Annotated in this window: 58 protein-coding genes and 1 pseudogene (2 of these 59 running past the window's edge); 27 read left to right on the plus strand and 32 right to left on the minus strand. The window is 36.2% G+C overall.

Annotation, left to right across the window (positions count from 1 at the left end; genetic code table 11):
• The 3 genes from BM121_RS12610 to BM121_RS12620 all read left to right on the plus strand — a co-directional run.
• On the plus strand, window positions 1-818 hold the 3' portion of the coding sequence (locus BM121_RS12610) for a metallophosphoesterase (protein WP_091484000.1). The gene continues 34 nt to the left of window position 1, outside the view; the window shows 818 of its 852 coding nt (coding positions 35-852); the start codon falls outside the window, past its left edge; the stop codon is at window positions 816-818.
• Window positions 819-831: 13 nt separating this feature from the next.
• Window positions 832-1,422, plus strand: coding sequence for an SCO family protein (locus BM121_RS12615; RefSeq protein ID WP_091484001.1), 591 nt, complete (start codon window positions 832-834; stop codon window positions 1,420-1,422).
• A 73-nt stretch (window positions 1,423-1,495) separates the two neighbouring features.
• Entirely contained in the window at window positions 1,496-1,960 is a 465-nt protein-coding gene (locus BM121_RS12620; protein ID WP_091484002.1) for a YkyB family protein, read from the plus strand.
• Between the two features lie 74 nt (window positions 1,961-2,034).
• Here BM121_RS12620 and BM121_RS12625 read toward each other — a convergent pair whose 3' ends face one another.
• Window positions 2,035-2,367, minus strand: a complete 333-nt coding sequence (locus BM121_RS12625; protein ID WP_091484003.1) for a hypothetical protein — start codon at window positions 2,365-2,367, stop codon at window positions 2,035-2,037.
• Window positions 2,368-2,479: 112 nt separating this feature from the next.
• Here BM121_RS12625 and BM121_RS12630 point away from each other — a divergent pair, with 112 nt between their 5' ends.
• Window positions 2,480-3,634, plus strand: coding sequence for an aminotransferase A (locus tag BM121_RS12630; RefSeq protein ID WP_091484004.1), 1,155 nt, complete (start codon window positions 2,480-2,482; stop codon window positions 3,632-3,634).
• 173 nt (window positions 3,635-3,807) lie between these two features.
• Here BM121_RS12630 and BM121_RS12635 read toward each other — a convergent pair whose 3' ends face one another.
• Complete coding sequence (locus BM121_RS12635) at window positions 3,808-3,987, minus strand: aspartyl-phosphate phosphatase Spo0E family protein (RefSeq protein ID WP_091484005.1); 180 nt, start codon at window positions 3,985-3,987, stop codon at window positions 3,808-3,810.
• Window positions 3,988-4,847: 860 nt separating this feature from the next.
• On the opposite strand from BM121_RS12635, the gene BM121_RS12640 reads away from it, so the two are divergent.
• Genes BM121_RS12640 through BM121_RS12650 form a run of 3 tightly spaced genes read left to right on the plus strand, consistent with a single transcriptional unit; the run spans window position 4,848 to window position 7,828 of the window.
• A complete protein-coding gene (locus tag BM121_RS12640) occupies window positions 4,848-6,005 on the plus strand; it encodes a hypothetical protein (RefSeq protein WP_091484006.1) in 1,158 nt (385 codons plus the stop codon).
• Window positions 6,006-6,021: 16 nt separating this feature from the next.
• Complete coding sequence (locus BM121_RS12645; protein WP_091484007.1) at window positions 6,022-7,149, plus strand: S1C family serine protease; 1,128 nt, start codon at window positions 6,022-6,024, stop codon at window positions 7,147-7,149.
• A gap of 22 nt (window positions 7,150-7,171) precedes the next feature.
• On the plus strand, window positions 7,172-7,828 hold the full coding sequence (locus tag BM121_RS12650; protein WP_091484008.1) for a hypothetical protein: 657 nt from the start codon (window positions 7,172-7,174) through the stop codon (window positions 7,826-7,828).
• 80 nt (window positions 7,829-7,908) lie between these two features.
• On the opposite strand, the gene BM121_RS12655 is transcribed toward BM121_RS12650, so the two are convergent.
• Window positions 7,909-8,355, minus strand: a complete 447-nt coding sequence (locus tag BM121_RS12655) for a hypothetical protein (protein WP_091484009.1) — start codon at window positions 8,353-8,355, stop codon at window positions 7,909-7,911.
• Window positions 8,356-8,503: 148 nt separating this feature from the next.
• On the opposite strand from BM121_RS12655, the gene BM121_RS12660 reads away from it, so the two are divergent.
• Genes BM121_RS12660 through spoVAE form a run of 4 tightly spaced genes read left to right on the plus strand, consistent with a single transcriptional unit; the run spans window position 8,504 to window position 10,804 of the window.
• The gene (locus BM121_RS12660; RefSeq protein ID WP_091484010.1) at window positions 8,504-8,962 is read left to right on the plus strand and encodes a hypothetical protein; all 459 of its coding nucleotides are present in this window, start codon (window positions 8,504-8,506) and stop codon (window positions 8,960-8,962) included.
• Between the two features lie 13 nt (window positions 8,963-8,975).
• Window positions 8,976-9,431, plus strand: a complete 456-nt coding sequence (gene spoVAC / locus BM121_RS12665) for a stage V sporulation protein AC (RefSeq protein WP_091484011.1) — start codon at window positions 8,976-8,978, stop codon at window positions 9,429-9,431.
• Window positions 9,431-10,435 carry a stage V sporulation protein AD gene (gene spoVAD / locus BM121_RS12670; protein ID WP_091484012.1) on the plus strand — a complete coding sequence of 335 codons (1,005 nt, stop codon included), beginning with the start codon at window positions 9,431-9,433 and terminating at the stop codon, window positions 10,433-10,435. The genes spoVAC and spoVAD overlap by 1 nt, the downstream gene beginning before the upstream one ends.
• Before the next feature lie 18 nt (window positions 10,436-10,453).
• Window positions 10,454-10,804, plus strand: coding sequence for a stage V sporulation protein AE (spoVAE, locus tag BM121_RS12675; RefSeq protein ID WP_091484013.1), 351 nt, complete (start codon window positions 10,454-10,456; stop codon window positions 10,802-10,804).
• Between the two features lie 573 nt (window positions 10,805-11,377).
• On the opposite strand, the gene BM121_RS12680 is transcribed toward spoVAE, so the two are convergent.
• Together BM121_RS12680 and BM121_RS12685 are read right to left on the minus strand one after the other, a co-directional pair.
• Window positions 11,378-12,355: a zinc-binding dehydrogenase gene (locus BM121_RS12680; protein WP_091484014.1), complete on the minus strand. Its 978-nt coding sequence runs from the start codon at window positions 12,353-12,355 to the stop codon at window positions 11,378-11,380.
• A gap of 1 nt (window position 12,356) precedes the next feature.
• On the minus strand, window positions 12,357-12,830 hold the full coding sequence (locus BM121_RS12685; protein ID WP_091484015.1) for a DUF6884 domain-containing protein: 474 nt from the start codon (window positions 12,828-12,830) through the stop codon (window positions 12,357-12,359).
• Window positions 12,831-13,499: 669 nt separating this feature from the next.
• Here BM121_RS12685 and ilvB point away from each other — a divergent pair.
• From ilvB to BM121_RS12725, 8 genes are all read left to right on the plus strand, one after another.
• A complete protein-coding gene (ilvB, locus tag BM121_RS12690) occupies window positions 13,500-15,233 on the plus strand; it encodes a biosynthetic-type acetolactate synthase large subunit (RefSeq protein WP_091484016.1) in 1,734 nt (577 codons plus the stop codon).
• Window positions 15,230-15,748, plus strand: a complete 519-nt coding sequence (gene ilvN, locus BM121_RS12695) for an acetolactate synthase small subunit (protein ID WP_091484017.1) — start codon at window positions 15,230-15,232, stop codon at window positions 15,746-15,748. The genes ilvB and ilvN overlap by 4 nt, the downstream gene beginning before the upstream one ends.
• Window positions 15,749-15,798: 50 nt before the next feature.
• Window positions 15,799-16,830 carry a ketol-acid reductoisomerase gene (ilvC, locus tag BM121_RS12700; RefSeq protein WP_091484018.1) on the plus strand — a complete coding sequence of 344 codons (1,032 nt, stop codon included), beginning with the start codon at window positions 15,799-15,801 and terminating at the stop codon, window positions 16,828-16,830.
• Entirely contained in the window at window positions 16,817-18,340 is a 1,524-nt protein-coding gene (locus BM121_RS12705; RefSeq protein ID WP_091484019.1) for a 2-isopropylmalate synthase, read from the plus strand. The genes ilvC and BM121_RS12705 overlap by 14 nt, the downstream gene beginning before the upstream one ends.
• Window positions 18,341-18,364: 24 nt before the next feature.
• Window positions 18,365-19,429 (plus strand): 3-isopropylmalate dehydrogenase, encoded by a 1,065-nt coding sequence (gene leuB, locus BM121_RS12710; RefSeq protein WP_091484020.1) that lies wholly within the window; start codon window positions 18,365-18,367, stop codon window positions 19,427-19,429.
• A 107-nt stretch (window positions 19,430-19,536) separates the two neighbouring features.
• Window positions 19,537-20,955: a 3-isopropylmalate dehydratase large subunit gene (gene leuC, locus BM121_RS12715; protein WP_091484021.1), complete on the plus strand. Its 1,419-nt coding sequence runs from the start codon at window positions 19,537-19,539 to the stop codon at window positions 20,953-20,955.
• A 22-nt stretch (window positions 20,956-20,977) separates the two neighbouring features.
• Window positions 20,978-21,562, plus strand: coding sequence for a 3-isopropylmalate dehydratase small subunit (gene leuD / locus BM121_RS12720; RefSeq protein WP_091484022.1), 585 nt, complete (start codon window positions 20,978-20,980; stop codon window positions 21,560-21,562).
• A 361-nt stretch (window positions 21,563-21,923) separates the two neighbouring features.
• On the plus strand, window positions 21,924-22,625 hold the full coding sequence (locus BM121_RS12725) for a TraR/DksA C4-type zinc finger protein (RefSeq protein WP_091484023.1): 702 nt from the start codon (window positions 21,924-21,926) through the stop codon (window positions 22,623-22,625).
• A gap of 72 nt (window positions 22,626-22,697) precedes the next feature.
• Here the strand turns inward: BM121_RS12725 and BM121_RS22465 are convergent, their stop codons facing one another.
• Window positions 22,698-23,027 (minus strand): winged helix-turn-helix transcriptional regulator, encoded by a 330-nt coding sequence (locus tag BM121_RS22465; protein WP_245780805.1) that lies wholly within the window; start codon window positions 23,025-23,027, stop codon window positions 22,698-22,700.
• A 33-nt stretch (window positions 23,028-23,060) separates the two neighbouring features.
• Window positions 23,061-23,357, minus strand: a pseudogene (locus tag BM121_RS22470) (winged helix-turn-helix transcriptional regulator); the annotation flags it as partial.
• A gap of 207 nt (window positions 23,358-23,564) precedes the next feature.
• On the opposite strand from BM121_RS22470, the gene hxlA reads away from it, so the two are divergent.
• Together hxlA and hxlB are read left to right on the plus strand one after the other, a co-directional pair.
• Window positions 23,565-24,197, plus strand: coding sequence for a 3-hexulose-6-phosphate synthase (gene hxlA, locus BM121_RS12735; RefSeq protein ID WP_091484025.1), 633 nt, complete (start codon window positions 23,565-23,567; stop codon window positions 24,195-24,197).
• Window positions 24,198-24,201: 4 nt separating this feature from the next.
• On the plus strand, window positions 24,202-24,759 hold the full coding sequence (gene hxlB, locus BM121_RS12740) for a 6-phospho-3-hexuloisomerase (RefSeq protein ID WP_091484026.1): 558 nt from the start codon (window positions 24,202-24,204) through the stop codon (window positions 24,757-24,759).
• 86 nt (window positions 24,760-24,845) lie between these two features.
• Here the strand turns inward: hxlB and BM121_RS22300 are convergent, their stop codons facing one another.
• The 13 genes from BM121_RS22300 to BM121_RS12800 form a co-directional block, all read right to left on the minus strand.
• The gene (locus BM121_RS22300) at window positions 24,846-25,022 is read right to left on the minus strand and encodes a hypothetical protein (protein ID WP_217649318.1); all 177 of its coding nucleotides are present in this window, start codon (window positions 25,020-25,022) and stop codon (window positions 24,846-24,848) included.
• Window positions 25,023-25,230: 208 nt separating this feature from the next.
• Entirely contained in the window at window positions 25,231-25,626 is a 396-nt protein-coding gene (locus BM121_RS12745) for a DUF4878 domain-containing protein (RefSeq protein ID WP_175495424.1), read from the minus strand.
• A 126-nt stretch (window positions 25,627-25,752) separates the two neighbouring features.
• On the minus strand, window positions 25,753-26,787 hold the full coding sequence (locus BM121_RS12750) for a LolA-like protein (RefSeq protein ID WP_091484028.1): 1,035 nt from the start codon (window positions 26,785-26,787) through the stop codon (window positions 25,753-25,755).
• Entirely contained in the window at window positions 26,780-27,364 is a 585-nt protein-coding gene (locus BM121_RS12755) for a sigma-70 family RNA polymerase sigma factor (RefSeq protein WP_091484029.1), read from the minus strand. Before BM121_RS12755 ends, BM121_RS12750 begins: the two co-directional genes overlap by 8 nt.
• Window positions 27,365-28,076: 712 nt before the next feature.
• On the minus strand, window positions 28,077-28,703 hold the full coding sequence (locus tag BM121_RS12760; RefSeq protein ID WP_091484030.1) for a DUF421 domain-containing protein: 627 nt from the start codon (window positions 28,701-28,703) through the stop codon (window positions 28,077-28,079).
• Between the two features lie 102 nt (window positions 28,704-28,805).
• On the minus strand, window positions 28,806-29,552 hold the full coding sequence (locus BM121_RS12765; protein WP_091484031.1) for a CPBP family intramembrane glutamic endopeptidase: 747 nt from the start codon (window positions 29,550-29,552) through the stop codon (window positions 28,806-28,808).
• A gap of 169 nt (window positions 29,553-29,721) precedes the next feature.
• Complete coding sequence (gene deoC / locus BM121_RS12770) at window positions 29,722-30,387, minus strand: deoxyribose-phosphate aldolase (protein ID WP_425432237.1); 666 nt, start codon at window positions 30,385-30,387, stop codon at window positions 29,722-29,724.
• Between the two features lie 21 nt (window positions 30,388-30,408).
• Window positions 30,409-30,813 (minus strand): cytidine deaminase, encoded by a 405-nt coding sequence (locus tag BM121_RS12775; protein WP_091484033.1) that lies wholly within the window; start codon window positions 30,811-30,813, stop codon window positions 30,409-30,411.
• An 18-nt stretch (window positions 30,814-30,831) separates the two neighbouring features.
• Window positions 30,832-31,644: a purine-nucleoside phosphorylase gene (locus tag BM121_RS12780; protein WP_091484034.1), complete on the minus strand. Its 813-nt coding sequence runs from the start codon at window positions 31,642-31,644 to the stop codon at window positions 30,832-30,834.
• 15 nt (window positions 31,645-31,659) lie between these two features.
• Entirely contained in the window at window positions 31,660-32,838 is a 1,179-nt protein-coding gene (gene deoB, locus BM121_RS12785; RefSeq protein ID WP_091484035.1) for a phosphopentomutase, read from the minus strand.
• A gap of 124 nt (window positions 32,839-32,962) precedes the next feature.
• Window positions 32,963-33,127: a XapX domain-containing protein gene (locus tag BM121_RS12790; RefSeq protein ID WP_091484036.1), complete on the minus strand. Its 165-nt coding sequence runs from the start codon at window positions 33,125-33,127 to the stop codon at window positions 32,963-32,965.
• 93 nt (window positions 33,128-33,220) lie between these two features.
• Complete coding sequence (locus tag BM121_RS12795; protein WP_091484037.1) at window positions 33,221-34,522, minus strand: pyrimidine-nucleoside phosphorylase; 1,302 nt, start codon at window positions 34,520-34,522, stop codon at window positions 33,221-33,223.
• 218 nt (window positions 34,523-34,740) lie between these two features.
• Window positions 34,741-35,466, minus strand: coding sequence for a GntR family transcriptional regulator (locus BM121_RS12800; protein WP_091484038.1), 726 nt, complete (start codon window positions 35,464-35,466; stop codon window positions 34,741-34,743).
• Window positions 35,467-35,694: 228 nt separating this feature from the next.
• On the opposite strand from BM121_RS12800, the gene htpG reads away from it, so the two are divergent.
• The 3 genes from htpG to BM121_RS22095 all read left to right on the plus strand — a co-directional run bounded on the left by htpG (window position 35,695) and on the right by BM121_RS22095 (window position 39,843).
• Complete coding sequence (htpG, locus tag BM121_RS12805) at window positions 35,695-37,575, plus strand: molecular chaperone HtpG (protein WP_091484039.1); 1,881 nt, start codon at window positions 35,695-35,697, stop codon at window positions 37,573-37,575.
• 136 nt (window positions 37,576-37,711) lie between these two features.
• A complete protein-coding gene (locus BM121_RS12810) occupies window positions 37,712-39,646 on the plus strand; it encodes an aconitate hydratase (protein WP_091484040.1) in 1,935 nt (644 codons plus the stop codon).
• A gap of 20 nt (window positions 39,647-39,666) precedes the next feature.
• Complete coding sequence (locus BM121_RS22095; RefSeq protein ID WP_175495425.1) at window positions 39,667-39,843, plus strand: hypothetical protein; 177 nt, start codon at window positions 39,667-39,669, stop codon at window positions 39,841-39,843.
• Between the two features lie 537 nt (window positions 39,844-40,380).
• Here the strand turns inward: BM121_RS22095 and BM121_RS12815 are convergent.
• From BM121_RS12815 to BM121_RS12845, 7 genes are all read right to left on the minus strand, one after another.
• Entirely contained in the window at window positions 40,381-41,424 is a 1,044-nt protein-coding gene (locus tag BM121_RS12815; RefSeq protein WP_091484041.1) for a lactonase family protein, read from the minus strand.
• A 267-nt stretch (window positions 41,425-41,691) separates the two neighbouring features.
• A complete protein-coding gene (locus tag BM121_RS12820) occupies window positions 41,692-41,949 on the minus strand; it encodes a hypothetical protein (RefSeq protein ID WP_091484042.1) in 258 nt (85 codons plus the stop codon).
• Window positions 41,950-42,021: 72 nt separating this feature from the next.
• Window positions 42,022-42,558, minus strand: a complete 537-nt coding sequence (locus BM121_RS12825; protein WP_091484043.1) for an RNA polymerase sigma factor — start codon at window positions 42,556-42,558, stop codon at window positions 42,022-42,024.
• An 18-nt stretch (window positions 42,559-42,576) separates the two neighbouring features.
• Window positions 42,577-44,562, minus strand: coding sequence for a DUF6449 domain-containing protein (locus BM121_RS12830; protein WP_091484044.1), 1,986 nt, complete (start codon window positions 44,560-44,562; stop codon window positions 42,577-42,579).
• A complete protein-coding gene (locus BM121_RS12835) occupies window positions 44,537-45,436 on the minus strand; it encodes an ABC transporter ATP-binding protein (protein WP_091484045.1) in 900 nt (299 codons plus the stop codon). The genes BM121_RS12830 and BM121_RS12835 overlap by 26 nt, the downstream gene beginning before the upstream one ends.
• Complete coding sequence (locus BM121_RS12840; protein WP_091484046.1) at window positions 45,411-45,824, minus strand: GntR family transcriptional regulator; 414 nt, start codon at window positions 45,822-45,824, stop codon at window positions 45,411-45,413. The genes BM121_RS12835 and BM121_RS12840 overlap by 26 nt, the downstream gene beginning before the upstream one ends.
• A 587-nt stretch (window positions 45,825-46,411) precedes the next feature.
• Window positions 46,412-47,020 (minus strand): alpha/beta hydrolase, encoded by a 609-nt coding sequence (locus BM121_RS12845; protein ID WP_091484047.1) that lies wholly within the window; start codon window positions 47,018-47,020, stop codon window positions 46,412-46,414.
• A 153-nt stretch (window positions 47,021-47,173) separates the two neighbouring features.
• Here BM121_RS12845 and BM121_RS12850 point away from each other — a divergent pair, with 153 nt between their 5' ends.
• A complete protein-coding gene (locus BM121_RS12850; RefSeq protein ID WP_091484048.1) occupies window positions 47,174-47,785 on the plus strand; it encodes an NAD(P)-binding protein in 612 nt (203 codons plus the stop codon).
• A gap of 4 nt (window positions 47,786-47,789) precedes the next feature.
• Here the strand turns inward: BM121_RS12850 and BM121_RS12855 are convergent, their stop codons facing one another.
• The 5 genes from BM121_RS12855 to nirB (BM121_RS12875) all read right to left on the minus strand — a co-directional run bounded on the left by BM121_RS12855 (window position 47,790) and on the right by nirB (BM121_RS12875) (window position 53,222).
• Window positions 47,790-48,839: an anthranilate phosphoribosyltransferase gene (locus tag BM121_RS12855; RefSeq protein WP_091484049.1), complete on the minus strand. Its 1,050-nt coding sequence runs from the start codon at window positions 48,837-48,839 to the stop codon at window positions 47,790-47,792.
• Window positions 48,811-49,578, minus strand: a complete 768-nt coding sequence (locus tag BM121_RS12860; RefSeq protein WP_091484050.1) for a sirohydrochlorin chelatase — start codon at window positions 49,576-49,578, stop codon at window positions 48,811-48,813. The genes BM121_RS12855 and BM121_RS12860 overlap by 29 nt, the downstream gene beginning before the upstream one ends.
• 12 nt (window positions 49,579-49,590) lie before the next feature.
• Window positions 49,591-50,373, minus strand: a complete 783-nt coding sequence (cobA, locus tag BM121_RS12865) for a uroporphyrinogen-III C-methyltransferase (protein WP_091484051.1) — start codon at window positions 50,371-50,373, stop codon at window positions 49,591-49,593.
• A gap of 102 nt (window positions 50,374-50,475) precedes the next feature.
• Window positions 50,476-50,802, minus strand: a complete 327-nt coding sequence (gene nirD / locus BM121_RS12870) for a nitrite reductase small subunit NirD (RefSeq protein ID WP_091484052.1) — start codon at window positions 50,800-50,802, stop codon at window positions 50,476-50,478.
• Between the two features lie 20 nt (window positions 50,803-50,822).
• Window positions 50,823-53,222, minus strand: coding sequence for a nitrite reductase large subunit NirB (gene nirB / locus BM121_RS12875; RefSeq protein WP_091484053.1), 2,400 nt, complete (start codon window positions 53,220-53,222; stop codon window positions 50,823-50,825).
• Window positions 53,223-53,457: 235 nt separating this feature from the next.
• Between nirB (BM121_RS12875) and nirB (BM121_RS12880) the strand changes: the two genes are divergently transcribed.
• Together nirB (BM121_RS12880) and nasC are read left to right on the plus strand one after the other, a co-directional pair.
• Window positions 53,458-55,782, plus strand: a complete 2,325-nt coding sequence (gene nirB / locus BM121_RS12880) for a nitrite reductase large subunit NirB (protein ID WP_091484054.1) — start codon at window positions 53,458-53,460, stop codon at window positions 55,780-55,782.
• 34 nt (window positions 55,783-55,816) lie between these two features.
• Window positions 55,817-57,671: the 5' portion of an assimilatory nitrate reductase catalytic subunit NasC gene (nasC, locus tag BM121_RS12885; protein WP_091484055.1), read on the plus strand. Its footprint extends 281 nt past the window's final position; the window shows 1,855 of its 2,136 coding nt (coding positions 1-1,855); the start codon lies at window positions 55,817-55,819; the stop codon falls past the right edge of the window.

Raw genomic sequence — 57,671 nt, forward strand, 5'->3', positions numbered from 1 at the left:
GTGGTATCATTACACTATTCGGACTTAGTGGTGGTACCTATTATTATGCGAGAGAAATCGAACCGAATATGTTAGATATACATCATGTTGATATCTATTCTAGTAAAACCCCTTCCGCTTTTGAGGGATACAATATACTACAATTTACTGACACTCATATCGGTTTCCAATATACTATTGAACAGCTAGACGAATTAGTAGACAAAATGAATCAATTAGAACCGGACATGATCCTATTTACAGGAGATTTAATAGATAATCCAGGTACATATCAGGTCGATCAGAGATTAATATCCATGTTAGGCAGATTAAAAGCTAGAGACGGAAAATTCTGGATATACGGTAACCATGATCATGGTGGATATGGAACAGATATTTTAAAAGATGTTTTCCAACAGAGTGGTTTCGAATTGTTACAAAATGGACACAGACAGATTAATAAAAATGGTGATATGATTTATCTAGCAGGTATAGATGATGCATTATTAGGAAGACCTGATATTGAACAAGCAATAGCTGGGATTAGTAATGAGCAATTGACAATATTACTAGCACACGAACCAGACTTTGCAGATATAACAAAAGATTATCCGATCGATATTCAATTATCGGGTCACAGTCATGGTGGTCAAGTCCAAATACCCTTTATAGGATATATTTACACCCCTCACTTAGCAGAAAAATATGTAGAAGGCGAATATGTAATCGGCAACTATCCATTACAATTGTTTGTCAGTCGTGGTATAGGAACTACTAGATTACCATACCGATTCTTCTGTAAACCTGAAATTACGATGTATCAATTAAAAAAATCATGAACGAGGTGACAGTATGAAATTCAATGCATTAATGATGTTATTTATTGCGCTCTTTTTAGCTGGCTGTTCAGGCAATATATTAAATGGTGATTCAAATAAATATGAAGGTGACTTTTCATATGAAGTAGAGGATTTCACATTTACTAATCAAGATGGCGAGGAACTTTCAAAATCTGAATTAGACGGTGAATTTTGGATTGCTGATATGATATTTACTAATTGTGAAACAGTCTGTCCATCGATGACTGCCAATATGGCAAGACTACAAGGTCTTTTAGAGGAAGAAAATATTGATGCTGAACTAGTTTCGTTTAGTGTTGATCCTACAAATGACTCTCCAGAGATCTTAAAACAATACATTGAAGATCGTGGTGGTACATTTGACAATTGGAACGCACTTACAGGTTACTCAGATGAAGACATTAAAGAATTTGTTAACAAATCCTTTAAAGAATTGGTAGAAAATCCAGATAATAGTGATCAAGTTCTTCATGGCACAAGATTTTATTTAGTTTCTCCAGATGGCAATGCTATATACAGATATAATGGACAAAAAGCAGACAATATGCAAAAAATAGTTGAAGATATCCAATCAATGAATTAAAGTAACAAGTAGAAGGATTGTTCTCCTTCTACTTTTTGTTATAGTTTATACATTCTTATAAGAAGGTGAATAAATGAAAGATTCGGATGAAGCGATAAAAAAAATGGGACAAGCCTTATTTATTGTCAATCGGCATGCAAAGACTGCACCTGATCCCACTCAGTTATATCGCTTAAAAAACGAAACGATGAAAAAACTGATCAAGGAAAGTAAGGCAGTAAAAGTAGGTTTGCACTATTCCAAAAATCCAAAGCAAAGTCGACAACATTCCGTATTACTGGTGCAGGTCGGAAATTACTACTTTCACACACCACCCAATAAAGAAGATATGGAGTCATTGCCCCATCTTGGTCATTTAGATGAAAGCTATCGGAATCAAAAACCTACCCTTTCATTGAATAAGGCCAAAGCAATTCTGTATGAATATTTAAACTGGTCTATCCCAAAACCAACGAACAAGTACCGCCCTAAATATAATCATTTTTCACAGCAAACCTCTTCTCTATCTCCTTTCTACCACAAACGAAAACGTCGGTAATAATTTCCCTATCACAAGCAGGAAGATATGCATATCTTCCTGCTTGAAGTCTGTAACTTGGCTATCTATATATTTTAATTTGAAGAAGGTTGATTGTTTTTCATTATAGTGAAACTTCTCTTTATACTTATGATAATAGAAAAGATTAACACGCCATACAAAACATATCTCCAATCTGGCACATCTATAAATGCGGATATGATCAAAAACATTAATAAAACAACAAACATATATGTTATTAAGGTATTCCATTCTAATGCTATAACGAACTTAACAAAAGGTTTGAATGCATAATACAAAATGATTAATCCAGTGACTGTATAAAGCACAAAAAATAATTCAGTCTGCATGGTGAGTATAAGAAAATCACTTAATCTCACTATCTCTTTCCAAAGCTCTTTAGCCATTATGTGTCCCTCCTATTCATTTTATGATAAAATAATGCTAGCTTTTCATGATTAGTACTATTATTCCCAAACTTTGTGCTAGTTATAAGAGGAAATGAAGGAGGCATACATGATGGAATCATTCATAAATGAGCAAGTGAAAAACATTGAAATATCTGGAATTAGACAGTTTTTTAATATGGTAGGAAACAAAACCGATATCCTATCATTAACAATTGGCCAACCAGATTTTCCTACCCCTTCCCATGTTAAAGAAAAAACAAAGGAAGCAATAGACCAAAATCAAACAACATATACACATAATGCAGGTATTTTATCTTTAAGAGAGGCAATAGCTTCATTCATAAAGACAAATTACCAACTAGAGTATGACCCCAACGACGAAATTATAGTTACAGTTGGTGCATCACAAGCGATTGATATTACACTAAGAACTATTTTAATGACAGGTGATGAAGTGCTGTTACCTGGACCTGTTTATCCTGGATATGAACCATTAGTCAAATTAGCGGGAGGAATACCTACATTTATTGATACCCGGCAATCAAATTTCAAATTAACTGCGGAGTTAATAGAGCAATCCATTACTCCTAATACAAAAGCTGTCATAATCCCTTACCCTTCCAACCCAACAGGTGTGACACTTACTAAGGAAGAACTAACAGATATAGCATTAGTTGTTGAAAAGCACAATATCTTTTTGATTGCAGACGAAATATATAGTGAATTAGTTTATGACCAAAGCCACTATTCAATTGGACGTTTTCGTGCAATTCGTGACAAGGTCATCATTATTAACGGTGTTTCAAAGTCCCATTCTATGACTGGTTTTCGTATTGGTTATATTCTTGCAGCCGACTGGTTAGCAAAACATATACTGAAAGTCCACCAGTATAATGTATCTTGTGCTTCTTCCATAAGCCAACATGGAGCATTAGAAGCTCTTAAGAACGGCCGTCAGGATCCAATTAAAATGAAAAAAGTTTATCATGAACGGAGAGACTATGTATATCAAAGGTTAAGAGCAATGAATATTAAAACATACTTACCAGATGGAGGTTTCTATTTCTTTATAGATATTAGCCACCTAAAAAAAGATTCCTTTTCAGTGGCATTACATTTAGTGGAGCAAGCTAAAGTGGCGTTAGTACCTGGTAGTGCCTTTTCTGAATTCGGTGAACAATTTTTACGCTTGTCCTATGCTTATGATATAGATACCCTAAAAGAAGGCTTGGATCGGATCGAACCTTTTATCTCAAGAGCATAAAGTGAAACTTCCATCAGTGGAGGTTTTACGGACGATTAGCGCCTTGACAAAAAAATTCTTTTCTGTGTGTGACTTGCATATTTCTGTAACTTAAGTAAAATTATAAAACCCGTTTCAATTTATTATTGAAACGGGTTTAACTGTTAAGACTATCTTTATAGATAGGATACATTTCATTTATGTTCTTTATTTTGTTTTTGTTTATAGTGCTCATAATTATTTAATAGTTCGTCTAATTCTTGACTAATATGAAGTGATTCTTTGCTGGTAATACCTTTTTTGAGAGCAACATCGGTCATTTCTTTTCGTAATTCTTCAATCTTGCTTATTAAATTTAATGGATACATTGTCATTTACCGAGTTACCCCCTAAATTGATTTGTCCAAAAGTGCATTTGGTAAACGCTATTGATTATCCCAAAAAAATGGTTCCTTGTAAAGCGAACCGCAAAATTAGACAATTCTTTTATATATCAAAAGATTTTTTGGTATATCCTGTGTCAATCCGACATTTTTTTCGTGAAATTTAATATAGTATTAATTCAGTATTTTCCTTATTAAGAGGGTGAATTTTGCCATGCAATATAAACATGATGAAGCCTTTCGATATCAACTCGAATAATCCATGTTCAACTGAATTAATCTTTGGTAATCTACATTCTCAATCTATAAACTATTATAGATACTAGTCCAATAAGAATGACATTTAATAGTTTGGAAAAAATCAATTCAGATTCAAATATATGTATTAAATATAAAATATTAGAAGAAAATTTACAAGTAAATGTACATAACATATGATGTAAGGATTATGGTGAGATTTATTAATACGGGGCAAGTGAATATTATAAGTCTACTCTAATAAGCAAACAAAAAAGTTACTGCGCTGTTTATGTTTTTTTGTGCACATTTAGCTTAAAATTAAAACCTCAATAGAGAAATTCTCTATTGAGGTTTTTTCCTGCCTACATTATTTAACACGATCAAAAATACTATAGCCAATACAACCGATTAAAATTACAAAACATAAAACACCAAATAAATCCACGTTCTACACCTCATTTTCTCAATTCTTCTTATTCTATTATACCTAATTTTCTGATTTTAATAAAGAATATTTTACTTTTTTCTCCCACAGACCTCTAAAGAAATGAAATGATTCATGCTATACTATACATACCCTACTTACTCAAACTAGAAAGTGAGGTATTACTTTGTCCTTTTGTCCCAATTGTGGTGGTCAAGTACAAACAATCGAAACATTTTGTGTTTCTTGCGGAAAAAGACTACCAGAAAATATAAATAAAAGAAAATTACCAATAAAGCCATCAAAAAAATGGTGGTTACTCCCTGTTATATCATTGATACTTGCAAGTTGCATTATTGGATTCGCTTTTTTTGCTACAAAATATCAATCTGATCAAGCGTTAGCTTATTATGAAGAAGGAGCAGAGATGGCTCTTATCGGTGATTATGAGCAATCAATGACTTTACTCGAACATGCACTGGATTATAAAGAGAATTTTCCTTCAGCCAATGAAGTTATAGCATTTCTAAATGTTGCTATGGAAGTTGAAGCTGATTTTGAACAGGTCGAGACATTAAATGAGCAAAATAAATTTGAAGAATCATTAAAAATAATACGAGAGTCTGAGGCTGATTTACAAAAATTCAGCGGTGATTTAACCGACCAAATGATGGAACAAAACATTGCAACAAAAAATCAAACATTATTAAAGCAAGCGACATATAGATTAAATAATGAACCTACTACTGACGACTTAAAGGCTTTAATATGGGAGATAGAAGACATTACGCATGACCAGGCAGCTGAATTACAAGAAGAAGTGCATCAAAAGTTAATATCGATGACATATCAAGAGGCTACTGCTTTATTAGAAGACTTTCAATTCTCTCAAGCATTACACGTAATCGAAGACACGCTTAAAGTAGTGGAAAGCTCTGAACAATTAGAAAGCTTGAAAACAACAGTAAACAAAGAGAAAACTGCCTTTGAATCTGCTCAGGAGCAACGAATTGAACAAGCACTTTCGGCGTTTGAAGAAGAACAAGAATTAAATGAAAGCCACGCCATAGAACTAATTGATATACAATTACAAGAAGAGAAAGATAACTGGATCATAACTGGACAACTAAAAAGTGTTGCTACAGTCCCTATCCATTCTATTTTAGTCAGTTATTCAATCCAGGATAAGGAAGAAGATTCAATTTTAGAAAACGATGTCTATGTTTTTCCAGAGACACTATATCCTGATGAAGTGGGTAATTTTGAGTTTACTCATTTTGACGTTGATGCTGACTATGAGCGGATAACACCAAAAGTAGAGGAAATTACTTGGTACTTAGAATAAACTCCGGAGGATTTTTATGTATAAAAAGAGAAAATACATTCCTGTTATTTCAACTGGAATCATACTATTATTAGCAATCATTGCAGGAATTGGTATCTACATCAGTTGGGTTAAACAGCCATTAGAAATAAGTAATACGGTAGCTACCAATATTGCGGGTGAGAGTGAAATTAATTTAAAAAATATTATTCATCAATCGCAAAAGTCAGTCGTTCAAATTGAAAGTACAAGTGATGTAACTAAAAAAACTGGTTCAGGTTTTGTGATAAACAATCAAGGTGATATCATTACAAACGCACATGTGATCGAAGATGCAGACACGATTGTAGTGAAATTAACCAATGCTAGGGAATATCCGGCTGCAGTAGTAGGTGTCGGAGATGATCAAGATTTTGCAGTAATTCGTGTTCCAGAGCTAAACCATTTAGAACCAATAGCACTCGAAACAGACAAACAAGCCGATATCGGTGATGAAATTATTGCTATCGGTAGTCCAATGGGAATTCAAAATAGTGTATCTCTTGGATTGATTGTTGGTACTGATCGATCTTTTTCTATAAATGATTACCAATATGATGAAGTATATCAAATCTCAGCTAACATTACACATGGTAATAGTGGCGGACCGCTTATTTCAAGAAATAGTGGAAAAGTAGTTGGTGTTAACTCTGCGGGGATTTCTGATACAGACATCGGATTCAGTATACCAATTTCCCAAGTAGCTGAGATAGTATCAGAATGGACGAAAAATGTAGAAGAAGATGAATTAACCTTTCTTTCCCCTACTGAACAACAAATTAATAAGAAAAAACTAAAAGAAGACGCTCTTTATATAGCTGATTACTTTTTTGATAACATTGGATTAAGAGATTATGTAAACGCCTATTCATTATTAGGTAGTCAATACCAAGACAGCACAAGTTATACTGAATTCCGTCAATTATTTCAAGCTCTCATAGATCTAACCGTGCAAGATAAAACCATCATAGATACTGAAAATGATGAAGTTCACATGGAAGTAAATGTCGATATAACGAGGAGAAATGAGACATATGAGGAAGTCAAGGAAACACGGCAGTATGTGTTAGTAGTTGGGTATGAAAATGACCAATTGAAAATACTTAAATTGCAACAATCCACATAAAGATATATAGGGGGATACTATTTTGAAGAAAATAGTTCTTGTTTCACTTATGCTTTTGATTGCATGTAGTAATCAGGATAACGAGCCGATGATAACCAAGGAGGACCCTGAACAGCCAATAGATGAATTATTGGATCAAGAAGCAGTTCAAGAAACTTCTCAAGAAACAGAAAACCCGGAAGTAGAATTTGTATTAAAAGATGAAATCATCACATTGAACACAGAGAACATTACTATACTTGGTGCATATCTCAACACAGTCAACAACAGAAATAGAGCAATATCCAATATGAAGCTTGATAAACTGGAACTGGATCGACTTTACCTCCTATCTTTTAATTGCTCATCATCTACTTGTTCTTATCTCCTATTAGATAGAAACGAGCCAAACCGATCTTTTCTTGTGGATGATTTAATTAATTTGAAAGACGTGATTCTGTCCCCTGATCAATCAAAGTTATTATTTATTATAAATGAGTCTCAAACAGATTCATGGAAAGTATTCAATATTGAAGAGTGGGCTACAGTTCAATTTGAACCTTCGCCACCTGAAAAAATAAGTATTCAAACAGCTAACTGGCACGATGAAGAATCCTTTACTATCGAATATCAGCAATTACCTGATAACACAGCCCAAGAAATGATTATTAAGGAGCAACAAGAACAATTGCATAATTAAGCTTGATAAAAAAAGTACCCATTTCATTCTTAAATGAAACGGGTACTTTTTATTTTAGGAGCATTATTCAATAGAGCCTATTATTGAAAAGAAATCGTTTCTTCTGTTTTAATGTTAACACTCTCTTCATCGATGAAAAACTGGGTATGGACAAATAGCTTATGATCCCCTTTTTCGAGAGCCGAAAAATTCAATGGTTGTTGTGGATGATACTGATATCCCGGTTTCATCTGTTTGGATATAGGACTACCAGTAAACGTTGCATTATCTGCATTAATTGTAATCTGTGTTAGTGGTGTTCTGTGCTGTATCGTAATTACTTCTTCCCCAATATATTGAATAGATCGTAACACTTGAAATCCATTATTTGTTTCTTCTATGCGTATATGTACAATAAAATCCTCATATTGTTCTTCAACCTTGACTGTTTCAACTAAAGATGCTTTCTGTAAGTCCTTAATAACAAACAGTAGGACAGTCCCAATACAAGCGATTATAGCGATGACAATGGTGTATTTTTTCCACACATGCCACTCCTCCTCGCCATCTTTTCTTTTTAATATAGACGAATTTCCTAAGCGTTTGGTTTCGTTTTTTTACATATTTTGAATGCATACTTTTTTCAAACTACTACAAGATATGTATAAAGTTATTCCATTCGAGGGAGGAAAAAAGATGAAAGTGCTACATATATTCACTACAATCATGTGCATTTTACTACTTGTTGCATGTAACAATCAGAATAATTCCTCTTCCATTCAAGATGATTCGTCTGATATTGTCATGTTGAGTTCAGATACGTCAAATGAGCATGAAGAAAATTCTATACCAAGCATAGCACAAACATATTTGGACGACCAGACAAATGATATTGCAACTTACAAAGCAATTCATATTGAAGATCAACTTTTTGTTGCCTTTAATGCAACACCGCTTAAACAAGCAGTTGAACAAAAAATAGAAAAAAAAGTAAAAAAAGACTTAGAAACACTAACAAATATTAAAGATATTCATGTGACTTCTGATCAAAAATTTTATATAGAATTAACAAAGCTAGAAAATCAACAGCTATCAAAAGATAAAGTCTTAAAAAAATTAAAAGAACTAAAAAAACTTTCAAAAGAACAAACTTAATGGAGGAAAAACTATGAACGATCCCCACGCAAACTATAAGGATTATGAAAAAGCACAAGAACCTAAACGACCATTATTTAAAAATTGTATGAAAGCATTTTTAATTGGTGGACTTATTTGTGTCATTGGTCAGGTTATTTCAACCATCTATATGTATTTTTTTGATTTCACCGAACAAACTGTTGGCAATCCGACAGTTGCCACCTTAATTTTTATCACCATGTTACTTACTGGATTTGGGCTTTACGACCGTATTGCTCAATTTGCAGGTGCAGGTACAGCTGTTCCAGTTACAGGGTTTGGTAATGCTGTAATTTCTGCTGCGATAGAACATCGTACAGAAGGATTTGTGCAAGGAGTTGGCGGAAATATGTTTAAACTAGCTGGGTCCGTCATTCTATTTGGTGTTTTTTCTGCTTTTGTTATAGCTTTCATTAAAACTATTTTTACTTATTGGAGTGGCGCATAATGATGACAGGTAAACAAACATGGGTATTCGATACCCCCCCATCGATCATTTCGACAGGTGTTGTAGGAGGACCATTTGAAGAAAAAGGCAATATCCCGAATGACTTTGACTATTTTTACACCGATGAATGGATGGATGAAAAATCATTTGAAATTGCACATCAACATATGATCGAAGATGCTTGTCACTTTGCTATTGAAAAAGCAAATTTGGAGACAGATGACATTCAGTTTTTTCTACATGGTGACCTTATTAATCAATTAACGCCATCCAATTTTGCTGCACGAAATTTATCAATTCCTTTTTTAGGTGTTTTTAATGCTTGTGCAACCTCAATGGAAGGATTAGCTTTATCAGCACTGATTATCAATCAAATGAAAGCTGATTATGTAATGACCGGGGCAGCAAGTCATAACTCCGCAGTTGAAAGACAATTCCGTTATCCAAATGAGTACGGCAGCCAAAAGCCTGACACTGCTCAATGGACGGTTACGGGTGCTGGTATGGCGATACTTTCAAAGAATGGTACTGGTCCAAAAGTAACATCAGCAACGATTGGTAAAGTTGTGGACCGAAGCCTGAAAGATCCTTTTAACATGGGTGGGGCTATGGCTCCAGCTGCTTACGATACCATTACCAGGCATTTGAAAGACCGCAATCTTACACCTGATTATTATGATTACATCATTACAGGTGATCTTGCTAAAATTGGTCGAGAAATTTGCTTAGATTTATTCCATCAAAATAATTATCAGATCACTGACGAGCAATTTATCGATTGTGGATTAAAAATTTATAAGCCTGAGCAACCTATATTCGCAGGTGCCAGTGGACCGGCATGTTCTGCAATTGTTACGTACGGTCATTTTATAAATAAGCTGTCTCAAGGGGAATGCAACCGCATTTTGGTTGTTGCTACAGGAGCATTATTATCCCCGCTAACTGTTCAACAAAAACAAACAATTCCATGTATTGCACACGCAGTATCTATAGAAAATGTTTAGTAAAGAGGTGAATCTAGTATGGTTTTTTTATGGTCCTTTATTGTAGGTGGTCTTATATGCGTAGTCGGCCAGCTGTTATTTGATGTAGCAAAACTCACTCCAGGTCATACATTAAGCACATTGGTTGTAGCCGGAGCTATTTTAGATGGTTTTGGATTATACGAACCATTAATTGATTTCGCTGGTGCAGGAGCTACTGTTCCGATAACAAGTTTCGGCAATTCACTTGTTCATGGCGCATTAGAAGAAGCAGATAAACATGGGCTGGTTGGAGTTGTTACAGGAATGTTCGAAGTAACGAGTTCAGGTATATCTGCAGCAATCATATTTGGTATGATAGGTGCAATATTTTTCAAAGCAAAAGGATAGAAAAAACGAGCTTAACCTACAGTCCTGCCAACTTATCAGATGCGAAATAGATACAAACTGCGAAGTAGTGAAAATGTGTCTTGGTGTAGATTCCTTCCATTCTGACTAAAGGTGAGGGTTTAAAAAACGCTCCGGCAAAATACTGCGCTGATTTTAGTGTTCTGATAACGGAAAGAAGAGTACTATTGGCATTCTATTCTATGGATTCCCTGTTTTTTTGAACAGAACACTATTCTAAGCTGCGGAAAAATGCGACACTCCTGGGAGAATAGCGCGAGCCGAAGATCCACTTGGTGAAGTGATTTTCTTCACCAAGTTAGATGAGGCCGTGCCCCCGGCATAGAAAACACTACTAAGGCGATTTTTGCTTGAGTAGATGTTGCACTTGTGCCCTCGGGTGAAAGGGAGTATTTTTCCGCAACGGCGATCATGCACGCAAAAAAATTCAAAATGAAAGAGAGCAAATCCATTCTACGTTACTTCGCAGTTTATGTATAATGTGCTTTATTTTTCTTGTAGATAAATAATACAAAAGCAGGTGGAGCCTTTTCCAGGCCATCTGCTTTACTTTTTTTACATATGAATATATATTTTCCCTACCTGCTTTTGTGACTCAAGGTGAGTAAAGGCTGTGTCGATATCATCCAATGGATAACCTTTATCCAACAGAGGTTTTATATTGTGCTCTTCGACGAATGGAATTAATTCGTGTAATTCTTCCCTGCTCCCCATTGTCGAGCCAATTAATTTATATTGACCGTAGAAAAACGAACGCAAATTAAATGTAAATTCATCGTTAGTAGACGATCCAAAGGTAACTATTCTGCCACCTTTTTTAAGTACATCTAATGACTTGTTAAACGTAGCCCCGCCTATACTTTCGATCACAAGATCGATTTGTTCATCTGCTAATGCAATCTTCCAATCTTCATCGGTTACGATTCCACGATCATATCCCAATTTTTCCGATTGTTTTAATTTATCAGAATCTCTTGAAGTAGTAATCACCCTTGCACCAAAAGCTTTAGCCATTTGAATGATAAAGGATGTTACTCCCCCTCCTACTCCAGGAATAAATAATGTTTCCCCTTCTTTTATTTTTCCTTGAGTAAATAAAGCACGGTAACCAGTAAGGGCAGATAAGGCAAACACCCCTGCTTCCTTCCCATTCAGATGGGTTGGTTTTCTTTCAACAAAGTCTTCTGAAATAAGTATTTTTTCAGCAAACGTACCATTAAATGGTACACCAACTATCTGAAAATCTTCTGGTGGTGCCTCTGTATTATCATACCAATTTAAGCTAGGGTTAATAATCACTTCCTCCCCTATCTCCAATCGAGAAGCTTCGTCACCTGTTTTTTCGATTACACCAGCACCATCAGACCCAAGGATATATGGCTCAGCTTTACTTCCAACACGATCTTTAATGTTTAAATCTCGGTGATTTAGCCCTGCTGTTTTTAAATGCACTAAAACTTGTCGACCTTTCGGCTGTTGCTCTGGCGTATCTACTAATTGGTATGTCCCGTTTTGGATCACATATGCTTTCATGTTAAGACTCCTTTCTTACTGAATGTAAGGCATGTTTATTTGCCATACTTCTCTTTAATAGTCCTTGCATTTCACCAATACCTCTTGTCCCCAACAAAGGATATTGTATGCTATCTACTTCATGAAACGTCTTATTAATAATCGGTTGATATTTTTTTCCTGTCAATACAACAATGTCACGAAAATGATCCAACCTCTTGTCACTTAATTGACTACGTAATTTCTCAACAGTTATTACATTTGGATCATTTGGACGAAAAGTGACATCATAATTTTCAGGTACAATATCATCTGGTAATAATAATCCATGCTTGCCAGAGATAATAATCCAATTATCGAAATACAACTCTACATATTGGCGGCATAAACGATGCAGTACGCCGATGTAAGCATGTTTTGCTTTTGTTGGACCTGCATCGAGAATTTTATCCCATATTTTCTTTTTCCCACATGGTATAATACACAACTGTGACATTACTATCTCTCCATTCTAATTATTCTATTATATATAACTAGATGGCAACCTGTAAAACACAAAAAATATTTTTTGATTTAAAATCAGATAACAACAACACTGTAATCGCTTACCTCTCTTTTACCTCAAAAGAAATGTCAGAAAATTATTAAAAAACGGTTGACCAAAAGGTTTTTTGGATGTATTATTGTCGTCAATCAGATATTTCTGAAAATTAAAGATTTTTAAAAAAATACCTGTAGACAGGATAGAATCAATCGTATAGTATAAATTATAAGAAGATAATATATAAAACGTTGACGGGAACAAAGGATTGGGATCATGTATTAAAAGAGAGCCGAGGATGGTGGAAAATCGGCAATACACCCTATTCCGAATACTCATCCCTGAGTGCTATGTTGAACTGACTTTCTTAGTAAGCATAGCCAGGTGTTCATACACCTGTTACCAAAATGAAGCTATCTATGAATGTAGCTTCATAAGGCAATATTTGTAAAAATATTGCGAATCAGGGTGGTACCGTGAAAAGAAAGGCCTTTTCTCCCTTGTTATTTGCTATTTTATTAGCAAAAACAAGTTTGAAATGGCCTTTTTTCTATATATAGAAAGAAAATGAAATTATTATACAATATTTGAGTTTTCACATTCTAACATTTAGGAGGGATTATAATGGAAAGAACACAAAAACAAGTACAATCAGCTACAGAATACAATGAGCCAAAAACAGGTGCTGATCTACTTGTCGAATCGTTAATTAACGAAGGTGTCGACACATTATTCGGCTACCCTGGTGGAGCAGCTTTACCTATTTTCGACGCTCTTTACAAAGCCCAAGATGCTTTCGATCAAATCCTGGCTCGACATGAACAAGGGTCCATTCATGCAGCAGAAGGTTATGCAAGAGTTTCCGGAAAGCCTGGTATTGTTGTGGCAACATCAGGTCCTGGTGCGACAAACTTAGTAACTGGTATTGCTGACGCGATGATTGATTCCTTACCTATGGTTATCATTACAGGTCAAGTTGCACAAGGTGTGATTGGAACGGATGCATTTCAAGAAGTAGATGTTATGGGTGTTACTACACCAATTACAAAGCATAATTATCAAGTTCGCGACGTTAAAGATTTGCCTCGAATCGTCAAAGAAGCTTTTCATATTGCAACAACAGGACGTCCTGGTCCAGTATTAATTGATATGCCAAAAGACATTTCTGGTGAAGTGATAGAAGCAGAATTCACACCAAATGTTGAATTGGATCTACCAGGGTACCAGCCAACAACCAAACCTAATCCTTTGCAAACGAAAAAGCTTGCTGAAGCAATTGGAAAGGCAAAAAAACCAGTTCTTTTAACAGGTGCAGGTATCCTGTTTGCAAAAGCTTCAGAAGAAGTACAAGAATTTGCTGAAAAATATTCAATACCTGTTGCCTCTACCCTGCTAGGATTAGGAGCATTCCCTGGTGACCACCCGTTATTTATGGGAATGGCAGGTATGCACGGAACATATGCATCCAATACCGCTTTGTATGAATGTGACTTATTAATCAATATTGGAGCAAGGTTTGACGACCGTTTAACTGGTAAATTAACGTCCTTTGCGCCGAATGCCACTGTAGCTCACATTGATATTGATCCTGCAGAGATTGGTAAAAATGTCGCTACTGATATACCAATTGTTGGAGATGCTAAGGCAGCATTAAAGAAACTATTATCACATGATATCAAACACCCTGAACATGATGAATGGCTGGTTGGCATTCACGAAAACAAAGAAAATTATCCGTTATGGTTCAATAATCCTGACCAGGAAATGATCGGCCAATGGGTTATTAAAAAAATTCACGAAGCAACCAAAGGAAATGCTATTGTGACAACGGATGTTGGGCAACATCAAATGTGGACCGCACAATATTATACCTTTACAAAACCTGACAAATGGGTTTCATCAGGTGGATTGGGAACAATGGGCTTCGGTTTCCCTTCAGCAATCGGTGCACAACTTGCGAAGCCGGATGAAACAGTTGTAGCAATCGTTGGTGATGGTGGTTTCCAAATGACGCTGCAGGAACTATCCATCCTGCAAGAAAAAGGCTTGCCAGTTAAAGTAATCATTGTAAACAATCAAGCATTGGGAATGGTTAGACAATGGCAGGAAAAATTCTATTCGGAACGTTACTCACAATCAATCTTTAATATTCAGCCAGATTTTGTTAAATTGGCAGAATCCTATAATGTTAAAGGAATGAAATTAACAACACAAGATGAGTTTATCAAAGCTCTACCTGAGATCTTTGATTATGAGGGTCCAGTAGTAGTAGATGCTCGCGTACTACAACAGGAAAATGTATTCCCGATGATAGCACCCGGTACAGGATTAAATGACATGATTGGGGTGAAACCATGAAACGAATTATAACCGCAACGGTTAGAAATCGCAGTGGTGTATTAAACCGGATAACAAGTCTCTTACAAAGGCGTCAATTCAACATCGAAAGTATCTCTGTCGGCAGAACCGAAACAGAAGGTATGAGTAAAATGACATTTGTTGTCGATGTCGAAGACTCACAAAAGTTAGAACAAGTTACCAAGCAGCTAAATAAGCAAATAGATGTTATAAAAGTTTCAGACATTACGGATAAAGCTATCGTAGCACGTGAACTTGCCCTGATTAAAATTGTAAGTAACAGCCAATTACGGGCAGAGATTCAAGGAATCATTGAACCGTTTCGTGCTTCGATTATCGATGTAAGTAAAGATAGTTTATCCATCCAAGTTACTGGTAAACCAGATAAAGTCGAAGCATTAATTGAACTGCTCAGACCATATGGCATTAAAGAATTAGCACGCACAGGCGTAACAGCTTTTGCTCGTGGACAGCAACCCCATACAGATAGCAGTTTTCAATCACTATTAGGTTAATAATAATAACATTATTATAAATAAAATTAATTGAGAGGATGTAGTTTATTATGACTAAAGTACTTTACAACAACAATATTAACGAAGAGGTATTACAATCTAAAAAAATCGCGATTATCGGTTATGGTTCTCAAGGTCATGCCCATGCATTAAACCTAAAAGAAAGTGGCTTTGATGTAGTGGTAGGTCTACGTAAAGGTCGTTCTTGGGATAAAGCTGTAGAAGATGGTGTAGATGTGAAATCTGTAGCAGATGCATCGAAAGAAGCAGATGTAATTATGGTCCTACTTCCAGACGAATATCAGCCATCCATCTATAAAGAGGCAATTGAGCCAAACTTAGAAGGTGGAAATGCAATTGTATTCGCTCATGGATTTAATATTCACTTTAATCAAATCGTACCACCAGCAGATGTAGATGTATTTCTTGTAGCACCTAAAGGTCCTGGTCACTTAGTACGCAGAACTTATGAAGAAGGTGCTGGAGTACCTGCACTTTACGGTATTTTCCAAGATGCAACAGGTCAAGCAACAGATGTTGCCCTAGCTTATGCAAAAGGTATCGGAGCAGGCCGTGCTGGTATTCTTGAAACTAGTTTCCAAGAAGAAACAGAAACAGATTTATTCGGTGAGCAAGCTGTACTTTGTGGTGGTGCTTCTGCTCTTGTGAAAGCAGGTTTTGAAACCCTTGTAGAAGCAGGATATCAACCAGAAGTTGCCTATTTCGAATGTTTACACGAATTAAAGCTAATCGTTGACTTATTATATGAAGGTGGTTTAGAGAACATGCGCCACTCTATTTCAGATACTGCTGAATGGGGAGATTTCATGTCAGGTCCACGCATTGTTGACGAAGATACAAAAGCACGTATGAAAGATGTATTATCCGATATCCAAACAGGTAAATTTGCTCAAGGATGGATTCTTGAAAATCAGGCTAACCGTCCTCGTTATACAGCTATTAAAAAAGCAGAAAGCGAACATCAAATCGAAAAGGTAGGTAGAGAACTGCGTGAATTAATGCCGTTTGTTAAGCAAAAGGCTATTAATAAAAAGGAAGTGGTCTCTAATGACTCAAATTAAGATTTTTGATACGACACTTCGTGATGGTGAACAATCACCTGGTGTCAATCTAAATCAGCTAGAAAAATTAGAGCTTGCTAAACAATTAGAACGCTTTGGGGTAGATGTAATGGAAGCAGGATTCCCTGCTTCCTCCAAAGGCGATTTTGAAGCAGTGAAACAAATTGCCGAAACAGTGAAGAATGTATCCGTAGCCGGTTTAGCTCGTGCGGTTAAATCCGATATTAATGCATGTCGTGATGCTTTAATAAACGCGACTAATCCCAGGCTTCACATTTTTATCGCTACCTCCCCTATTCATATGGAATATAAATTAAAGAAAACACCTGAAGAAGTTATTGAAACAGCTGTTGAAATGGTCGAATACGGTAAACAATTTTTTGATCACGTCGAATGGTCTGCAGAGGATGCATCACGAACAGACTTAGACTTCCTGACAAAGATTATTGAGAAAGTAATTGATGCTGGAGCTACCGTTATTAACTTACCTGACACCGTTGGTTACACGATGCCAAGAGAATATGGTGCCATGTTTAAATATATTAAAGAAAATGTACCAAATATTCACAAAGCTGATCTTTCTTGTCACTGTCATGATGACTTAGGGATGGCTTTAGCTAACTCGGTTGCTGCAGTGGAAAATGGTGCTACCCAAGTCGAAGGTACGATTAACGGTATCGGAGAACGTGCGGGTAATGCATCTTTAGAAGAATTTGCCGTAGCTTTAAAAATTCGCAATGATTATTATCCTTATCATACTAATTTAGTTTTAAATGAAATTAAACGTACTAGTGATATGGTGAGTAAATTCACCGGTATGACTGTACCTGGAAATAAGGCAGTTGTTGGTCGTAATGCTTTTGCGCATGAATCTGGCATTCACCAAGATGGTGTATTAAAGAATGCTCAAACATATGAAATTATAACACCAGAATTAGTTGGTGTTCATTCTAACAACCTTGTATTAGGTAAACACTCTGGTCGCCATGCATTTACTGATAAAATTAAACAGCTTGGCTATGACCTTCCAGAAGATAAGATTAAAGAAGCATTTAAGGCGTTTAAATTATTAACAGACCGTAAAAAAGAAGTCACTGACGAAGATTTGTTTGCAATCCTTACTGACATCCAAACAGATACCTCGAATGTGAAACGTTATAAGCTAGATAATTTCCAAGTACAATATGGGTCCAATGACCAACCTAGTGCGACAGTGTCACTGTCCAATCCAAATAATGAAAAAGTAAAAGATACGAGCACAGGTTCAGGAAGTGTTGAAGCACTTTATAACACATTAGATCAAATTATTTTGGAAGAAACACACCTTACTGATTTTCAACTCAATTCAATCGGTCAAGGACGTGATGCACTCGCAGAAGTTCACGTCAGCTTAACCGTTGACGGAAAGACTGTAAGTGGACGTGGTTCTGCACAAGACGTATTAGAGGCGGCAGTGCAAGCATATCTAAACGGTGTAAACCGAGCTATTTATCAGAAGAAAGCAATCTAAATCGGGATGTAGGAGGTCAATGAATTGACAGGTAAAATCGTACTGCTTCCGGGTGATGGAATTGGAGCAGAAGTTATCTATGCTGCCAAAGACGTCCTAGAAGCAATCACCAAAAAATATAATAAACCTTTTGAATTTTCTTCATACGACATCGGTGGAGTTGCCATTGATAATCATAATACTCCCCTTCCTGATGAAACGGTTAAAGCTTGTAAAAATGCAGATGCTGTTTTATTAGGTGCTGTTGGTGGTCCAAAGTGGGATAATAATCCCTCTGATTTACGACCTGAACGTGGTTTGCTAGGCATTCGCAAAGCGCTTGATTTATATGCAAACCTCCGCCCTGTTAAAGGCTTTAAGAAACTTTTACATGCATCTCCTTTAAAAGAAGAAATCATACAAGGCAGTGACTTACTAATTGTCCGCGAACTGACTGGTGGTTTATATTTTGGCCAGCCTAGTGAACGCTTTGATAATGGTAATGCTGTTGTTGATACATTAGCATATACGAGAAAAGAGATGGAACGCATTATCGATAAAGCCTTTCAAAGTGCGGAGTTACGCAATAAACAGCTAACCTCCGTTGATAAAGCTAACGTGTTAGAGTCTAGTAAACTATGGAGAGAAATTGTTGAAGAGAAAAAGGCTGACTATCCAAATGTCACTGTTGATCATGTGTTAGTAGATGCTGCGGCAATGAAACTAATCACAAATCCAACACAATTTGATGTTATTGTTACAGAGAATATGTTTGGTGATATTTTAAGTGATGAAGCTTCTGTTCTAACTGGATCACTTGGGATGCTCCCTTCTGCCAGCTTAGCAGAAGATGGTGTTGGTTTATATGAACCTGCACATGGCTCTGCACCTGATATCGCTGGTAAAGGTATAGCCAATCCAATTGCAATGATCCTCTCTGCTGCCATGATGCTTCGCTATTCTTTTAATATGAATGAAGAAGCACAAGCAATTGAAGATGCAGTAGAAAAAATAGTAAATCAAAACTATTACACCGCAGATTTAAAAAATGACAATGGAGAACTAGTCAACACAACCGAAATGACACAACTAATCGTAGATGCGATCTAAAATAAGAAGGAAAAATTTCGGCGTAACCTATTCCAAATAGAAAAACGCCGATCTTTTTCTAAGCGAAACTTTAGCAATAATTAACACAAACGTAAGGAGTGAAATAAATGAGAAAATCAAAGACTATTATTGAGAAGATTTGGGAAAAACACGTCGTTCATGATGAAACAGGAAAACCTGATCTTTTATATATTGACTTGCACTTAGTCCATGAGGTTACTTCCCCTCAAGCATTTGAAGGACTTAGGATTAACAATCGAAAAGTACGTCAACCTGATCGTACATTTGCAACTATGGATCACAACGTGCCAACGATACACCGTAATGTTATCAAAGATGAAGTATCCAAAACACAAATGGAAAAATTAAAAACAAACTGTGATGAGTTCGGTGTACCTTTAGCAGATATCCACCACCCAGACCAAGGTATCGTGCACGTAATCGGGCCAGAATTAGGATTGACACAACCTGGTAAGACAATTGTTTGTGGGGATAGCCACACCTCTACTCACGGAGCATTTGGTGCATTAGCGTTCGGTATAGGTACCAGTGAAGTGGAACACGTATTAGCTACCCAAACAATCTGGCAGCAAAAACCGAAAACATTAAATGTAAAAATTAACGGCAATTTAGGTACAGGTGTTACTGCCAAAGACTTAATTTTAGCAATTATAGGCAAATTTGGTGTTAAATTCGGAACCGGATATGTTATTGAATATACTGGCGAAGCCGTTCGAAACCTATCAATGGAAGGTCGAATGACAATATGTAACATGTCAATTGAAGCTGGTGCCCGTGCCGGATTAATCAGTCCAGATGACACTACCGTGGAATTTTTACGCGGAAAACGTCATGTACCAGATGGTGAAGCTTTTGATCAGATTGCTGAAGAATGGAAAGCATTAGCGACTGACGAAGGTGCTGCTTATGATGAACAGGTTGAAATCGATGCAGACGAAATCGAACCACAGGTCACCTGGGGAACAAACCCTGGAATGTGTATTCCAGTGAGTGGAAATGTTCCAACAATGGATAATACGAATAATGAAAATGACCGCGAGGAAATTAAACGTGCATTAGAATACATGGGACTTGAAGGCGGCGAACCTATCTCTTCTGTCGAAATAGAACATGTATTTATCGGATCATGCACCAACTCTCGCCTTGCAGACTTGAAAAGAGCATCCGAAATTGTGAAAGGACAAAAAGTTAACACTAATGTTAATGCTATTGTTGTACCTGGCTCACACAGTGTCAAAGTCGAAGCCGAAAAAGAAGGTATTGACGTTATCTTTAAAGAAGCTGGTTTTGAATGGCGTGACGCTGGTTGCAGTATGTGTCTGGCAATGAACGATGACTTTGTTCCAGAAGGTGAACGTTGTGCTTCAACTTCTAACCGCAACTTTGAAGGTCGTCAAGGTACTGGTGCTCGTACACACTTAGTGAGTCCGGAAATGGCTGCTGCTGCTGCAATCAAAGGACACTTTGTTGATGTTCGTCATTTAGGTGTTCCAACACCAAGCTAAGTTTAAAAGGAGGTCACGATAAATGGAACCAATTCGTAAACATGAGGGGCTAGTTTATCCTTTAAATCGTGCGAATGTAGATACAGATCAAATCATTCCCAAACAATTTTTGAAACGTATTTCACGCCAAGGTTTTGGTCAATTCGTTTTTTATAACTGGCGTTTTGATTCAAAAGGTGCATTGCGTGAAAATTTCTCTTTAAATCAACCGAAGTATGAAGGGACATCTATCTTAGTTGCTGGTGAAAACTTCGGTTGCGGATCTTCTCGGGAGCATGCTCCATGGGCATTACAAGATTATGGTTTTAGAGTAATCATTGCCCCAAGTTATGCTGATATTTTTTATAATAATTGTACGAAAAACGGTATTCTTCCTGTTAAATTAACGGCAGAAGAAGTACAGACAATAGTTGAAAATGCTGAATCAGATCAATATTATTTAACCGTTGACCTAGAAGCAAAGAAACTTTATGACAATCATGGTTTTGAAGCGTCTTTTGATTTAGATGATTATAAACGAGAAATGCTTCTAAACGGTTGGGATGAAATTGCTGTTACCTTAACACATGCTGATAAAATTACCGAGTTTGAAAAAGCCCGTAGCTAAAAAGAAAAGTGCAGAACGCCCGTATAGAAATGTAGCGACTTCGGAATCCACTGAGATAAAGGAATCAAGGTGAACATGCGAACCCAAGATGACTTTCGCCCAAGGGCATAAGGTGCCTCTGGTTTCACCAATCATCAAGTCTTCCTTATCGTAGGGCACTTTCGGGTAGACATCTCCGTTTATACTGTCTTACTGTATGAAAAATGCTGATTTCCTTATTATAAGGAAGTCAGTTTTTTTATGATTCGTCTACATTTTATATTATCTCCTCGCTTCTCTCCTTTATCCATTTAATTTTCCAAAATCATCTTTAGTGTAATATAAAGATTCGGACATACTAAGATATAAGGAGGTGTAAAATTTGCTACATCCCATTGACTTACAACAATGTAAACAAGAATTATTAGAGCGACAAATAATAATAAAACAGCATCTAAAAGATCATTTCGGCTTAGAACAAGCCTTAAATCAAGAATCGACTTCTGAATTATCCAATTACGATAACCATCCAGCTGATACAGGTTCAGAGTTATTTGAAAGAGAGAAAGATATTGCCCTTAATGAACACGAGGAAAAAGAATTAGCTGATATCAAACACGCATTACAAGCAATTGAAAATGAAAGCTATGGCAAATGTGAGGTCTGTCATAACGATATACCCGGTGAACGAATGATGGCAATGCCTACCACTACTCGATGTATGACACACGCTGAACGTGATATAGATAAACAACAACGGCCAATCGAAGAAGACATTCTTCATTCAAATATCGATGAACAGGAATTAGAAGGTGACGATCATACGATGTTTGACGGCGAGGATGCTTGGCAAAGCGTTGAACAATATGGTTCTTCTGATGGTCCTTCTGACTTTTATGATACTGAAAAAGATTACGATAATATGTACTACCATTCCAAAGAACAAGTGGGCAGTGTAGAGGAACTGGAAGGATTTTTATTAGCTGGAATGGATGGAAAATATATAGGCGTCAATGAAGCACATGAAAAATATGAAGATTATTTAGATGAGAATGATATTAAGTCTATTCTATATGATGAGTAAAAATTTTTGTAGGGCCTCCTATTGAAACAGGTTGGTCCTACAAAAATCCTTTTACCTCTTGAAATCCATACATTAGTGGGAAGACTTAAGTTCCTGATCTTGTTGTTTCATATAACTCCTTCCCCATTCTTCTAACATATGCAAAATAGGGAGTAGACTTTTTCCTTTGTCCGTCAAGGAATATTCTACCTTTGGAGGTACAACAGGATATACTTCTCGGTGGATTAAACCACTTTTCTCCAGTTCCCTCAACTTGTTTGTTAACATTTTTTGAGTAACGCTAGGAATTAATTTTCTAAGCTCTCCAAAACGTTTCATACCTTGTAATCCTAAATGGCACAAGATAATTAGCTTCCACTTTCCCTCTATCACAGATAAAGTTAGCGTTTTTTCATAATAAATACCATAATTTCCTTGTAACTCTTGTTTTAGATTTTCCTTACCCCATGTATAAAACAATTCTAAGATAGGTAGCAAGCTCTTTCCATGATTTGTTAAGGAGTATTCTACCTTTGGTGGGGCAACACGATATACTTTTCGATAAACAATGTTATTACTTTCTAATTCTCTCAGCTGATTTGTTAACATCTGCTGCGTAATATTAGGAATTAATGCTCGTAATTCCCCAAACCTCTTGGTCCCTTTTAAACCTAAATGGCATAAAATAGTTATTTTCCATTTGCCTTCTATAACAGACAATGTTAATTCCTTTTCAGGATAAAAATTTTCCATTTTTCAAGATCCAACCCCATTCTTATCCGTTAGTCTATTTTATGATACTATATCAAAAATAAGTGCCTACTTACAGAAATGTGATTTAGTCTATATAATTGACTAAGTAATGACCGCTTATCCTGATGAAAATTTAAAGCAGGGATAATAGTGGTAGTAAGTTATTAAAACACTGTAGTTAAATACTTAATAAGGAGACTTGATCAAATGGAATTACAATTAGCGCTAGATCTTGTTAACATTCCGGAAGCAAAAGAAGTAATTAAAGAAGTTGAGAATCAGATTGATATTGTAGAAATTGGTACACCTATTGTTAAGATAGAAGGACTTAAAGCTGTAAGGGAAATAAAAGAAGCCTTCCCTAATTTACAAGTATTAGCTGACTTAAAAACGATGGACGCTGCAGGTTATGAAGTGCTAAAAGCCTCTGAGGCAAAAGCTGACATTGTTACTATTCTAGGAGTGGCGGAAGATGAATCCATCAAAGGCGCTGTAGAAGAAGCTAAAAAACAAGGAAAGAAAATATTGGTTGATTTAATCGCTGTGAAGGACATTGAAACAAGAGCAAAAGAGTTGGATGCTCTTGATGTAGATTACATTTGTGTTCATACGGGGTATGATTTGCAGGCAGTCGGAAAGAACTCTCTTGAAGATCTTCTAAAGATTAAACAAGTTGTGAAAAATGCTAAAACCGCAATTGCCGGTGGTATTAAACTAGAAACACTTCCAGAGGTTATCAAAGCCCAACCTGATTTAGTTATTGTTGGTGGAGGAATTGCTAATCAAGAAGATAAACAGGCTGTTGCAACAAAAATGCGAGAAATGATTAAACAAGGATAATTTTATGAATACTACACAATATTTAAAGGAAATTATTGCTGAACTGTCCCACTCAGTAGACCTAATCGACCAGCAGGAAGCGGAGGAACTAGTAAACAAAATTTCCGACTCTAATAAGGTATTCGTTGGAGGTGCTGGTAGATCAGGCTTTATGGCTAAATCGTTTGCTATGCGCATGATGCATATGGGGATTGATGCCTATACAATTGGTGAAACCGTAACACCTAGCTTTGAAAAAGACGATATCTTAATCATTGCCTCTGGATCAGGTGAGACTAAAAGTCTTGTGACACTTGCTGAAAAAGCTAAAGATATCGGCGGCAAAATAGCAGTCGTTACTTTATCGCCTGAGTCCACTATTGGAAAGCTTGCTGATTTCATCATTAAGTTACCAGGAGCACCTAAAGAGCAAACAGATACTGAGTATAAAACAATCCAACCTATGGGATCACTGTTTGAGCAAACTTCCTTACTATTCTATGATGCCGTTATTTTAAGATTTATGGAAAAAAAAGGTTTAGATACGAATGAAATGTATGGAAAACACGCTAATCTGGAATAGATATGTAAGTTAGAAATGCGCAGAGCGCCCGCTTAAAACAAGAGTGGCTGGAGCGAATCAATTGAGATAAAGGAATCACGGTGAGTTTACGAACCGATGATGACAGGCATAAGGGCGACTAAGCCTCTGATTTCACCAATCGGCAAGTCTTCTTTATCGTAGGATGATTGGTGAAGTCGCCTAGTTTTTGGGCGCTCGGAGCTAGACAAATCCTCTAATTTCTTACTTAGTAATGAAAAGAAGCTAAAATGTGTCGTCAACATGTTTAGCTTCTTTTTCATTGCTATTTCCTTGTTCTTATAACAACCGTGTTTTTCGGACCAATAAGGGTAGCCGTCATTCCGATTATTCCATAAAGTAAAAACACAGTGGCATAGTCCCGTACTCCAACTATACGGTGGTGTTAAATCGTTAATCGGTTGCATTTGAAGTATATTACCATTAAACATTTCTAGAGTAGAGAAATCAATTTTATGTTGCTTCTGCTATATGTTCTACTTCACCTGGTTCATATTCTGCATATGTTATCTTCCATTGATTGTCGATCCGTTTCACCTTAGCAGGTAATTGGTCAATAGCACCATCAGCATATTCGATTTCTACTATAACTTCAAAAAAGGAATCAGAAACTTTATTTGATTCCATAATTTCAAAGTCGATAAAAGATGATGTACGAAGATTATCCTTATAACTTTCTAACTGTTTTTCCTTCGAGGCCAAGCGATCATCATCCATATAAGTTGCAAAGGTTTCCACGTCACCTACTATTAAAGCCTTGAATGGTGATTCAACAACTTCTTTTGGAGTGCCTTCATCTTGTAGAAAAGCGTTACCGATAAAACAAAGAGATAATAAAAGTATACCCACCATTGACCATACTAGAATTTTTCTATTGATTCTTTCATTCCTCCTTTATTGAAACATTACCATTTTATTCCTTATAAAGATAGAGAGTTGGCGGGAATTTTTCAACTATTTTAAAGTAAAAGTCTTTTATTTCCATTCAAATTGATCTTCAGAATATCCATCAGGTATTTCAATGGAAAAAGTAGAATTATCTACTTTTTGGTTTATCTTAATGTGGTCCGTTTCAAGATAGTCCACCACTTCATCTTTTTCATTATAAATTTCCTTCTTTAGAAGAATTCCGGTTTGTCGGTCTACCCAAAATTTAAAAGCTGATCCTGTTGTTTTAGTAGCGCTATATTCATCTAATGTTCCTTTGATTACTATTACTTTGCGATCAAGTAAATCAGCAGATTGTTTTTCGATCTCCCATTCCTCATAATCTTTTAAAAAGTTAGTAGCTATTTCATATGGAAAAACTGAATTATTAGCATACCCAACTCGCGGACGTCCTCTCTTCCTACTTACTGGTTCACCATCATCATTTTCACCATATACCTCCTCTAAAGTAATTGGACCATTATCATTAAAAGCTGCATCTTCAGATAAAAGATATTCTTTGCCGTCGTGATTAAGTTTTAAAAACTCCTTTTCATTAAACACAACCGATTCACTATCTGAGTATTCCGTATTATCCTGTGTAAATTTAGAATTCGTTGTAACATTTCCACCTAGCTGACCTTCTAAGAGACTTATCGTATACTCTACATTTGCTGTTTCATATGGTGTTTGAGACCTAAACTCTCCTTCTACTGTATCAAAATGATCTACTGTATTTAACATAAGAAGATGTACCTCTTCTTTTGATAAAGTTTCTATTTTTTGCTCACTATCTTTTTCCTCAACCTCTTTTTCCTTTTGATTTATACTTTGACTTACATTGTTATTTGGATTTGGTGAATGTCCAGCATTAAAATTGTTATTTATAAGTATTCCTAAGAACAAAATGACAGAAAAAACTGCTACAACACTTAATATTCTAGGCATCATATTTGTAAAAGATCTTCTTTTCTTAATGTTTATCTGTTCAAAAATATTTTGTTTGTGTTTATTTTCAAATTTAACCTCTTTTAACTCAGAAGAAATCATATCTTTCCTTAGGTTCTTTAATTTTTTATCCATTATAAAGGTCACCTCTTTCCAATGTTTTTCTAAGAGATTCTTTTGCTTTCTTCAACCTTGTTTTGATGGTGTTTTCATTTAATTGAAGTATCTCTTTAATTTCTCTAATCTTTAATTCTTCAAAATAATATAATATAATTACCTCTCTATATTTTGGAGCTAAAGAAAAAACATTTTCAGTCAGAATACTAGAAGTATCATTCTTTAAATAGATAGACTCTGTTGACTCGGTTTTTTTACGACTAAAGATACTTTGAAGTATATCAGTCGGAATCATACGTTTAACATAAGAACTTCTCAAATAATCTTTGCAACCATTAATCGTAATCCGATAAACCCAACTTCTTATGGAAGCATTGTCTTTTAATTGATTCCTCTTCTGATAACACTTCAGAAACGCATTTTGAGTTAAATCTTCAGCAATAGCTTTATCTCTTACATAACTATAAGCCAACCAAATCATTTCCTGCCCATATTCGTTCATTAAGTCATTTAACCAAATTTCTGCATTTACTTGATTCATATTAGTATTTTCCATTTCTATAAGATTAGTTTGTTTAGAAAAATTGCTGGGCATGTGTTCACTCCTTTCTCAAATATAAGACGTAGCTCAGAATTGTTTAGTTTTGTGTTTTTAAAATTTCCTTATTGAGGAGTTTAATTTTTAGGGCGATATGTCTAAGAAACGGAAATAAGCCCATCATCGATGGGCTTATAATACAAATCGTTTATCTAGTTCACATCAAATAGACCATAGGGAGTAATGTGATTATAATTTAAAAGAGAAAGAGCATGTAAATCTTCATGTGTCATGTTCTCAAGCCTCTTTGCTCTTTCATCGTGTTTTCGATTTTAATATCCGACCAAACTATTTTGAAGAAGCCAAAGAAATAGCACAGCAATTTCCTTAGCTTCTACCTGGTTCTTCTGAATTTAACCATTGTTACCGGAGAAGATTAATCGACCGCAGAATTCTATTCTCGACTACGTTGAACCTTTTTTGAATCTCCAGTCTAATTTCTTCGTGCATTAAGAATCGCTTATGAAAATGGTTTTAATAGCCTTTCCAAGTTCACTCAATGCCCTATCAACCGGATGACTCTTGTTTTTCAAAATGGCTTATTAAACTTTTATGCTGTAGCATACTTCACATTTTTTGTTGATAAATAAGATCTCAATTAATTAACTTTTGAGCAATAACAAGTTGCAAATTCAAATCAGACTCGTTCATCCCCTGATGCAACTTGTAGGACCTACTACTAATAGGAATGGTTCTAAAAAGAATTGATTTACTCTAAATGTTTGGGTGGAGGAGTTTGATGTTGCTTATCTGCTACTTCCTGAAATATATTATCTTGTTCTTTCGGATTTTGCGTATTATTATCCGTATTCTTTTGCAAAACATTTAAGGCTGTTTGAAGTTGCTTTAATTGAGTATTAACTTGTTGAAAATCACCTTTAGTCATTGGTTGAGCATCAGATTTTAACAAATAACCTATCTGCCCATTTGGTTCTATTGTTGCCCATTCAACATCACTGATTTTAGTTACATTTTGTTGACGTAATAACATTTCCAGTAAATCTACTGTTAAACGGTACTTCTTAAGGTTTTTTTCAACTAATTGTCCATTCTCAATTAATATAGCTGATTTTCCTGTAATGAAATTTTCGACTTTGTCCGATTTAAGTTGAAAGTACTCCAATGCAATCAATGTAAGAATCAAAATGGCACAAACTCCAAATGTTACCCATATATTCTTACCAGATACCGGCTGAATCAGTAATGAACCAATCCCTATCATTAGGACGGTTTGTGCTAATGACATTTGTGATATCGATTTCCTGCCAGCTACACGAAGGAGTAACGTTCCAATTACTATGATTAAAATAGCTTTCCAAATCCAATCAAATTCCACAAGTAACACCCTTTCAGCTGAAATTATTATCCTAGATTTCTCCTGGGTGATATTCCTATACTTTCTTAGGATGGCTTGTGCATGATGGATTATGTATTATACTTATATAATTTCCAACATCGCTAACATTCCCGTTATCGCATACAGGTTCCAAATAATATGAAGAATTATTGGCACTACTAATGTATTAGTCAGACGATATACCCCGATAAAAATCATCCCCATAATCATGGCAGATAGAAAATGTCCTGGATGTAATGCGCCAAAAATAACGGCAGACACAATTAGTCCTATCCAAAATGAATATTTAACATCTAAAAATTTATGTACTAATCCTCTAAACATAATTTCTTCTTTAATCGGCGTTAATATGGTAAAGGCAAAGTAGAACAATAAAATATTAAACCAATGGTCTGACAAACCTTCTAAACCAAAGGTATCAATTTGGCTCCCGCCTTCTTCCCACTTAAACACATTGAGAATCAAAAATTGAATAATATAATTGGAGATCAATGCCAATAAAAGATATAAATATGTTTTCCCCTTTTTTAACGGTTTCAATGAGAATGCTGATTTAAGAAAATGTCGCACCTTCTTAAATAATAACAGAGCAATCACAAATCCAAGAGAATCTAGGATTAACGTATAATGACTTTCCATCAATAAGTTTGTATAATATCCTTCCCCCCCTCCATCTAATATAATTGCAACAATCCCAAATATTAAACCTATCACAAGCACAAAACCAAGGTAAGATAAGAAAAAGCTGATAATCCCACCCCAGCCAAATTTAGGATTTTCTTTCCTAGCATGTCTCTCATTTTCTTTGTTAAGAGCGGTTTCTTCCATTTCAAGGCCCCCTTTAAACATTTTTCGGTAGTTACTTTACGAGTAATGTACGTAGAATGTTTCAAGATTCTGATATCTAGTGTCGTCTTAGGTTATAAGGGTTGTTTTAATTCTATCAACTAAAAAAGGATACAGCACTCAATAATGCTGTATCCTCACCTGTTATATATTAATAATCACTATTACTTTCTTCACCGTTTACAATAGCAACACTTGCGCTTGCACCGATTCTGGATGCCCCGGCATCAATCATTGCTTGTGTAGTCTCTAAGTCGCGGACACCACCTGAAGCTTTGACACCGACATTTGGTCCGACAGTTTTACGCATTAATGCAATATCTTCTGCTGTAGCTCCTCCTGTTGAGAAACCTGTTGATGTTTTGACATAGTCAGCACCTGCTACAACTGCTAATTGACAAGCTGTTTCTTTTTCTTCGTCTGTTAGTAAGCATGTTTCAATAATCACTTTTACTAATGCTTTTCCAGATGCAGCTTGTACAACTGCTTCGATATCTTTTTGTACTACATCATGTTTTCCATCTTTTAATGCACCGATATTAATCACCATGTCAACTTCTGTTGCACCTTTCTCGATGGTGTATTTGGCTTCAAAAGCTTTAACAGCAGTGGCCGTTGCACCTAATGGGAAACCAATCACCGTACAAACTGCTACATCCGTCCCTTTTAATAATTCTTTCGCATAGGCTACCCATGTTGGATTGACACAAACGGAGAAAAAACCGTATTCTTTCGCTTCATTACACAAAGTCTCGATTTGTTCATTTGTTGTGTCTGGTTTTAATGCAGTATGATCAATTTTGTTTGCTAAGGTCATATTCAATCTCATCCTCCTTATTTATTTAGCATTGGACATATCATCGGCAATAAATGCGCCTGGTAATAACTCTTTAACTGTTGTTTCCTCTACATTTTCCTGTAGGTTGGTTAAGAGTACTTTCATATTTGGATCACATAGCTCTGCCAAAACCTGACGGCATGCCCCACATGGTGATACAGGGCGATCTGTATCTGCTACGACTGCCATCATTTCGAAGTTTTTAGAACCTGTTGCATATGCGTGAAATAATGCTGTTCTTTCACCACAATTACACATGGAATAAGCAGCATTTTCGATATTACAACCGTGAAAAATATTACCTTTATCGTCCAATAATGCCGCGCCTACTTTAAATTTGGAATACGGTACATATGCTTTTTCGCGTGCTTTTTTAGCTTCTTCTATTAACTGTTTTTTCATCATCGTTCCTCCTCTTTTATGTTAACCAATTTCTTGGATTAGTTGTTTAACAAATTGTAAAAAGGATTCTCGAACTTTTTCCGTTGTTTCAATAACTTCATCATGTGTCAAAGGTTGATCTAAGATTCCAGCTGCCATATTCGAGATGCAAGATACACCAACACATTTGATACCGGCATGACGAGCAACGGTTACTTCAGGTACAGTCGACATACCCACGGCATCTCCACCGATTGTATCTAACATGCGGATTTCTGCTGGAGTCTCATAGCTTGGACCGGTATTCCAAACATAAACACCTTCTTTTAATGTAATATTCAGTTGCTCGGCCGCCTGTTTGGCTACTTGTTGTAATTCACGGTCGTAAGCGGTTGACATATCTGGGAATCGGACACCATGCTCACTGATATTTTCTCCGATTAAAGGGTTTTGACCGGTATTGTTAATATGATCCGTAATTAACATTAAATTACCGGGTTCTAAAGAGCGGTTAACGCCACCTGCAGCATTGGTTACTAATAACTTATCAATCCCTAATTCTTTCATTACACGGACAGGAAATGTTACCGCATCTAAGCCATACCCTTCATAGTAGTGAAAACGGCCCTGCATCGCAATAACATCGATACCTTGAAGATTTCCGATCACTAATTGCCCTGCATGTCCTTCTACAGTTGATACCGGGAATCCCGGAATGTCTTCATATTTAATTTTAGTTGGATTCTCTATTTCATCTGCAAGCATACCTAAACCTGATCCCAAAATCAAACCGATTTTAGGTTGGGATTTAATTTGGTCTTTTAGATAAGTAGTTGCATCTGCTAAGTGGTTCATCTGAACAGCCTCCTCTTAATCAATCTCTTTTAGAAAACTTTTCCCGTTTGATGGCAATGTTACACTAAAATTGTCTGCAATGGTAGCACCAATATCGGCAAATGTATTTCTTATTTCTAATTGTTTACCATTTATAATATGATTATGACGGACTAGAAGCGGTACATATTCTCTTGTATGATCTGTCCCATGATGTACTGGGTCATTACCGTGATCTGCTGTAATGATAAGAAGATCATCTTCTCGCAATTTATCAAGCATTTCTGGTAAACGTTGATCAAATGCTTCCAATGCTTCGCCATAGCCTTGGGGATCACGACGGTGTCCATACTTTGCGTCAAAATCAACAAGGTTGAGGAAATTCAATCCGTGGAAATCTTTATCCATAGATTGGATGAATTTCTCCATGCCATCAGCATTATCCTTCGTACGAATTGCCTCTGTTACACCTTCCCCATCATAAATGTCAGATATTTTTCCTAATGCAATCACATCGTAATCGGTATCCGCTAAATCGTTCATCACAGTTCTTCCAAAAGGCTTTAAAGCATAATCATGACGATTAGATGTACGCTCAAAAGTACCAGGCTCACCAACAAACGGACGGGCAATTACTCGACCTACCATATATTTTTCATTTTTCGTTAAATCACGAGCAATTTCACAGATTTTGTATTGCTCTGCAATCGGAATAATCTCTTCATGTGCAGCAATTTGTAAAACAGAGTCAGCTGAAGTGTAAACAATTAAATCTCCTGATCTCATATGTTCTTCGCCAAGTTCTTCCATAATTTCCGTGCCTGAAGCTGGTTTATTACCGATAATTTTTCGTCCTGTTCTCTCTTCTAATTGTTGAACTAAATCATCAGGAAACCCATCAGGGAAGGTTTGAAAAGGCTGTTCAATATGTAGACCCATGATTTCCCAGTGCCCTGTCATCGTATCCTTCCCGTTTGATGCCTCTTGCATTTTCGTATAATGTGCTGTTGGTTGTTCCGCTTTTTCGATACCATTTATTTCTCGAATATTACTTAATCCTAATTTTCCGATATGAGGCATATTTAAACCATTCATATGCTCTGCAATGTGACCTAATGTATCCGCACCTTTGTCATTAAATTTAGCTGCATCCGGTGCTTCTCCAATTCCTACAGAATCTAATACTATTAAAAATACACGTTTAAATGAGTTCAAAGTTAATCTTCCTCTCTATAAGTGCGTATTCAAAAAGGTGCCAAATTAGAAGCAAGAAAAACAAGCCAACAAAAAGATTCGCCGCTTATCATTTGGTGCCTTTTTGAACATCATCTATAACCTTTTAGAACAATGTCTTGATCCAATCAGCAATCTGTCCTCCGAAATAAACACCAAAGATACCTACTATTCCTGCAAGTACTGGCGGTGCTGGTAATGGTAATTTCATAAATTTAAATACGATGCCGATCATGATCCCAGCAAGTAAGCTTAGTAAAAGTTCTTTCATGTTGTTTCACTCCTATTTTATATCTTTCGAAGTAGGATGTCCAACCTCTTGTGATTGCATATAGATCTTACATTTCCTAAAAGGTCCACTTTTTTATTGAATAATATCGTAGATTAATTTATTATTTGTTGTTTTTTCAGGATTTATCGTATAGGCTTGGATGATTTTTTCTTCCACTTCTGTGATGTCTTCTTGATTACTATATACTTTAACCAGTGTCTCACCTTCTGATACTTGATCACCGATTTTTTTCTGTAATACGACACCGACAGCTAAGTCAATCTCTGATTCTTTAGTTAAACGTCCAGCACCAAGCATACTAGCAGCAATTCCGATTTCATCCGCTATAATTTCATTGACCAGACCGGATTGTGTTGCTTTGATATCCACCACATACTTTGCTTGTGGCAGTTTACCCGGTTCATCTACAACAGACGTATCGCCGCCTTGCGATGCCACAAATGTTTTGAATTTTTCAATTGCTTTACCTGAATGAATAGCATCTTCTAATTTTTGTCTTGCCTCTTCAATGGAACTGGCTTGTTTCGCTAAATAGACCATTTGACTTCCTAGTGTTAAGCATAGTTCGTATAAATCTTCCGGTCCATTTCCTTTTAAGGTTTCCATCGCTTCATTTATTTCAAGTGCATTGCCAACAGCGTATCCCAATGGCTGGTTCATATCCGAAATAACTGCAATTGTTTCACGTCCTGCTCCATTTCCGATATCCACCATCGCTTTTGCAAGTTCTTTCGCATCATCCAGATTTTTCATAAATGCACCAGAACCAGTTTTAACATCTAACACGATTGCATCTGCACCAGAAGCAATTTTCTTACTCATAATAGAACTAGCTATTAAAGGAATGGAATTAACAGTTGCCGTAACATCTCGTAATCCATAAAGCTTTTTGTCTGCAGGTGTTAGGTTTCCACTTTGTCCGACAACCGCAACTTTTTGTTCATTGACAAGCTGATTAAACTTTTCTGGTGTTAATTCAACCTGGAATCCATTAATGGACTCTAACTTGTCTATTGTTCCACCTGTATGACCAAGTCCTCTTCCTGACATTTTAGCCACCGGAACCCCCACTGATGCTACTAATGGTGCCAGAATAAGTGTAGTGGTATCCCCTACTCCGCCTGTTGAATGTTTATCAACTTTAATGCCTTCTATATCTGATAAATCAACTTGGTCACCCGATTCCACCATCGCCATAGTAAGGTTAACTCGTTCTTCCGTTGTCATTTCTTGAAAATAAAGTGCCATCGCCATTGCTGACATTTGGTAGTCTGGAATTTCTTCTTTTGTATAGCCTGCTATCATAAAATCGATTTCATTTTTTGTTAAGGTTTCACCATCTCGTTTTTTAGCAATCAAATCAACCATTCTCATTGTAATGACTCCCCTTCTGAAATAAATTAATTTGTTATAGTCCATTTACCGCGGTGCTTTATGTAAGTATTGTTCACCTACTTGTGAAACTGATTGGACGTCCAACAACCTATCGTTTTAAAAAAGAATCCTTATCGATTGGATTCGGGTTCATTATATAGGTAAGACGTCCAACAAGTCAATACCATATAAAAACCATCCTTATTAGATGGTTTTCTTTAAAAGATTCGTTTTCGATTGACACTGAAGCTTACTTGATCAGCTCGGAAAAAGTTTAAAGAATATAAGATTGGTTGATCATTTGTGTCATAATGAATCTGTTTTAAAATTAATAGCGGCTGATCCAGTTCCGTTTCTAATATATCCGATATTTCATGATGATAACCGATTGTTTTTATATCAGCCTTTGCATAGCTGATCGTGATACCCTTCTTCTCTTGAAAAGAATATAACATCGATTCTTCTTCAAAGTGGTAGTCTTCCCCTATTAAAGAAACTGGAACCTTATCAATACAATAAACCAAAGGATCTTCATCAGCCGTTCTTACACGTTTTACTAAATAAACTCGGTCATCCTCTTGTAAGTTTAGTTCTTGCTTATCTTCACTGACAGCATCTACTATACCTTGAAATAGTAATTTTGTTCCGGGCTCTTTACCTTCTCTTTTTATAAAATCGGTAATACTGAATAATTCTTCAATTCCCCCAGAAAAAGCAGGCTTTTTATTAACAAAAGTTCCGATTCCATGTTTACGAATAATAATATTTTCTTCCTCTAATATTCGAAGCGCTTCTCTAAACGTATTCCGTGACACATTTAACTGTTTAGCAAACTCCATCTCTGATGGTAATCGCTCACCTGGCTCTAATTCTCCATCATTTATTTTCGTTTTAATTTCTTCAATCACGTGAACATAACGTGGCGATTGATAATCAAAGGCCATGTTGACTTCCCCCTTTACTATCCGAACAACATTTCTTATAAATACATCATATCACAATTAATAAATAAAATACCGTTTCACTTTTAAAATAAGCGATTGTTCAAAGGAAGTCAAACTGCTTTTGCGCTTGACACTATAGGGTTTTTGTGATAATTATTATGTGTTAGCACTCAGCAAACAGGAGTGCTAAAATACATAAAACAAGCAATATCAAGGAGGAGATTAATAATGGAAACAAAACAATTTCAGGCTGAGTCGAAGCGGTTGCTTGAAATGATGGTACATTCCATCTATTCACAAAAGGATATCTTTTTACGTGAACTTATTTCTAATGCTAGTGATGCGATCGACAAAATCTACTATAAAGCTTTAACAGATGACAGTATTTCTTTTAACAAAGATGACTATTATATTCGAATAGAAACAAATAAAGATAATCGTACTTTGACTGTTAAAGATACTGGTATTGGGATGACAAAAGAGGAATTAGAAAGTAACCTAGGTACGATTGCCAAAAGTGGTTCTCTCGATTTCAAAAATGAAGTCGAAATGAAAGACGGTCAGGAAATCATTGGTCAATTCGGTGTTGGATTCTATTCATCTTTTATGATTGCGGACAAAGTAACTGTATTTACTCGCGCACTTCACAGTGATGAAGGCTACAAATGGGAATCTGATGGTGAAGAAGGATATTCAATAGAACCGTATGATAAGCAAGATGTTGGGACAGAAATCATTATCCAGCTTAAAGAAAACGCAGAAGAAGTAAACTACGATGAATACCTTGAAGAACATAAATTGAAGTCAATCATAAAAAAATATTCTGACTTTATTCGTTATCCTATTAAAATGGAGGTTACTGAACAGGAGCCGCAAGAGGATAATGAAGAAGAAGTAGTAGACGTCATAGAAGATCAAACTATTAACAGTATGGTACCAATCTGGCGCAAAAATAAACAAGAACTGACTGACGAAGATTACGAAAGTTTTTATCAGGAAAAACATTTCGGATTTGATAAGCCTTTAAGTCATCTTCACATCAGTGTAGATGGTATGGTAAGATTCCAGTCTATTCTTTATATTCCTGAACAATTACCTTTTAACTATTACTCACAAGATTTTGAAAAAGGATTGGAACTTTATTCCAATGGCGTACTCATCATGGATAAATGTGCCGATCTTTTACCAGACCATTTCAGCTTTGCTCGTGGAATTGTCGATTCGGAAGATCTCTCACTGAACATTTCCAGAGAAATTTTACAACAAGACCACCAAGTGAAATTAATCGCTAAGAACATTGAGAAAAAAGTCAAGAACCACTTACTAAGCATGCTGAAAAATGATCGTGACAAATACGAGAAATTTTATGACGCTTTTGGTCGTCAGATTAAATTCGGCGTTTATTCTGACTTCGGTGCCAATAAAGATAAATTAAAAGACTTATTACTATTCTATTCTTCCAGTGAGCAAAAACTTGCCTCTCTAAAAGAGTATGTAGAACGCATGCCAGAAGATCAGGAGCATATTTATTATGCCACTGGTGAATCACATGACCGCATTGAGAAATTACCACAAACAGAATTAGTGAAAGATAAAGGCTATGAAATTCTTTATTTCACAGATGAAGTCGATGAATTTGCTATCAAGATGTTGATGAACTATGATGACAAGGAATTCAAAAACGTATCAAGCGGTGATCTTGATTTAGAAGATGAAGAAACGAAAAAAGAAGCTGAAAAACAAAAAGAGGAACATAAAGATCTATTAGCTGAAATGAAGGAAATGCTTGGGAATAAAGTAAAAGATGTCAAACTTTCTACACGCTTAAAGACTCACCCTGTCTGCTTATCAGCTGAAGGTGATGTTTCGATTGAAATGGAGAAAGTACTTAAGCAAATGCCAGACAATCAGAACATTGAAGCAAACAAAGTTTTGGAAATCAATAGTAAGCATGACATTTTCCAATCATTAGTACATGCTCATGGATCGGACAAAGATAAAGTAAAACTATATACCAACATTTTATATAACCAGGCATTACTAATCGAAGGTCTCCCAATCGAAGACCCGGTAGCCTTAACAAACGATATGTGTAAAGTAATGGTTTAATATTAAAAAGCAGGAGGAAACTTTCTCCTGCTTTTTTGTCATGAAAAAAAGTAGTTTATAAACGATCAAAATGTGTAATATTAACTATAAGGTACATTCTAACTATGTCGGATTAAAAAGTAGGAGGACACATAAGATGAAACAAAATGTCGCTCAAAAATTAATTAGTGAGCATATGATCTCTGGGGAAATGGAACCTGGCAAGGAAATTGGTCTAAAAATTGACCAAACTTTAACACAAGATGCTACGGGTACAATGGTAATGCTTGAGTTGGAAGCTATGGGGATAGACCGTGTTAAAACAGAAGCATCTGCACAATACGTTGATCACAACTTAATTCAAGAGGATTTCCGTAATGCAGATGACCATCTTTTTTTAAGAAGTGCAGCACGTAAATTCGGTATCTACTATAGTCGACCTGGCAACGGGGTAAGTCACCCTGTCCATATGCAACAGCTTGCTAAACCAGGAAAAACATTACTTGGCTCTGATAGTCATACATGTGCAAATGGTTGTATGGGAATGCTTGCCATGGGCGCAGGTGGTATTGATGTTGCGATGGCAATGGCCGGAGAACCCTATTACGTAAAAATGCCAAAAGTAATGGGTGTAAAATTAACCGGGAAACTGCCAAAATGGGTTAGTGCTAAAGATGTCATTCTTGAATTGTTGCGCCGTCATGATGTCAAAGGTGGCATTGGTAAAATCATTGAGTATTATGGACCCGGAGTAAAAAATTTATCTGCAATGGATCGACATGTTATCGCTAATATGGGTGCTGAACTGGGAGCAACAGCTACTGTCTTTCCATCAGATAAAGAAATCAAGGACTTTTTAAGTCAGCAAGGCCGGGAAGATGATTGGATCGAGCTAAAAGCAGACCGCGGTGCCAAATACGATGAAGAAGAAAATATTGATCTTTCTCAATTAGAACCTTTAATTGCCAAACCGTCTAGTCCAGGAAATGTCGTTCCTGTCTCAGAAATAGCAGGAGAAACGATTTACCAATCCTATATTGGATCATCAGCAAACCCAGGCTACCGTGATTTTGCCATTGCAAGCGAAATTGTAAAAGGTAAACAAATCGCATCGGGTATTTCATTTGATATTAACCCTACATCACGACAATTACTGGAGCAGCTAGTTGAAAATGGCCATATAGGCAATCTTCTATCCGCCGGTGCTCGTATGCATCAAGCTGGATGTAATGGTTGTATTGGAATGGGACAAGCACCCGCAACAGAAAAAAACAGTTTACGGACTACTCCACGGAACTTCCCGGGCAGATCAGGTACACGAGAAGACAGAGTTTTCTTATGCAGCCCTGAAACAGCGGCAGCTTCTGCTCTAACTGGTAAAATTACTGATCCTAGAACATTAGATATAAAATATCCCAGAATCCAAGAACCGAAGAAATTCACAACGGAAGGAATGCTGGAAGCACCACCAAAAAATACAGACGTGGAATTAGAAAAAGGGCCAAATATTACGACGATCCCAGATTTTGAACCAATTAAAAACAACTTCGACTTACCTATTTTGTTAAAAATGACTGACAACATTTCCACTGACGAGATTTTAGCTGGTGGTTCCAGAGTATTACCTTATCGCAGTAATATTCAAAAAATCAGTACATTTGCCTTTGAAATTGTTGATGATGATTATTATGAAAATGCCATAAAAAAACGGGATAATGGCGGTCATGTTCTTGTTGCTGGCGTAAATTATGGACAGGGTTCAAGCCGGGAACATGCTGCACTGGCACCAAGGTATCTAGGATTAAAAGTGGTGTTGGTGAAAGATTTTGCTCGTATTCACTTACAGAACTTAATTAACTTTGGTATTCTTCCGCTATCATTTGTTAACGAAACGGACTATGATGATCTGTCACAGAATGACATTTTGGAGTTCCGTGACATACATGAATCCATCCAAGTGTCGGATACATTAGATATTAAGGTGAAAGGAACAGATCACACGATTCCAGTTCGACATGATTTAACGAAACGTCATATCGATATCATTTTACAAGGCGGTATTATCAACTGGATTAAGCAAAAACAAAAATAATATAGAAAGGAAGTACAACAATGGGTTCACAACATATGAGGTGTAAAGCTTGTGACGGTACAGGATTATTGATGGATGACGAAGAGTGGCGTTATACTTGCTCCATATGCCATGGAGATGGCTTCATTTCACGCTATGAATCGAAGGAAAACATAGAGTTAATTGATGTAGATATCAATAATCGGACGATTGAATAAAGAAATATGTACTTGAACTGCAGCAGCTAGAATCCTAGCACCCCTAAAGGGCTCTAGCTGCCTACATAGCCCTTATATTAATTAAGATAAAGAGGAGTCACCTCATTTTGAATTTTTTTGCGTGCAAGATTGCCGCTGCGGAAAAATACTCCCTTTCCGGGGGCACGACCTCAGCTAACTTGGTGAAGAAAACCACTTCACCAAGTGGATCTTCGGCTCGCGCTATTCCCCCAGGAGTGTCGCATTTTTCCGCAGCTTAGAATAGTGTTCTGTTCAAAAAAACAGGGAATCCATAGAATAGAATGCCAATAGTACTATTCTTTCCGTTATCAGAACACTAAAATCAGCGCAGTATTCTGCCGGAGCGTTTCTTAAGCACTCATCTTTAGTCAGAATGGAAGGAAGCTACACCAAGACACATTTTTACTACTTTGCAGTTTGTATCTTATTCGAATCAGAAGCTGAACTTGAAAGGATTCTCATGTTTAATGCTCATAATAAAAGGCCACTTCTTTACTTAGTGGCCTTTTTCTCATATTAATAATGTAAGAATTTTACGCAGACTGCTTCTGGGGCTTTAACGTCTTTTTGTAGTAAGCCCAGTGTTCCGTTTTCTTGATCTCTTTCGAATAATACCAGTGTGCCTGTTTCTTGATTAGCAGCAACGATAAATTGTTCAGTCGGATCTAGTACGAAGTCACGTGGCCAATCTCCTTCTGTATGCGTCCATTCAACAAACCCTACAGTATAATCCTCATTTATACGGTAGATCGCAATCGAGTTGTGTCCCCTGTTACCGGCATAAACAAACTTTCCATCGGAAGAAAGATGAATCGCACTGCCTTGACTATTCTCGGTAAAGTCTTCTGGAAGTGTGGAAATATATTGAACTTCTTCAAAAGTACCCTCTTTTTCGTGATATTTCAGCACAACCACTTCATTGCTAAGCTCTGTCATCACGTAAGCATATTGACCATCTGGATGGAAAGCAATATGACGTGGACCACTTCCTGGTTTTAATGTTAATACACTTACTTCTTGTAAAACATCTCCTTCAGGACGATACGTTGTAATGGTGTCACTACCTAAGTCAACCACAACTACATATTGTTCGTCCGGAGTAAAACCTGCAAAATGAAGGTGAGGCTTTTCTTGTCGCTCATGCGGACCATTTCCCTCCTGCTCTACTGCTTTTGGTGATTGGATCGATCCATCCTCATTAATTTCATATGTTTCCACTTGTTTCGTGTGGAAATTTGCAGTTACTACTACATTATTTTTCCTGTCAACACTCACATGACAAGGAGCTGAACCTTCCGTTGCCTGACTGTTTATTTTTTCTAATGCTCCACTTTCATCTGTAATGTTAAAAGCGGTAACTCCACCGTGATTGCCTTCTTTTGAAACCGCATATACATATTGATTGTCGTTACTAACAGTTAAATAAGTTGGATTATCAAGGTTAGCTGCAACTTCTATATTCGATAGTTTTTTCTCTACGGTATCCAAGGTGAAGCGATAAACACCTTGACTTTCCTTTTTGGTATACGAACCAATATAACCTATGTATTGTTTCCCCATTACAAAAACCCTTTCTTTTTTGCAAAATTTTCACTCTTTTTATTATAGCAAACATCAAAGATGAAAGAAAACTTGGCAATTGCCAAGTTTTCCATTCATCATATAGTTCTGTTTCTTCGCATTTGATAATACGCATATGCTCCAATACCAATGGAAGCAAGCATCGGTAACATTCTTGTTCCTCTTCTCACGTGTATCCCTCCATTCATTTGGGTACACTTATATTCTTTGCGTTTCGCTCATTTCTAACCAGTATAATTGTAAGTTTTACTGGAATTTACTACCGATAAAAAGAAAAAATAAAATAAATAAACCGATTGTAAATGGTAAAGCACCGATTAAACTGAGACTCATACCATTATAGCCACCTACTACTTCATTACCAATTAAATAAATAACTACACCAACCGCGCAACTTAAAAATCCCCACCAATAGGCAAATCTTTTCCACAAACTGTACAGAGCACCTATCACAAATAAGCATAAAAATACCCAAGGTAAGACAACATATATAAAGAAACTCATGTAATTCATCCTTTGATTAACAATACTACTTCCATTATAAACCTATTTGGACAAAGAAAAAACCAGAAACATTTAAGCTCCTGGTTTTAACATATAATCATCATTAACTTTATAATGTTTTTTTAGCAATTGTCTCGTTCTAAATATTCGTGTTTTAACAGCCGAATGACTAATATTTAACGTTTTAGCTATTTGGTCATCATCTAATTCTAATTTGAATTTTAATTGAAAGACACGTTTTAGCTTCTTACTTTTATCTATACATAGTTCTAATTCATCCATTGTAGATTTCCAGTTTATCTGTTCATCGACTTCATTTGATGAACACATAACTAGTTCTTCCATCAAATATGGATTATCAAGTAGGCATGTATGGCTCCGCTTTTCTTTTCGCAAAATATCAATTGCCGTTCTTGAGGTGACAGTTCGTAACCATGCTCCCATTTTATCAATTGTTTCCATGCCTACTTGCTGTTTCATTACCTTAATCCACGACTCTTGTACAACATCTTCCGCCATTTGCTGATCTTTAACTATTTTTAATGCTGTATAATGCATCATTGACTGATATTGTTCTACTAATGATTGATAAATGTCATTCGTGAACATTGATTACACCTCCCCACCCTATTCAAAATAGTCGGTAACATAACTTGGTAACTGATCTTCTCGAACTTGATAAGCATCTATAAAATTATCAAAAGGTCCGTATAAAGCAATTCCCCAAGCACCTTTAGTACCATTGTTAAGCTTAATTAATTCATCGATTTGCTCATTCTTTTCTACAAGCATCCATTCGTTAAGCTCGTTGTCTTCTATATGAGGTAGTTCATGCAACATACCCTCATTCATCTCTGAATTAGTAATGGCCACCATGGAAACATCTTCCCTATTAATAGTTAGACCTCTATCTAATTCTTCTTCTTTTAAAACTTCTAATACATTAGTATAACTATCTAATAATGGTAAGTGATAGAAATTTTCCGATGAGTCTAGCTCAACTTCCAAAGACTTAGTCTCTCCATATATATTTTGAGTCATTTCTGCATAAGAAGCATCTAGATAATCTTGTTTCCAAGCATCAGTAAGTTTGTTGATTGTTTGTTGATCATTTACTTGCTGTCTATAATCATAACCATCGATAGCAACGGAACTTATATTGCTATTTTCGTCAAACAACCAAGCTAAGGTTGATCGTTTATATTCCTCTGAGTCCATAATTGGCTGTAAGTATTGCTCTGTTTCTTCTATGGATGGAATGAAATATTGACGAACCATTCTTTTTCCATTGCTTAATTGATAAACAATATCTACATTTGTTGAGTTTTCTGTATACCTCTGATATCCATTCCGTCCTATGGGATCATTGGCAACGATAAAATCATGTAGATCAATCACATGGTTTATTAATTCTGGATCGGTAATATTTTGTTTTATCTTATTACCCTCTGCATCATAATGCGTATTATAAAGAAAGTGTTCACTGTCAAAAAAGACACTTTCCACTTCGTCCTCGCTTGGAACTTTTGTTTCAAAACCATACCAATCAAATACGACAGATACTATAACAAGCATGGAAATACCTATATAGATCACAAAACCTTTCCACTGATCAAATACGCGCCATGTTTTTTGAAGCAGCATTTCTGCTAACACATAGCCAAACAATGCACCACATACATAACCGAACATGATCCATCCTACATAATGTTCTTGAGTAAGACCGAAATAAACACCGCCTAGTAACATAAAACAAAATGTTACACCGAATTTAAAGATAGGCTTCATTAATGGGAATGCAATCGCCTGATTTGCTGATTCAATGTGCCGAATTCGATAAAAAACTAAAGATAATCCAACAAAAATGATCGAAAGTAACCAGTAATACCAGCTGACTATTTCTATATTCTTTTGAGTCGATAATTCAAATATCCAAAAAATTGGTGATGCTTTAGTAAAATAGGACATCCTAATGGAATAATCTCCACTGAACCCAATCACTAGCATTCTCAAATTCTCCATGACTAATAAAGAAATACCGACAGGGAAAATAAGAATAAGAATGCTCAAAGCACCTTGAACAGCCGAAATACCGGTGAATGTACCTACAAGGAATGCAATACTGTATATAAAAGTTACAAAAGTGACAGTGTAGGAAAACCAGTCCCAAATATCCCTGTGTTGATAAATAAAATCAACATCTATTACCCCATACATGACGTAGAGAATAAAGCCAGTAAGAATTACAGGAATAATAACCATCAAATAACCTATTAAAAATTGATGATAAAAAAGCTGTGAACGTTTTAAAGGCAAACTATGAATAAAATCTGCAGAACCTTTTACTTGCATATAGCGGCAGGCAAAAATAGCTGCTAAAATTGGTATAGCAATAATGAGCATACTTTGCACTTCACCATTTATTTTAAACAGACTATCTACATAATCTTGATAATATGATAGATCCCTTGGTTCATTCCTTGTTTTAACCATAATAACGTTTAAGGGTAATACAAAAAGTAGGGCAAGAAAATAACCGATTCCTATCCAACCGGAAGAGCGGAAGGCTTGCTTCCATAATTCTTTTTTAAAGTAAGATGTTTTCGATTGCATAACCGACACCCTCCATTTCGTAGATAAAAATTTCCTCTAACGTTAAAGGTAAAATATCAAACACAACTGGATTAAATTGTTCAACTATTTCTTCCACTTGCTGGTAATCACCACGGATAATACAAATATAAACACTTCCACGCTTTTCTTGATGAAGTATCTCTAAATCATCAAAAATTGTTGAATCCATTTCTCGTTTAAAGGCAATTTGCACTTTATGAAGATCAGATTTAAGCTCATCAAGGTCTTTTTCTAATAACAATTTTCCTCGATGGAGAATACCGACTGCATCACAAATATCCTCTACTTCTTTTAAATTGTGTGAGGAAACGAGTACAGTCATTTCCCGTTCAGCTACATCTTGAATAATCCATGATTTTATTTTTCTTCGGATAACAGGATCTAATCCATCAAACGGTTCATCAAGTATGAGATAATCAGGCATGGCGCATAACGCAAGCCAAAAAGCCACTTGACGCTGCATTCCTTTTGAAAAACGATGGATTTTGCGATTAGTATCTAAATCCAATAATTGCTGCATTTCTTCAAAGCGTTCTTGATTCCACTTTGGATAAATATCCATGTAGAAATTAGCCATTTGTTGTACGGTATAGTGTGAAAAAAAGTATAAAGTATCTGGAATGAAGACTAATCGTTCTTTTAATTCAACATTTTCAAATACTGGTTTTCTTTCTAGTTCGACAGCTCCTTCATTTTGTTTCATGATTCCAGCAATAGTTTTTAATAAGGTTGTTTTCCCAGCACCATTTGACCCTAATAGACCGTAAATCGAACCATTATTTATTTTTAAACTTATGTCATCCAAGACAAAATCTTTTTCCAATTTCTTAACCACGTTCTGAACTTGAATCATCTTCATCCCCCCTTGTTACCGATCGATCAACTTCTGTTTCTGTAATCAATTTCTCCAACTCTTCAACTGATACACCTAAAAATAGTGCCTCTGATATGTTTTTTTTCAACTGCTCTTTCACTTTTTTAATTTCAGCCGAACTATCCGCCATCATAATATGATTCACGAAGCTTCCCTTCCCTTTCACTGAATATATATAGCCCTGTATTTCTAATTCACGATATGCCTTTTGAATCGTATTAGGATTGATCGACAATTGCTGAGCAAGCACACGTACAGAGGGCAATTTCTCATCTTTTTCCAATACATTATTAATGATTAACTGCTTCAGTCGATCTACTAACTGTTCATAAATTGGCTTTCGACTGCGTAAATCCAACTCAAACATAACACCCTCCCTTTCCGCTGTATGAACTGTATTAATTGTATTAACTGTATTAATATATTTAGTACAGTTATATTATATACCTAAAATTTAAAAATGCAAGAAGAAATTTCGCCGCAGCGTATCTTGAATAAAAAGATAAAAGGAAAAACACCCTTGCTTATCTGAGAGATCTCCTTGTATACTGCCAAATATGAGTATCTAAATCCAGTTCTTCTTCGATCATTAAATCTTCACTCATACTTGATCTAACCATTTCTGGTGTTTTCTCATTCTCGATTCAACGGATTTGATTTTTGTGACAAATCTACACTCAATACGATGAGATTTGTCTGTTATATCAAGTTTTATGACAAATCTTTAGCCTCTCTCCTGAGATTTGTCAGTTATATCTGTTTTTGTGACAAATCTTTATCCTTTCTCACTAGATTTGTCAGTTATATCAATTTTCAAAAAACATATTTCCTCTTTATCGTAGGGCGCTTTCGGGAAGTCGCCTAGTTTTTGGTACTAGGAGCTAGACAAATTCCCTGATTTTCTTACCTTACAAAAAAAACTATGCATCCTATTAAGGAAACATAGCTTCTTCATTAAATATTTTTATTATAATACCAGTCTTTTGCTGCTTCGGCTTCTGTTTGGGTTAATTGGTGTCCGTTGTTTTCCCAATGAACCTCCACATCTGCTCCATTTTCTTTGAGAATTCCCTCTAAATCTATGGACTCTTGTTCCGTACATAATGGGTCATTCAGACCAGCTGTTATCAACACTTTCACAGCTGTGAGGTCAGGTAGTTCAATACCTCGTCTAGGTACCATTGGATGGTGCAACACAGCAGCGTTCAATGCATCTTGATAATGGAATAATAAACTAGCTGCAATATTAGCCCCATTAGAATAACCGACTGCAATTACATAATTACGATCAAAACCATATTCTTCAGCTGCTTCATCTAAAAATTCATGCAACTCTTTCGTACGCAGCAACAGGTCTTCTTCATCAAATACACCTTCTGCTAATCGTTTAAAAAATCGTGGCATACCATTTTCGGACACATTTCCACGCACACTTAAAATATTTGCATCCGGATCAACAATATCTGCTAATGGTAACAAATCATTCTCCGTTCCACCAGTACCATGAAGTAACAACAAAGTAGGACCTTGTAAGTTTTTTCCTTCTTTAAAAATGTGTTTCATTTCAACACCCTTTCCGAATACCTCAACTTCGATCAATCCATGTTAAGATAAATCAAGCTAACCTTAGTTTAAAAAAACGAACGTTCTTCTGTCAATTAGCTTGCCTTGACAGTACTAGCATAATACAATAAAGAATAGGGGTGGAGAATTAATATGAACTATTTACCTTTTTTCTTAAATATGCAAAACAAACAAATAGTTATCATCGGTGGCGGGAAAGTGGCAGAGCGACGATTGATACGGCTACTTCCATTTAAGGAAAACATCACATTGGTTAGTCCCACATCAACAGAATCACTATATCAACTCATTCATTCACATAAGATCCTTTGGCTTCAAACAAAATGTCATCTTGATCACTTTAAAAAGGCAGATGTAATTGTAATTGCGACAAATGACCCGATCACCAATCAATATGTAATGAAGAATGCTCCATCAACTGCTTGGATTAATGCAGCACATCAAGCAGAAGCTGGTAATATGCATTTCCCTATTGCCATTCAAAAGGGAAAACTACAAATAGCTATTTCTACTGGTGGTGCAAGTCCGATTCTAGCTAAAAAATTAAAAAAATCGGTGGAAGCAGAACTGCCAGATCAATATGAACAATATGTTGACTTTTTATTTGAAGCCAGACAACTAATAAAACAATTAAATATCACTCCACCAACTAAAAAAAAGCTGTTACACGAAATTGTAGAAAAACCAATCTACACCCAAAAAGAACAACAAGCTTGGATCGAAAACTTAAAAAAACAAATGTGATGGATTATTTAACCTCACATTTGTCTTTTTGAATGTCATGCAATTTCCTTAATGCTCTGCCTGACTTTATTTGTTCGGTAGCTATTTCAATCCCTTCCTCAATAGAGTCGGTGATCTTAAATAAATAATAGCGTAAGCCCGCGTTTAATAATATTTGATAATAATAATACTGGTGTTCCGATTTTTCTTCCCCTGATAAGATAGAATGAATAATAGCCGCCTGTTCATTAGCTGACAATTTAACAGACTTATCAAATTCTTTATACTCAACTCCATAATCTTTCGGTCTTACAATAAAAGAATCTAATCCAGCGGGAGTCCAATCAAAAACGAAACTATTGCGGTGAACAGGTACATCTTCCGAACCTTCCAATCCTTGGACAATATATACATGGTTATAATCCAGTTGTTTAAAAACGCCCTCTAATTTGTTAATTGCTGTCCGGTGAAAAGCACCTAACATCACATTTTTTGCTTGTGAAATATTGATAAGTTTTTCTACTGTATTGAATAGTGTGCGGACACCAATATCTTTGCGAATCGATCTTAACTTTGCTAGTGACGGACTATATTGTTCTGTATCTGCAAAAGCTACATTAATATCCATCATTTTTTTTGTTGTTGCATCACGATCGTTATCTACTGCTACATCCAATTCCGAAAAAATCGACTTTAAGGAAGTTCCATATTTTGGTGGCAAAGTCTCGCTAGCTGAAAGAAATACCGGCACACCATAGTCTGCTAATAATAGTGAAACAGGAATGGTTGCTGCAAAAGAATGACGGCCGTTATAAGGACCGGCAAAATCTATCGTTTTCTCTTGAGTTTCTGATGGTAGTTCTAACCGCTCCGTATAGCGCTGTAATGTATGAATAAATGCCAATAACTCCTCATGCGTTTCCGTTTTAATTCTTTCTGCAACTAAATAAGCAGCAATTTGAGCAGTTGTTGCTTCACCTGAACAAATACTCTCTGCAAGTTGCATTGTCTGTTGATAATCTAAATCTTTTGCGCCTTTTTTTCCTCTAGCTACTTCTTTCAGCCATTGTTGCATATCTATTCGCTCCCTCTCTAGCTTCTGTCACTCGGTCCGTCAATACTTCTACAACATTGGGATGATCTCCTAAATAATCGGCAAGTAATACCCTTTGATCTTCTTTTAGCTCTAATGACCCGATATATTCTTTTATTCCCTTATCTAATAATCCAGTGAAAAGAAGATATGGCAGAACAAGAACTGACTTTCCTTGCTTTACTTTCTCCCATAAAAAAGGTTCAAATTTCGGTTTACTTGCTGCTAAAAAACATTTATCTATTTGATTATCTGGAAATTGATTCCTCAACATACCAACAAGTTTTTCCGTATCATTCACAGCTTGCATATCACTGCTTCCACGCCCGACAAGCAATAAATCCATTCCTTCTACATTGTCAGTACAAGCTTTCACACGATCAGCTAAAATGGCAACCATCTTTTGTTCCACTTCTATGGCACGACCATAAACAAATGCAATAGATGGATATTTATTCTTTTCTTTCTCGATCATGTCAGGAATGTCTTTTTTGGCATGACCAGCTGTCAATAAAAGAATCGGCATGATTAAAATCTTAGTCGCTCCTTGGGCGGCCACTCTACGAACCGTTTCTGCTAAATCAGGTTCTTGTAATTCGAGAAAACAAGTCTCCTGGATCGATACAGGTATATTGTTTTTGACTTTATTGATTAATTGGAAGGATTCATGTTTGGATTCTTCTAGCCTACTTCCATGACAAATATAGATGACAGCTTCCATTGTCTCTCACTCCTAATATGCTTCTAAAGCAGAAATAGTCTCTTGATCTTGAAATCTATCTTTTAAATATTGTAGTTTTTCGCCAACTTTCACAACTTCCCCAATGACAATCATCGCTGGATTTTTCACTTGATGCTGTTCTGAAAGTTGTACAATATTTTGTAGGGTTCCTGAAACAACCTTTTGATTGGCTGTTGTTCCTTCTTGAATGATTGCAATTGGTGTTTGAGCTGACTTTCCACAGTCTATCAATTGTTCGATAATAAAAGGAAGATTACTCATTCCCATATAGACAGCTAATGTATCTACCGATTTCGCCAGATATTCCCATTGTATATCTGAAGGCTCACCATTCTTACAGTGACCTGTTACCACTGCAAAAGAACGACCTAATTCTCGGTGAGTTATTGGAATATCAGCATATGCCGGTGCAGCTATGCCTGAAGTAATACCAGGTACAACTTCATATGCCAGACCGTTTTTAGCCAGAGCTTCGGCTTCTTCTGCCCCGCGACCAAATACAAAAGGATCTCCACCCTTTAAGCGTACTACATTTTTCCCTTTCTTGCCATATTTGACGAGTAAATGATTGATCGTTTCTTGCTTCATTAAGTGCATTTTTGGTAATTTACCACAATATATAAGGTCTGCGTCTGGTTTAGCTTCATTTAATAATTCCTGGTTAACAAGTCGATCATATAAAATGACGTCAGCTTGCTGGATTGCTTTTAATGCTTTAACCGTAATCAAGTCCGGATCTCCTGGACCTGCCCCAATCAAATAAACCTTCCCCATTGTTTTCCCTCCGATTTTCATGATTGCTATCTGTTCCGCTCATTTACTTCTAACATGCGATCTATTTAGAAAAGCCATGTACAAATACATGGCTTTTCCGAATTATTTTTCTGGAACCTCTACATATACTTGATTATCTTCGATGGTAGTTTTATAGGTTTGAACGCACCCATCATCAGGTGCTTGCACTAATCCGTCTGATACATTAATTTTCCAGTCATGTAACGGACAAAAGACATGTTCTCCACTTACCATCCCTTCAGAAAGCACACCGCCGCGATGGGGGCATTTATTTTCAATTGCTTTAATATTCCCATTAGATAAACGAAATACAGCAATTTCTTTATCCTCTACAACTACAGCTTTACCCAAACTTACTGGCAAATCATCATAATTTCCGATGCGTACCTTTCGTACTGTTTGTTCCATTCCGCTTCTTCCCCCATCCATTATTTCGTCGCTACTTTTTCATATAAGTCCTTAAGTGTTGTTTCACTTTCTAGCACTTCATTCCAAGGTTCTTTATAAGTTCCTAATGCTTGATCCATACGTTCGTTTAATTCTTTACGTAATTGGTCATCATTTACAATTTCTTGGACATGTTCAACGCCAACACGCTCCACATAATGTGATGTTCTTTCTAGATAACTAGCATTCTCACGATAATATTGTAAAAATGCTGCAGTATATTCCAATACTTCTTCTTCTGATTTCACTTTTACAAGTAATTCTGCTTGGCGAAGTTCTGTACCGCCATTACCGCCAACATATACTTCCCATACACCATCTAAACCGACAACACCTACATCCTTGACTCCACCTTCCGCACAATTACGTGGACAAGCGGATACACCCATTTTTACTTTGTGTGGTGTGTTTAACCCTTCAAATTTTTTCTCTAATTGAATTCCCATCCCTGTAGAATCCTGCGTTCCAAATCGACAAAACTCAGCACCAACACAAGTTTTAACGGTACGTACTGATTTACCATATGCATAACCTGAAGGCATCCCTAAATCCTTCCAAACATCTGGTAAATCTTCTTTTTTCACTCCTAGTAAGTCAATACGTTGACCACCAGTTAATTTAATCATTCCTACCTCATACTTTTCTGCTACATCAGCAATCGTACGTAAATCTGATGCGTTTGTTACACCACCATACATTCTTGGTACAACAGAATAAGTACCATCTTTTTGAATGTTGGCATGCAAGCGTTCATTAACAAAGCGTGATTCTCGTTCATCCTCGTGTTCTTTCGGATAAACCATGCCTAAGTAGTAGTTGAGAGCAGGTTTACATTTTGAACATCCTTCTTCTGTTTTCCACTCTAATACATTCATGACTTCTTTTGTATGTGTTAAACCTTTTTCTTTAATTTCTGCTACTACTTCATCACGTGTAAGATCTGTACAAGCACAAACTGATTCTTTTGTATCTGCTTCATATTCATCACCTAGCGTATCAGTTAATAATTCAGATACTAAATTTTTACATGTACCACATGAACGTGATGCATTAGTAGCACCCTTCACTTCTTCAACTGATGAAAGGCCATCTGCTTTGATAGAATTGACAATGGCACCTTTGGATACACCATTACAACCACAAATAATTTCATCATCACTCATGGATGTGACTATGCTTTCACCATTATCAGCACCTTGTTGACTTTCCAAATATTCTTCAACATTTGCACCTTTCTTAATTAAACTTAACAGCTTCGTTCCCTCTTTTGTATCACCAAACAATACTGCACCAGTTAACTTATCATCTTGAACAAGTATTTTTTTATACGTATTTTGCCATTCATCAAATACTTTGATCGATTTTGTTTCTGCAGTTTCATTAATTAAACCAGTTGAAAACACGTCAACACCAGATACTTTTAATTGTGTAGAAAGCACAGATCCTTGATATCCTTGATGATTCATTCCACTAATGTGTTTCGCTAAAGCTTGGCCTTGTTCATATAATGGAGCTACGAGGCCATATACCATCTGATCATGCTCTGCACATTCACCAACTGCATAAATGTTTGGTACATTTGTTTCCATATGATCATTGACAACAATACCTTTGTTGACTTCAACCCCTGACTCCTGTGCCAGCGCAACATTCGGTTTAATTCCGACGGCCATAACTACTAAATCAGCTGGAATGGCACCACCATCTTTAAATTTCAAGCCAGTTACACGCTTTTTACCAGTAATTTCAGCTGTTTGCTTCTCGAGATAAAAGTTCATGCCCTGTGATGCTAATTCTTTCTGTAATAGTTCACCAGCTGCACGGTCTAATTGACGTTCCATCAAGTAGTCAGCCAGGTGGATAACATCTACTTCCATTCCTAGATTTAATAAACCGCGTGCTGCCTCCAAACCTAATAAACCACCGCCGATTACAGCTGCTCGTTTATAATTTTTCGATGCATCTATCATTTTCTCACAATCTTCTATATCACGGAACGCTGTTACCCCTTCTTTATCTGCACCTGGAAGTGGCAACATAAAAGGATTGGAACCAGTGGCAATTATTAAGTGATCATAAGGTGTTTCTTTTCCTTTATCGGTATACAACATTTGATTATCTTTATCAATCTTTGTAACTGTTTCGCCAGGATATAGCAGAATACCATTATCCTCATACCATTGCCATTCATTCAACGTAATATCTTTTATCTCGGTATCCCCTTGTAATACTTTAGATAATTGAATACGGTTATAGTTTGGATATGGCTCTTTACCAAATACGGTAATATCAAATTGATCAGGTAATAATTTTAAAATCTCCTCGATGGTTCGAATACCTGCCATACCATTTCCAATTAGTACAAGTTTTTTCTTCTCCATTTTGAATCCCCCAATTTGAGTTTGGAAATTTAACTTGAATTCATCGTACACCCATGAAAAAGAAGTTTCTATTTTGTTGTTAGTTTTTCTAACACCATTTTTCTAAAAATTAAAATAATTCGCAAAAAAAGAACGTAACATTTTCTAACAGACAAAAGGAAATCAAATACATCGCATGATATTCTGCATTTGATGCTAGATTTATCTAGTTTCAATGTTGGGAGGAACTATTTATATGGAAAAACAGCACCTCGTTATGATAGGAAACGGCATGGCTGGATTAAAAACAATTGAGTATTTATTAAAAGAAAATAATCAATTATACGATATAACAATTTTTGGTTCTGAACCTTATACCAACTATAGTCGCATTATGCTGTCATCCGTTTTACAAGGAGATGTAACGTTTGATGACATTACGATTAATGATTGGAAATGGTATGAAGACAATGAGATCACACTATATCCAAATGAAACGGTTAATAAAATAGATTATCAAAAACAATCGATTACAACAGATAAAGAAAGAAAACTGACTTACGACAGACTTATTATTGCTACAGGTTCCAATCCGTTTATCATACCACTACCCGGCGTAAATAAAGAAGGCGTTATGACGTTTAGAACGATCGATGATTGTAAACAAATGATCGAAGTTGCAAAGCAGCATAAAAAAGCAGCAGTTATAGGTGGTGGACTTCTTGGTTTGGAAGCAGCACGAGGCCTACTGAATTTAGGTATGGAAGTAGATGTAATTCACCTTGCTGATCGCCTTTTGAACAATCAATTAGATGTAAAAGCTAGCCATTTATTAAAGAAAGAGCTTGAACAACTAGGTATGAATTTCTACCTTGAAAAAGAAACTTCTGAAATCTATGGGGACAAAAATGTTGAAGGTTTGCATTTTAAAGATGGTACATCAATTGAAGCGGATCTGGTAGTAATGGCCGTTGGAATTAAACCGAATGTTGCACTAGCAAAGGAGTCAGGAATTGAGGTTAGTCGTGGTATTGTTGTTAATGATCAAATGGAAACAAGTATTTCAAACGTTTATGCTGTTGGTGAATGCACGGAACATAACGGCACAGTTTATGGATTGGTAAAGCCTTTATATGAACAGGCGGAAGTGCTTGGACAAAGTCTAGCAAATCAAAAGGCTAGATACCTCGGCTCAACTGTCTATACCCAATTGAAAATTTCTGGGATTGACCTGTTCTCTGTCGGAAAAATAGAAGAAACGAATCAGACCAAAACCATTTATTCTTATGATGAAATTGGTGAAACGTACAAAAAAGTATTATTTGAAGAAGATAAGGCAGTTGGTGCTGTTTTATATGGAGACACCTCACTTGGCGGTAGCTTGTTAGACATGATTAAAAAACAAAAATTCATACCCGATCACCAAAAAGCAGAACTGTTGCAACCGGTCAAGATTGAAGAATCTTATGCGGCTACTCTCCCTAGAAATGAACATGTATGTACCTGTAACAGTGTTTCAAAATCTTGCATTATTGAGAATGTATTAAATAAAAACCTAAACTCAGTTAATGATGTGAAAACACACACAAAAGCTTCCAGCTCATGTGGTGGATGCAAGCCTGTCGTACAGGAACTCCTCGACTATATTCAAAGTGATTATTTTCATGAAACAGTAAAAGATAATCGCTTTTGCTCGTGTACATCCTTGACAGAAGATGAAGTTGTTCGAGCTATCCAACAACATAAATTAACATCCATCGAAATGATTATTGAAGCACTGGAATGGAATCATTCATCAGGCTGCTCTAAATGTCGACCTGCTCTTGCTTATTATTTGGAAATGATTTATCCAGAACATTTTGTACATGAAGAGTTTCTATTTTTAGATCATAAAACAAATGCTGTTGCAGAGAAGGATGGAACCTACACAATTGTTCCTCAATTATATAGTGGAAAAGTAAGTGCAGAACAACTCAAACATATTAGTGGTGTTTTGATAGATTATGATATTGATACTGTCTCCATATCATCCGATCAACGCCTTAAAATAAATGGCATCCAAGAAAGTGACTTGATTTCGGTATGTAGTGCCTTAAATATGACATTACACAGCTACCACCCTTCATCACTGCGCAGTGTACAAATACCAGAGTGTAACTGTATAAGAGATAAAGAGGAACTTTCTACAATCGTAGAACAAATAGAACAACAAACAGAATTTGTGAACCTGCCAACATCTCTTACCATAAAAGCATTTTGTTGTAAAAAGATGCTATCCGAACATTATTTTGATCTAGCTCTGTTACAAACAGGTAGTGGATGGGAGTTAATAACCGATCAAGGAATTTTATATGCAACGATTAGCTCACCGGAAATGATAAATGTATTACTTTCATTTATTCAATATTATCGACGATCAGCTAATTATAATGAAAAAATCTCGCAATGGACTGAACGTGTTGGGATTGTCCATATTCGAGAAGTTCTGTTTAATCAGGATATCCAACAAATGCTGTTGGATGATTTAAAAAGTGATCAAACAAGTCGTAAACAATTAATGGTTCGTCACCTCCAATTGTAATTAGCCTTATTTTGAGAAAGGAAGAAGTTATATTATGACCGAATTAATGCTCAAATATTTCCGAGATAAGCAACAGAAAGTACAATCTGAACAAATATATGATACACAGTGTCCATATTGCAGCATGCAATGTAAGATGCAACTGATTGAACAACGGGTCGTATCGAGAAAGAAACAAAAAACGATTGGTAAAGATAATCCTACCTCACAAGGCAGACTATGTGTAAAGGGAATGAATGCTCATCAACATGCACTTCATCATGATCGCCTTAAACAACCTATGCGCAAAATCAACGGAGAATTTGAACCAATCACATGGGATGAAGCATATCAAATGATCCAGGAACAATTTGAGCAGATTCAAAAAGAAGATGGAAAAGATGCACTATCCGTTTATGGAAGTGCTTCTGTTACGAATGAAGAAGCATACTTACTAGGGAAATTTGCACGTGTCGCCCTTGAAACCAAACATATTGATTATAACGGCAGGCTTTGTATGGCTTCTGCAGCTACAGGTGCAAACATGACTTTTGGACTGGACAGAGGCTTTACCAACACACTTCAAGAGATACCAAATACTAGATGTATTATTTTAGCAGGTACTAATATTGCAGACTGTCAACCAACCATAATGCCTTATTTTGAAAAAGCAAAAGAAAATGGTGCCTATATTATTGCAATGGACCCCCGAGAAACCGGCACTACAAAATTAGCAGATCTTCATATTAAAAATATTCCTGGTACAGATGTAGCAATCGCTAATGGTGTTTTAAAAATATTAATTGACCTGGACTTGATTGACCATGATTTTATCGAGCAACGAACAGAAGATTTTAAGGAAGTAAAAGAATACATCCAAACGATAAAATTAGATGATGTTGCCAAAACAGCAGGTGTTTCTCTGGATGATTTATATCAAATTGCACTTGTGTTTGGACGTGAACCCTCAGGTATGATTTTTACTGCTCGTGGTGTTGAACAACAAATCAACGGAACTGAAACTGTCCGCAGCTTTTTAAACCTATTACTAGCTACGGGTAAGATTGGCAAACCGAATTCAGGCTATGGAGCGATCACCGGTCAAGGAAATGGTCAAGGAGCAAGAGAACATGGTCAAAAAGCCGACCAGCTTCCTGGTTATCGTTTAATCGAAAATCCCGAAGATCGCCAATATATTGCAGATGTATGGGGAATTGAAGAGCAAAACCTGCCAAGAAAAGGTGTTTCTGCTTATGAAATGTTTGAAAAAATAATCGATGGAGATATCACCAGTATGTTTGTCATGTGTTCGAATCCGATAGTTTCCAATCCTAATGCCAACCTTATCAAAAAAGCATTGCAAAAGTTAAAATTCCTTGTCGTTTCTGATCTATTTTTATCCGAAACTGCGAAACTGGCAGATTTAGTTTTACCTGCTACTTCTTATTTAGAAGATGAAGGTACATTAACAAATGTCGAAGGACGAGTGATGCTAAGAGAAGCTAGTTACCCAATCCAAGGAGAAGCAAAGCAGGACTGGGAGATTCTCTGTGATATCGCACAAAAGCTAGGTAAAGGAAAATATTTTGACTTCGATAATGCAGAAGGAATTTTTGAAGAACTTCGTATTGCCAGTAAAGGTGGCAAGGCTGATTATTCTGGTATTACTTATGAGCGGTTACGTCAAGAACAAGGAATTCTTTGGCCATGTCCATCAGAAGATCATGCAGGAACTGACAGAATGTTTGAAGATTCTTTCGCCCATGCGAATGGGAAAGCTAAAATGGCTGTCATCTCCTATCAAAGTATTGATAACAAACCTACTATTACCAAGGAATATCCATTATATTTAACAACAGGACGGGTAATGAGTCACTATTTAACCGGTGAACAAACAAGAAAAAGTCCTT

Source organism: Gracilibacillus orientalis (genome assembly GCF_900114645.1).
In the GTDB taxonomy this organism is placed as follows: Bacteria; Bacillota; Bacilli; order Bacillales; family Amphibacillaceae; genus Gracilibacillus; species Gracilibacillus orientalis.

What these genes read in the sequence shown, in the direction of transcription:
- BM121_RS22300 (WP_217649318.1), bottom strand. Translation starts at nt 25,022, where the DNA reads ATGTTGACGACACATTTTAGCTTCTTTTCATTACTAAGTAAGAAATTA.
- BM121_RS12755 (WP_091484029.1), bottom strand. Translation starts at nt 27,364, where the DNA reads ATGCCCAGCAATTTTTCTAAACAAACTAATCTTATAGAAATGGAAAAT.
- BM121_RS12790 (WP_091484036.1), bottom strand. Translation starts at nt 33,127, where the DNA reads ATGAAAGAACTTTTACTAAGCTTACTTGCTGGGATCATGATCGGCATC.
- ilvC (WP_091484018.1), top strand. Translation starts at nt 15,799, where the DNA reads ATGACTAAAGTACTTTACAACAACAATATTAACGAAGAGGTATTACAA.
- BM121_RS12705 (WP_091484019.1), top strand. Translation starts at nt 16,817, where the DNA reads ATGACTCAAATTAAGATTTTTGATACGACACTTCGTGATGGTGAACAA.
- BM121_RS12680 (WP_091484014.1), bottom strand. Translation starts at nt 12,355, where the DNA reads ATGAAAGCATATGTGATCCAAAACGGGACATACCAATTAGTAGATACG.
- spoVAD (WP_091484012.1), top strand. Translation starts at nt 9,431, where the DNA reads ATGATGACAGGTAAACAAACATGGGTATTCGATACCCCCCCATCGATC.
- hxlA (WP_091484025.1), top strand. Translation starts at nt 23,565, where the DNA reads ATGGAATTACAATTAGCGCTAGATCTTGTTAACATTCCGGAAGCAAAA.
- nirB (WP_091484053.1), bottom strand. Translation starts at nt 53,222, where the DNA reads ATGGAGAAGAAAAAACTTGTACTAATTGGAAATGGTATGGCAGGTATT.
- BM121_RS12860 (WP_091484050.1), bottom strand. Translation starts at nt 49,578, where the DNA reads ATGGAAGCTGTCATCTATATTTGTCATGGAAGTAGGCTAGAAGAATCC.
- leuC (WP_091484021.1), top strand. Translation starts at nt 19,537, where the DNA reads ATGAGAAAATCAAAGACTATTATTGAGAAGATTTGGGAAAAACACGTC.
- leuD (WP_091484022.1), top strand. Translation starts at nt 20,978, where the DNA reads ATGGAACCAATTCGTAAACATGAGGGGCTAGTTTATCCTTTAAATCGT.
- BM121_RS12615 (WP_091484001.1), top strand. Translation starts at nt 832, where the DNA reads ATGAAATTCAATGCATTAATGATGTTATTTATTGCGCTCTTTTTAGCT.
- BM121_RS12780 (WP_091484034.1), bottom strand. Translation starts at nt 31,644, where the DNA reads ATGAACCACTTAGCAGATGCAACTACTTATCTAAAAGACCAAATTAAA.
- BM121_RS12795 (WP_091484037.1), bottom strand. Translation starts at nt 34,522, where the DNA reads ATGAGAATGGTTGATTTGATTGCTAAAAAACGAGATGGTGAAACCTTA.
- spoVAC (WP_091484011.1), top strand. Translation starts at nt 8,976, where the DNA reads ATGAACGATCCCCACGCAAACTATAAGGATTATGAAAAAGCACAAGAA.
- BM121_RS12820 (WP_091484042.1), bottom strand. Translation starts at nt 41,949, where the DNA reads ATGAGTTTCTTTATATATGTTGTCTTACCTTGGGTATTTTTATGCTTA.
- BM121_RS12685 (WP_091484015.1), bottom strand. Translation starts at nt 12,830, where the DNA reads ATGTCACAGTTGTGTATTATACCATGTGGGAAAAAGAAAATATGGGAT.
- BM121_RS22095 (WP_175495425.1), top strand. Translation starts at nt 39,667, where the DNA reads ATGGGTTCACAACATATGAGGTGTAAAGCTTGTGACGGTACAGGATTA.
- ilvB (WP_091484016.1), top strand. Translation starts at nt 13,500, where the DNA reads ATGGAAAGAACACAAAAACAAGTACAATCAGCTACAGAATACAATGAG.
- BM121_RS12635 (WP_091484005.1), bottom strand. Translation starts at nt 3,987, where the DNA reads ATGACAATGTATCCATTAAATTTAATAAGCAAGATTGAAGAATTACGA.
- BM121_RS12855 (WP_091484049.1), bottom strand. Translation starts at nt 48,839, where the DNA reads ATGCAACAATGGCTGAAAGAAGTAGCTAGAGGAAAAAAAGGCGCAAAA.
- BM121_RS12815 (WP_091484041.1), bottom strand. Translation starts at nt 41,424, where the DNA reads ATGGGGAAACAATACATAGGTTATATTGGTTCGTATACCAAAAAGGAA.
- BM121_RS12840 (WP_091484046.1), bottom strand. Translation starts at nt 45,824, where the DNA reads ATGTTTGAGTTGGATTTACGCAGTCGAAAGCCAATTTATGAACAGTTA.
- BM121_RS12630 (WP_091484004.1), top strand. Translation starts at nt 2,480, where the DNA reads ATGGAATCATTCATAAATGAGCAAGTGAAAAACATTGAAATATCTGGA.
- BM121_RS12800 (WP_091484038.1), bottom strand. Translation starts at nt 35,466, where the DNA reads ATGGCCTTTGATTATCAATCGCCACGTTATGTTCACGTGATTGAAGAA.
- BM121_RS12750 (WP_091484028.1), bottom strand. Translation starts at nt 26,787, where the DNA reads ATGGATAAAAAATTAAAGAACCTAAGGAAAGATATGATTTCTTCTGAG.
- nirB (WP_091484054.1), top strand. Translation starts at nt 53,458, where the DNA reads ATGGAAAAACAGCACCTCGTTATGATAGGAAACGGCATGGCTGGATTA.
- BM121_RS12645 (WP_091484007.1), top strand. Translation starts at nt 6,022, where the DNA reads ATGTATAAAAAGAGAAAATACATTCCTGTTATTTCAACTGGAATCATA.
- spoVAE (WP_091484013.1), top strand. Translation starts at nt 10,454, where the DNA reads ATGGTTTTTTTATGGTCCTTTATTGTAGGTGGTCTTATATGCGTAGTC.
- BM121_RS12765 (WP_091484031.1), bottom strand. Translation starts at nt 29,552, where the DNA reads ATGGAAGAAACCGCTCTTAACAAAGAAAATGAGAGACATGCTAGGAAA.
- ilvN (WP_091484017.1), top strand. Translation starts at nt 15,230, where the DNA reads ATGAAACGAATTATAACCGCAACGGTTAGAAATCGCAGTGGTGTATTA.
- cobA (WP_091484051.1), bottom strand. Translation starts at nt 50,373, where the DNA reads ATGGGGAAGGTTTATTTGATTGGGGCAGGTCCAGGAGATCCGGACTTG.
- BM121_RS12775 (WP_091484033.1), bottom strand. Translation starts at nt 30,813, where the DNA reads ATGATGAAAAAACAGTTAATAGAAGAAGCTAAAAAAGCACGCGAAAAA.
- nirD (WP_091484052.1), bottom strand. Translation starts at nt 50,802, where the DNA reads ATGGAACAAACAGTACGAAAGGTACGCATCGGAAATTATGATGATTTG.
- BM121_RS12625 (WP_091484003.1), bottom strand. Translation starts at nt 2,367, where the DNA reads ATGGCTAAAGAGCTTTGGAAAGAGATAGTGAGATTAAGTGATTTTCTT.
- BM121_RS12660 (WP_091484010.1), top strand. Translation starts at nt 8,504, where the DNA reads ATGAAAGTGCTACATATATTCACTACAATCATGTGCATTTTACTACTT.
- BM121_RS12810 (WP_091484040.1), top strand. Translation starts at nt 37,712, where the DNA reads ATGAAACAAAATGTCGCTCAAAAATTAATTAGTGAGCATATGATCTCT.
- BM121_RS12835 (WP_091484045.1), bottom strand. Translation starts at nt 45,436, where the DNA reads ATGATTCAAGTTCAGAACGTGGTTAAGAAATTGGAAAAAGATTTTGTC.
- BM121_RS12830 (WP_091484044.1), bottom strand. Translation starts at nt 44,562, where the DNA reads ATGCAATCGAAAACATCTTACTTTAAAAAAGAATTATGGAAGCAAGCC.
- BM121_RS12620 (WP_091484002.1), top strand. Translation starts at nt 1,496, where the DNA reads ATGAAAGATTCGGATGAAGCGATAAAAAAAATGGGACAAGCCTTATTT.
- BM121_RS12850 (WP_091484048.1), top strand. Translation starts at nt 47,174, where the DNA reads ATGAACTATTTACCTTTTTTCTTAAATATGCAAAACAAACAAATAGTT.
- BM121_RS12825 (WP_091484043.1), bottom strand. Translation starts at nt 42,558, where the DNA reads ATGTTCACGAATGACATTTATCAATCATTAGTAGAACAATATCAGTCA.
- deoC (WP_425432237.1), bottom strand. Translation starts at nt 30,387, where the DNA reads ATGACCTTAGCAAACAAAATTGATCATACTGCATTAAAACCAGACACA.
- hxlB (WP_091484026.1), top strand. Translation starts at nt 24,202, where the DNA reads ATGAATACTACACAATATTTAAAGGAAATTATTGCTGAACTGTCCCAC.
- BM121_RS12845 (WP_091484047.1), bottom strand. Translation starts at nt 47,020, where the DNA reads ATGAAACACATTTTTAAAGAAGGAAAAAACTTACAAGGTCCTACTTTG.
- htpG (WP_091484039.1), top strand. Translation starts at nt 35,695, where the DNA reads ATGGAAACAAAACAATTTCAGGCTGAGTCGAAGCGGTTGCTTGAAATG.